Source organism: Kitasatospora sp. NPDC058184 (assembly GCF_042883725.1).
Classification (GTDB): Bacteria; Actinomycetota; Actinomycetes; order Streptomycetales; family Streptomycetaceae; genus Kitasatospora.
On the sequence record NZ_JBHVVE010000001.1, the window covers coordinates 639,074 to 693,547 of the forward strand.

Sequence of the window (54,474 nt, forward strand, 5' to 3'; positions counted from 1 at the left end):
TGACCGCCGCAGAAGGGGTCCCCTCGGTACGACAGCAGGGCAATCCGCAGCGGCTGCGCGGTCATCCTGGGCCCTCTTCTCTAGCTGCTTACGGTGCTGCCGGTCGTGCTTCCGGTCGCTAAAGTAGATCAGGTTTCAGTGGCTGGGGAACTCGTCGTCGACCACGTGAACAATGAGAGACCTCGAAGATACCGGCCCGTAGCTTTCCCTCAGGAGCCAGGGCTGGTGATTCCCGCCACGCCGGATCCTGCCGACCATGTGGAGCACGCCGCCACTCTCGCCCGCCCGGGAGCACCCTTGCCGCCACCCCCTCCTTCCACCTCTCCGCAGCTCTCGCCCCCGGGCGAGCCGCCGCTGACCGCGCGCCAGGCCGAACGGCGCCGGCGCATCCTGCGGGCCGCCACCGCGCTGGCGGTGCGGGGCGGGTACGAGGCGGTGCAGATGCGGGAGGTCGCGGAGGGCGCCCAGGTCGCCCTCGGCACGCTCTACCGGTACTTCCCGTCCAAGGTCCACCTGCTGGTGGCGGTGATGCTGGAGCAGCTCCAGGGCCTCCAGGAGCACATCCGGCGGCACCCGCCGACCGACCGCGAACCGGCGCCGCGGGTCGCCGACGCCCTCACCCGGGCCTTCCACGCGCTGCAGCGCGAGCCGCTGCTGGCCGAGGCCATGGTCCGGGCGCTGTCCTTCGCGGACCGCTCGGTGGGGGCCGAGGTGGACCAGGTCAGCACGGCCACCGGGCAGCTCATCCTGGACGCGATCGGCCAGTCCGGACCGCCCACCGAGAGCCAGCGCGCGGCGGTGCGGGTGATCGAGCACACCTGGCACTCGGCGCTGGTCGCCTGGCTCTCCGGGCGCGCCTCGATCGCCGAGGTCCGGGCCGACCTGCACACCGCGGCCCGGCTGCTCGCCCTGCCGTGAGCCGCCCTCCCTCCTGCTCCGACTGGAACCTGTTCCTGCCTGCTGCGGGGCGCCCGTGGCGCTCCGGCGGCTAGAGTCGACAGTCGGCACAACTCCATCCCGCTCCTCCCCCGGGGAAAGCCGGTGCGAATCCGGCGCTGACCCCGCAGCCGTGAGACCGGCGCCGCCATCGGCCGCCCGGACGAGTCGGAGCACCCGGGGAGGGGCGAGCGGCCAGTCCGGACGCACGCGCCCGGCACCGTCGAGGACTACGGAACGGCCCCGCCCGGGCCACCACCGCTCACCGAAAGGCACACCCGCACCATGCTGACCGCCGCCCGCCTGGGCGCCGCCGCCCTGTCCGCCGCGCTGCTCACCGGCCTCGCCGCAGGACCGGCCCTCGCCGACAGCCCCGCGCCGACCCCCGCCGCCGTTCCCGACGGGCTGTACGGCAAGAGCGACCCGACGTACGACGGCGTCTGGCGGCAGTCGCTGGCGCTCACCGCGCTGACGGCGGCCAAGGTCACCCCGGCCGACTCGGCCGTCGGCTGGCTCACCGGGCAGCAGTGCGAGGACGGCGGCTGGCCCTCGTACCGGGCCGCCGGCGCGGCCTGCGACCCCAAGACCGAGGACAGCAACGCCACCGCCGTCGCCGTCCAGGCCCTGGTCGCCCTCGGCGGGCACCAGGAGGCCGTCGACAAGGGCGTCGGCTGGCTCAAGGCCAACCAGAACGCCGACGGCAGCTGGGCGTACAACCCGGGCAGCCCCGGCGACGCCGACTCCACCGGCCTCGCCGTCAACGCGCTGTTCGCCGCCAAGACCGACCCGGCGGGCGTCGCCAAGGCCGGCAGGTCCGCCTTCGACGGGCTCGCCCTCTTCCAGCTCGGCTGCACCGCCCCCGCCGACCAGCGCGGCGCCTTCGCCTACCAGACCGACCCGGCCGGCGGCGCCCTCACCCCGAACGCCCTGGCCAGCGCCCAGGCCGCGCTCGCCGCGAGCGGCGGCCACCTGCCGGTCGCCGGCACGGTGCACGCCGACGCCGCGCCCAAGGCCCTGGCCTGCGCCGACGCCCCGGCCGCCCAGGGCTCCTCGGCCTCCTCGGCCCCGGTTTCGCACGCGGAGTCCGGCGAGGCCGTCGGCGCCTACCTCACCGCCCAGCTCGCGGCCGGCGGCGACCACCTCACCCTCACCACCCCGGGCGCCGCCCCCACCCCCGACTACACCGCCACCGCCTGGGCCGCCCTCGCCCTCAGCCAGAGCGGCCACCCTCAGCAGGCCGCCGGCGCCGTCGACTGGCTCGGCAAGGAGGGCGCCACCTGGAGCAAGGGCGGCACCGACGCCGGCGCCACCGCCACCCTCCTGCTGGTCGCCCAGGCCGCCCACCGCGACACCGCCGCCCTGACCGGCCAGCTCACCGCCCTCGGCCCGGCACCCAAGGCCACCGACGCCTCCGCCACGGCGACGGCGACCGCCCCGGCGAAGAAGAAGGACGGCGGCATCGGCCAGTACTGGCTGATCGGCGTCGGCCTGCTCATCGGCGTCGGCGGCGGCCTCCTCCTCAGCCTCCAGCGCAAGCGCAACACCCACCTCTGATGCGTCCCGCCTCCCACGCCGCTCCCGGCGGGCCGGGCCCCGGCCTGCCGGGCGGGGGTGCCCGCGCCCGCCGCCGCACCGCCCTCGCCGCGCTGCTCCTCCCCCTCCTCGGGGCGGTGCTGCTGCTCGCCTCCGCCGCTCCGGCGCAGGCCGCCGGGTACCGGTACTGGTCGTTCTGGCGCGGCGCCGAGGGCGGCAGCTGGACGTACCAGCAGCAGGGGCCCTCCGTCGCGGTGCCGCCGGACGGGGCCGTGGACGGGTGGCGGTTCGCGCTGAGCCCGGACGGCGGGCAGGACGCCGCGAAGCCCCGGACGGCCGGGAGCTTCGCCGACATCTGCGCGGACACGCCCGCGCAGGAGGGCCGCAAGCGGGTGGCCGTCGTGCTGGACTTCGGCACCGCCGAGGACGCCGGCTCCGCCGCCGGTTCGTCCGCCTCCGGCTCGTCCGCTTCCGGTTCGTCCGTCTCCGGCTCGTCCACCTCCGGTTCGTCCGCCGCCTCGGTGCCCGAGCAGCGCACGGCCTGCGCCACCGTCGCGCCCCGCGCCACCTCGGCCGAGGTGCTGGCCACCGTCGCCCCGCCGCTGCGCTACGACACCAACGGGCTGCTGTGCGCCATCGCCGGGTACCCGAAGGCGGGCTGCGGCGACCAGGTCGGCGCGGCCGGTGCCGCCCAGCCGGCCGCCGGATCCGCCGACCAGAGCACCGGCAGCGGCCCGGACGTCGGCCTGATCGCCGGTGGCGCGCTGGTGGCCGTCCTCGCCGGTGGCGCCGTCTGGCAGGCGCGCCGCCGCCGTCACCCCTAACGTCCCCCACCCAGGAATCACCGTGAGCAGCACCGCCGTCCGTACCACCCGGCCGCCCACCGGCCCCCGTCAACTGCACCCCGGGGCCTGGTGGTTGTGGGCGCTGGGGCTGGGCGCGGCGGCCACCCGCACCACCAACCCGGCGATCCTGCTGCTGCTCGTCGCCGTCGCCGGGTACGTGGTCGCGGCCCGGCGCGGCGATGCGCCGTGGTCGCGCTCGTACGGGGCGTTCCTGCGGCTGGGCCTGCTGGTGCTGGGCATCCGGCTGGTGTTCGCGGTGTTCCTCGGTTCGCCGGTCCCGGGCACCCATGTGCTGTTCACGCTGCCCGAACTGCCGCTGCCCGTCTGGGCGCAGGGCGTGCGGATCGGCGGCCGGGTCACCGTCGAGGGGCTGCTCGCGGCGCTGTACGACGGGCTGCGGCTGGCCACCCTGCTGGTCTGCGTCGGCGCCGCCAACTCGCTGGCCAGCCCGGCCCGGCTGCTGCGCGCCCTGCCCGGCGCGCTCTACGAGGCGGGCGTCGCCGTCGTGGTGGCGATGACCTTCGCGCCGAACCTGATCGCGGACGTCCGCCGGCTGCGTGCCGCGCGGCGCCTGCGGGGCCGTTCCGACAAGGGCGTCGCGGCCGTGCTGAGCGTCGGACTCCCGGTGCTGGAGGGCGCGTTGGAGCGGTCCATCGCACTGGCCGCCGCCATGGACACCCGGGGGTTCGGCCGCACCGCCGACGTCCCGCGCCGGCTCGCCCGGGCGACGGCCGCGCTCACCCTGGCCGGACTGCTCGGGGTCTGCCTGGCCGCGTACGGGCTGCTGACGGCCGGTGGCGCGGGCTGGGCGCTGCCCGTCCTGCTGCTCGGCCTGGCCGCCGCCTTCGCCGGCCTGCTGCTGGGTGGCCGACGGTCCGTCAGAAGCCGCTACCGGCCCGACCCTTGGGCCGTCCCCGAGTGGCTGACGGCCGGTTCCGGGGCGGCCGTGGCGGCCCTCACCACATACCTGGCCGCGCGGGACCCGGCCGCCTTCGCCCCCACCGTCGTCCCGCCGACCGTCCCCGCGCTGCCACTGGCCGCCGTGCTGACCGTCCTGCTCGGCCTGGTACCGGCGTTCGCCGCCCCGACCCCGCCCCGGAGGGCATCGTGATCACCTTCGAGCAGGTCTCCGTCCGGTACGCGGACTCGGCCGCACCCGCCCTCGACGGCGTCGACCTGACCGTCCCCGAGGGCGAACTCTGCCTGCTGGTGGGCCCGTCCGGCTCCGGCAAGTCCACCCTGCTGGGAACGGTCAGCGGCCTGGTGCCGCACTTCACCGGCGGGGTGCTGCACGGCCGGGTCACCGTCGGCGGCCGGGACACCCGCGAGCACCGTCCGCGCGAACTCGCCGACCTCGTCGGCACGGTGGGGCAGGACCCGCTGGCGCACTTCGTCACCGACACCGTGGAGGACGAACTCGCCTACGGCATGGAGTCCCTGGGCCTGCCGGGCGACGTGATGCGCCGCCGGGTCGAGGAGACCCTCGACCTGCTCGGCCTCGCCGACCTGCGCGACCGCGCGCTGAACTCCCTCTCCGGCGGCCAGCAGCAGCGCGTCGCGATCGGCTCGGTGCTCACCGTGCACCCGCGCGTGCTGGTCCTGGACGAGCCCACCTCGGCGCTCGACCCGGGCGCGGCCGAGGAGGTGCTGTCCGTCCTCCAGCGGCTGGTGCACGACCTCGGCACCACCGTGCTGATGGCCGAGCACCGGCTGGAGCGGGTCGTCCAGTACGCCGACCAGGTGCTGCTGCTCACCCCCGACGCCCCGCCCGTCCTCGGCGAGCCCGCCGAGGTGATGGCGCACTCCCCGGTGCACCCGCCGGTGGTCGGCCTCGGCCGGCTCGCGGGCTGGCGGCCGCTGCCGCTCTCGGTCCGCGACGCGCGCCGCAAGGCCGCGCCGCTGCGCGCCCGACTGGACGGCCGGACGCCCGCTCCCGCCGACCGCCGTGCCGGCGCCGCCCCCCTCGCCGTCACCGACCGCCTCGCCGTCCGGCGCGGCCCCGTCCCGGCCCTGCGCGGCGTGGACCTCGCCCTCCACCCCGGCGAGATCACCGCCCTGATGGGCCGCAACGGCGCCGGCAAGTCCACCCTGCTGGGCAGCCTGGTCGGCCTGCACGCCCCCTCCTCCGGCAGCGTCAGGGTCGGCGGCCGCACCCCGCACCGCACCCGCCCCGCCGAACTGATCCGCGAGGTCGGCCTCGTCCCGCAGGACCCGCGCGACCTGCTGTACGGCGAATCGGTCGCCGCCGAGTGCGCCGCGGCCGACACTGACGCCGGCGCCGCCGCCGGCACCTGCCGCGCCCTGGTCGAACGCCTGCTGCCCGGCATCGACGACGACACCCACCCGCGCGACCTCTCCGAGGGCCAGCGGCTCACCCTCGCCCTCGCCGTCGTACTCACCGCCCGGCCCCCGCTGCTGCTCCTCGACGAGCCGACCCGCGGCCTCGACTACGCCGCCAAGGCCCGGCTGGTGGAGATCCTGCGCGGCCTGGCGGCCGAGGGCCACGCCGTGCTCCTCGCCACCCACGACGTCGAACTGGCCGCCGAACTCGCCCACCGCACGGTGATCCTCGCCGAGGGCGAGATCGTCGCGGACGGCCCGACGGCGGAGGTCGTGGTCTCCTCCCCCGCCTTCGCCCCGCAGGTCGCCAAGGTGCTGGCACCCGGGCCGTGGCTCACCGTCCGGCAGGTCGCGGAGGCGCTGGACGCATGAGCACTCGTCCCGTCCCGCTGGGACGCCGGTCCGTCGCGGCGCTGCTGTCCGTCTCCTTCGTCGGCGTCGCCGCCTTCGGCTGGCCGCTGCTCGCCTCCACCAAGTCGGCGCTGGTCGGCCACTCCACCGACGCACCGTGGCTGTTCGCCCTGCTGCTCCCCCTCCTCCTCGCCGTCGTCATCGCCCAGATCTCCGAGGGCCGCTCGGCGGGCGGCGGCGCCCCCGGCCTGGACGCCAAGTCCGTGGCCCTGCTGGGCGTCCTGGCCGCCGCCGGCGCCGCCCTCCGCCCCCTGGGCGCGGGCACGGCGGGGCTGGAGCCGATGTTCTTCCTGATGGTGCTGTCCGGGCGGGTGCTCGGCCCGGGCTTCGGCTTCGTCCTCGGCTCGCTGTCGATGTTCGCCTCCGCGCTGCTCACCGGCGGGGTCGGGCCGTGGCTGCCGTTCCAGATGCTGGCGATGGGCTGGGTCTGCCTGGGTGCGGGCCTGCTCCCGGGGGCCTCCTCGCTGCGCGGCCGCCGCGAACTCGTGGTGCTGGCGTCCTATGGCGCCATCGCGTCCCTGCTGTACGGCACGATCATGAACCTCCAGGGCTGGCCGTACATCGGCGGCCTGGCCGGCTCCATCTCCTTCGTCCCCGGCGACCCGCTGCCCGCCAACCTGGTCCGCTTCGCCGCCTACTGCCTGACCACGTCGCTGGGCTGGGACCTGCCGCGTGCCGCACTCACCGTGGTGCTCTGCCTCACCCTCGGCACCCCCGTCCTGCGCGCCCTGCGCCGCACCACCCGCCGCGCCGCCTTCGACGCCCCGGTCACCTTCCGCCCGCCGGAGCGCTAAGCGCCGCCCGCCCGGCACGCCCCGCACACCTGCCCGGCTCCCGCCACGGGCCGCCCGCACATCCCGCCCCGGCCGGGGCACTCGTGCCTGCGGGGCCCATCGCTTGCCTTCCTGGACGCCGGAACGGTCGGCACCTTGGCGATCCGCGCCGCCAGGATCGCCCCGACGCTGTGCGTGACCTTGTCCGGCAGCGGAGCCGCGATGATCCCCGCCAGCGCGTCCCGCGTCCACCCACTCGCGAGCAACCCCTCCACCCGCGCGGCTTGATCACTCAAGGGCTTCCCCGCCAGGGCCATCTTCGGCTCCCGGCACCCGAGTTCGAGCAGCAGCGCCATGCCCGCCGTCAACTTCTCCGGGGGACGGACGGAAGGTTCTTCCACGTCCTTGGTTTCCCGTTCCTTGGAAGGGCTTCCCGCCTTCCCGACGCCTGGCCCACCTGGAGCTGGACCACCGGCGGCCGGGGGCACGGGAAGCGGCGGCACCGTGTGCACCGCCTTGCCCGTCGTCACCGGCACCTCGTGCACCGAGACGACCGTCCGCACCTGCCCGGTCAGCGGGTCCCGCTGGGTGCGCCGGACGTAGTGCCCGGCCGCCTCCAACTCCCTGAGCGCCCGCGCGACGGTCGTCCGACCCTCCACGCTCTTGGCGGCCAGCGTGCGGACGTCTTCGCGCGCCCCGTCCGGCAGGCTGAGCAGGTAGCTCAACAGCCCCCGCGCGGCCCACGACAGCGAGTGCTTGCGGACGACATGCCCGTTGTCCAGGATCGTGTACCCGGGAGCATGCTGAGGGATACGATGAATCTGCATCGTGGAGGTCTTCTCTCCTGGTGCCAAACCCCGGGGTGTTGGAGCACCGCCGGGGTTACTTGTGCCCGTGCACCGGGCGCTTCTCCAAGCACCCGACACCACAATCTTCACCGCAACGCAGTAACACCTCGTCAAACCCCCACCCACATCACCCTTTCGTGCGGCGCGAGCGCACGCCCCCCAGCGCGCCCCGGAACCTCCGCTCCCTGGACGCTCCAGCCTCGTCCGCGAGTTGATACCGTCGGTGGACATGACTGACTACGAGACCGCATTTCGGTCGCTGGACGGCACCGCACTGTCCGGCACGGTCACTCCCTCGCCAACTCCCCCAACTGCTCTGGCCGTTCTCGCACACGGCGCCGGCGTCACCCGTGAAGAAGGCGGATTCTTCGGCCGCCTGGCGGCCGGTCTCGCCGCCACCGGCATCACCTGCCTCCGCTTCGACCTGCGGGCCCACGGCAGGAGCGCCGGGCGCTTCTCCGACATCACGATCGCCTCCATCGCCAACGACATCCGGGCCGCGTCCGGACACCTGGCAGAGATCGCCGATCGCCCCGGCCGGGTCCACGTCGTTGCCGCCTCGTTCTCCGGCGGTGCGGCAGCCCTACATGCCGGAAGCCGACCCGATGAGGTCGACAAGCTGGTCCTGCTGAACCCACGTATGGACTACCGGAACCGCTTCATCACCGAAGCAGCCGGATGGGTCGAGGACCGCCTCTCCACAGAGCACGCCGTGAAGCTGGACGAGCGTGGCTTCTCCGTCCGTCAACCGTTCGAGACGGGCCGCGGTCTCCTGAACGAGGTCTTCCACCTCGACCCCGTGCAGCTCTGCACCGGCGTGCGGTCACCCGTGCTCATCATCCACGGTACGAAGGACACCTTCGTCGACATCGAACTGTCCCGTCGATTCGCGCCGCTCTTCGGCGCCGGGGCCGAACTGTACGAACTCGACGGCGCGCAACACGGGTTCGCCGTCCACGACGACCCGTCCTACGCCCACCCGCAGTCCAAGGCCTGGCAGAGCGAGGTGATCGCCAAGGTGGCGGAATTCGTCTCGTCCTAACATGACACGGTCACCATCAGACGTTCGTGGAACTCCCGCACCGCCGGACGGTCGCGGTGCGGGAACAGGATCTCTGCCGTGCGGTGGAGTTCGGTGATCACCTGCCCATAACGCGGAGGCGCGGCCACGGCCAGGGCACGGAGAGCCGCGTCAGCCGCCTCGTCAGGCTCACCTGCCTCGGCGAGAGCCCCCGCCAGGAACGCGCTGTAGTGGGCATGGTCGCGAGGTCCGAGGACGCTCCCCGAGAGATGCGCCCGAAACACCGCAACTGCTTTGTCCGGCCGCTTGGCCTCACGCCAGCAGATCCCGGACTGCACCATCAGCCGATCGCGGGTGTAGCCGTCCCCGAGAGGCCCGGTGCAGGTCGCCGCCCCGCACGGCTCGGCCGCCTGGTCCAACGAACCATGCGCCTCGTCCAGGACTCGCTCGATCTGCTTCTCGGCGGCCCCGGTCATCGCAAGTCCGCGCGCCTTCTGCTGAAGTGCCTCAGCACGTGGACGTGGCGGAAGGACCCACGGCCCACTGGTGGCCGCATCTGCCAAGGCGAGTATCCGAGCCGGATCGTGGCGTCCCATGGCCTGCGCCTGACGCAGAAGAACGTAGGCGTGCATGGCACCGTCGCTGGTGAAGGTGGCCCATTCTTTCGACTGGTTGTGCCAGTAGGTGATCGTCCGGTGAGGCGATCCGGCATCCCGGTGAAGCCACGCTGCCAGTTCGGCCGCACGCGCCCCCAGGCCGAGTAGCTGTTGACGAATGCCGGGCTTGGCATCTCGTGCAGCACCGTTGATCGCGGAGAGGATTCCAAGCGCGGCGGGCATTGCCCGATGCGGCCCGTCGAGAAGATCAATCCGAGCCGTCTCGTCCAGCGCGTTGCGCAGATGATCGACAAGATCCTGGTCGGCGTATCGGTAGGCGTCCCGGGCTGCGGCTGCGAGATGGTCCAGTGCCGCAAGATCGAGCAAGGGTGCGACAAGAGCACCGCCTACGAATGTTCGGCGAAGCACATGATCCTCCATGCCGGGTTCGTCATCGGCCGCAGTGTCCCGCGCCATCGCCTTGCTGGCGGGCGGAACGAAGCCCAGGTGCCCCAAGGGCATACCGAACATCCGGATCAAGACCTGACGCGCGTCCCGGTTCGGCCACAGGGTCTGTCCCGATTCCCACCGTCTGACCTGACGCACCGAGATCCTGGCCTTCGAGCCCGAGGTGCCAGCCGTGGCGTTGTACGCCTCAGCGAAGTCCTCCTGAGTGCGCCACCCACGCTTGATCCGCGCAGTGACGAACGTTCCATTCGGTGTGTGTCCGGGCATCTCTGCACCCCCGCAGATCCAGGCTAAGCCGCCGACATCGGCCAGCGACAGGAGATACGGCGTACCGATCGAAGTGTCCGGTGATGTGTCCTCCAGTCTGACCTCGTCTCATCCGCAGAAGCACTGTTGACTGATGATCAGCCGCTCTGGAACTGGAAATCGCCATCGGGTTCGGGAGTTCCTGGGCGGCCGAACGATCCGGCATCCCAGCGGGAGGCCTGCGTGACCTCCCGATCGCCACGGAGCTGGTCAGCAAATCCTGCAAGACCGTGCACGCAGACCTCCGCTTCCAGTGATCGTCCCTACGCTTGAGAGGACCACCGTGGCCCGCACACCTCCACTCACCTCCCGCGAGCGCTACCGCCGGCGGATCTCCCCCCGACCGCGGTCGGTCGTCGTGCAACCGGACGGCTTCTGCAATGTGGCGTGCAGCTACTGCTACCTCCCCGGAAAGGACCGTCGGACGCCGATGACGTCCGATGTCGCCGAGGCCATTGCCCGGTCGATCCGCGAGATCGCAACCGTCGATGCCCCGATGGACCTTGTGTGGCACGCGGGTGAACCGCTGGCGCTCGGGACGTCGCGTCTCTCCGAGTTGACCGATCCGTTCGAGAGCCTTCGGCATGAAGGCCTGCTGCACCACTATGTCCAGACCAACGGCACCTTGGTCAGTGACCGCTGGTGCGAGTTCTTCGCGGAGCGCGAGGTACGTGTGGGGGTGAGCATCGACGGTCCCGCCGAGTTCAACACGGAGCGCGTCGACCGCCGAGGAAAGCCTGTCTTCGATCGCACCCTCCGAGGCATTGCGCATCTTCGCCGACACGGAATCGGCTTCTCCACGATCGCCGTGGTCACAGTGGACAGCATCGGCCGGCCGGAGGACCTGCTGGACTTCTTCGCCGAACTGGGCTGCCACACCGTAGGAATCAACATCGAAGAGCGCGAGGGAGCCAATGCCCACCGCCCCGTCCCCATGTTCGAAGCCGCAGCCGAGTTCTGGAACCGCGCGATCGCCTGGACTCGTTCGAACCCCGGCCTGACCGTCCGCGAAATCGATCGCCTTGGCGCCTACCTGCGCTCCCTGCGAGGCGGAGACGGCTGGCAAAGCGTTCGGATCGACCCCATCCCGACCGTCTCTTCAATCGGGGACGTCGTTCTTCTCTCCCCTGAGCTGGCGGGCGTCCAATCCCCCGAGTACCACGACTTCCAGGCCGGGAACGTCCTGCAGCTCACCATCCGCGACATGCTGGCCAACGCCCATCGGCTCCGCTACGTGGACGAGTTCCTGACCGGCCTGGACGCCTGCGAGGCCACCTGCGAGTACTTCGGCTTCTGTCGGGGTGCTCAGGCCGGAAACAGGTTCTTCGAGAACGGCCGCTTCGACTCCACCGAGACGAACCACTGCCGCGTGTCGCGGCAGGCCCTTCTCACCGCCCTGTCCGATACCGTCCGAGCGGAGACCGCGTCATGACCTTGCTCGAACTGCTGAAGACCATCGAAACCGACGTGATCAGCGACCTGGTGGATGCCGGCACGACCGGCCCCGCGGTGGCGAAGTTCGACAACCGCCCCACCTGGGACAACGCCGGCCCCAAGTTCGACAACCGTCCGACCTGGGACAACTGGAACAAGAAGTGAGCGTCGCCGGGCCAGTGCCGACCGGCGCTGGCCCGGCGCAACGGAAAGCGAGCATTCACCATGCCCAGCCGTTCCTTCGGCCGTATCAGCATCACCTTGCCCGATCTCACCGGTGGCTACCTCTCCAGCACCTCGACCTTGGAGAGCGGCCGGGGCATCGTCCAGGAGTTCGCCTATGCCGACGCCGATCTACGCGACCTCGACCTGGCCAACACCCGTCTCCTCACCGGCCGCGTCACCAACCTTCGTGCTTCCCGTGTTCGCATGGACGAGGTACGCGTGGACTCGGTCGAATTCACCGACTGCGACCTGGGAAATCTCCAGTGGGTCGACAGCAGGCTGTCGCGCGTCGTCTTCAGGAACTGCAAGATCATGGGCGGGAACTACAACGGCCTCACCCTCGACAACGTGCTGTTCGACCACTGCAAGCTGAACTACTCCACCTTCGAGAAGCTCCGCACCACCGGCCCGCTCGCTTTCACCGACTGCGTGCTCACCGAGTCGGCCTTCAACGGGTGCGACCTCACTGCTGCGGTCTTCGACGGCTGCTCGCTACGAGACACCGAGTTCGGCCGCGGCACCTATCGAGCGACCGACCTGCGCGGCAACGACCTGTCCATGCTTCGGGGTATCGGCAACCTCACGAAGGTCATCATCGACCGCCCCCAGCAGATCGAGCTCGCCCAAGCGCTCATGGCCGAGCTGGAGGTCACTTTCGGGGATGACCTCGACGGGCCCGGGTCCAGGAGGACTCCATGAGTCTCAAGGTCGCCCACGCCTCACCTGCCGCCCTCGCAGCCCGCACCCAGGTCGCCAGTGTCGGCACGACCCGCGGCGACGCCCGGTTCGAAGAGGGTGCTGTCATTCCCATCGGCCCTTGGCGTTCCCTCGATCACGACGTGATCGACCGGCTCCGACCCGGTCGGTCCACGGCCGACGACATCGTCGTTGAGGTGGTCGGGGCCGAGAGCATCGGCCCCGACCACCTCAACAGTCCTGGAACCCACATGCTTGGCAAGGCTCTCAGCGTCGCCAAGTCACCGACCACGACACCCAACTACCAAGATGGTCGGCTGATCGGCCTGCACGTCGACAACTGGGACAAGCTGAGCCACGCACGCAAGCACACCGGTCGGCGACGACTGTGCATCAACCTCGGGCCTGGCACCCGCTACATCCTGCTCGGTGACGTCGACATCCAGAACGTCTGCCGGACGGTCCGCGAGGATCACGCCGCCTGTTACCCGCACACCGATGACCTCCGGTCCTACGTCGCACGCGGATTCCCCCTCCACTGCTTGCGCATTCGGCTCGATCCCGGCGAGGGCTACATCGCACCCACCGAGTTCCTGCCTCATGACGGCTCCACGGAAGACCAACAGGAATCCACTGCCGCCTTCTGGCTCGGCCGCTGGGCATGCGGCGCCATGGGATCGCTGGTCTGACGCTGTCCGGCAACGTCCCCGAAGGCATCCGAGAGTGTGTCGAGCACCTTCGGGTGCTCCTTGATCACCCGTTCAGGCGGCGCACGCGCGCACAGTCCGGCGCGCCCCGGGCCCGCGAGCCCGGGGCGCGCTTCATGCCACCCCTCACCCGACCACGCGATCCGGCTCGTTCAGCCACACCCGGTGCTCGCCCGCGACGGTGACCGTCAGGCCGAACCGGTCGAGGCCGGGCTCGCCCTGGCGCTGCCACCAGGCATGGGCGGCGGTCACCTCGTCCCACAGGTTCCGGGGGCCGGACTGCGAGACGGCGTGCTTCCCGTCCCGGTCGGCGAGGCGGCAGTGGGCGTACGAGACGCCGTCCCACACCTCGAACCGCCCCGTACCGAAGCGGTCGTAGCCCGCCCACACCTCCCGCCGGAACAGGCCCGGCAGTCGCAGTCCGATCGCGAAGGCAGCGTCGGTGCGCTCGGCCACGGCGGCGGGGTCGAGGGCGGACGGGCCGTGCCGGACGTCCTCGATCTCGAACTCGCCGCTCCCGGGGCGCTGGTCCCGCACCCACATGAACGCCACATCCTCGACGAACGGCCCGCTCGCGGACCGGCCGTCGTCGGCGACGGTGAGCCTCAGCAACCCCCCGTTGCAGAACGCCGTGCCGTACGGGACGACGATCACGCCGCCGGGCACCGTCTGCTCGATCAGCGCCCCGGGGACGCGTTGCACGGCCGCGGTGACATGGGTCCGGTCGTACGGCGCGCCCGCCGGATGGCCGAGCATGCCGTCGCCGACAACGGCCGTGACCGGCAGGCCGTTCGCCGCCAGGCGCCGCCGCGCGGCACCGGACAGTTCGGGATCCAGCTCCACGGTGGTCACGTTCTCCGCCCCGAGCCGGCGCGCCAGCAACGCGGCCGTCCACCCCGCACCGGTGCCGATGTCCAGCACCCGCATGCCGTCGGCGACCCGGAGGTGCCAGAGCATCCGGGCCACGACGGTGGGCATCGAACTGGACGAGGCCGGCGTGCGGCCGTCCTCGTCCAGCCGGGTCACGAGCGGGACGTCCGAGGCGACCAACTCCCCCCACTCGCCCGGCCGTTCCGCCCGGTCGAGCCACTCACCCCCGTGGTGGACCCGGTCCGGGACGAACAGACGTCGGGGCACCGCCCGGAACACCGGCTCCCAGTCGACCGACAGCGCCCCGGACTCCCGGAGCGCGTCGGTGAGCGCGTTCCACTTCACGCGGTCATCCCCTTCATGGAGGAACTCGGTCGATGGTGCGAGTCGAGTACAGCCCAACTCGCCCTCACCGGAAAGCCATTGCCCGTGGTCCCGGGGTTGTCCCGCCCGCACCGGCGGTAGGCTCGCGGTCACTGTCGATGATGGGATTGACCCCGTGGACGACCCGATCCGGCATCCCCTCGCCTACGCGCGCGAACTGCGTCACTGGTCGCAGGGCGACCTCGTCGCGGAGCTGAACAAGGCCGCCCGGCGTCACGGGCTCCGGTCCGGGGCCGACAAGGCGGCCGTCAGCCGGTGGGAGCACTGGCGCAAGACGCCGAACACCGACTCCCAGCTCCTCATCGCCGAGGCCTTCGACGTCCCGCTGTCGGAGTTGGAGGCGTACGGCTGGCCGTACTGGCTGCCTGGGCGGGACGAGCCGCTGCCCCTGGGCGCCGCCCACACCGTCCGAGCACTCCACGACGCCCAGAGAGCCGCCATGGACCGCCGCAGCTTCATGACCTTCAGCGCGATCTCGCTGGGCGGCCTGGCCGCCCAGTGGGCCACGACCGAGCCCGGGCGCCTCGCCTCGGCCCTGGACGGCAAGCATGTGGACGGCGAACTCGTGGACTGGCTGGAGGAGACCAGCAGGAAGCTGACGGCGCTGCCCACCGAGCAGCGCCAGCACACCGTCCGTCTGATGGACGCCCACCTGGCCACCGTCACGGAGCTGATCGAGGAGGGCCGCTACGGCGAGGCGACCGGTCGACGCCTCCACCGGCTGGCCGCCTCGCTCGCCACCACCTGCGGCTGGTACCGCTTCGACCAGGGCCGGCACTGGGCGGCCGGAAAGCTGTGGGAGGCCGCGCTGCAGTCCGCGAACGCCGCGGGCGACCGCGACCACGGCGCCGGGGTGCTGTCCGACTTCGCCTACCAGGCCACCTGGCTCGGCGAGGCGGGGGTCTCCGTCGGCCAGCTCGGACACGCCCTGTCCGGCGTCTCGCACCCGACCGCCCGCTCGCTGCTCCTCCTCCGCCGCGCCAGGGCCCACGCGGCGCTCGGCGACCGCGCCGCCTGCTACCGGGACCTGTCCGACGCCGAGTCCGCCCTCGCCGTCGACGCCGCCGACCCCGCACCCGGGTGGTGCGCGTGGATGAGCCCCGCCGACCTGGCCGTGGACTCCGGCCAGTGCCTCCTGGACCTCGGCCGGCCGGACGAGGCCCGGGCCCGGATCGCGGAGGGGATGGCGCTGCTGCCCCGCGCCAGGGACAAGACGCGCGGCGTCTTCCTGACGTACCAGGCCCGGGGCTACCTGGAGGCCAAGGAGGTCGAGCAGGCCGTGTCCGTCACCGGTGAGTCGCTCGACCTGGCCACCCGCATCGGCGCGCCCCGCTGCGTCGCCCTGGTCCGCGAGCTCGCACCGGCCTTCGAGCCGTACCGCCGGGTCGACGGCGTCCCGGAGTTCCTGGAGCGCCTGCGGGCCTGCTGACCACTGGCCCGTTCCTTCGTCCCCGCACGCCCTGGCGCCGATCCGTCCGATCAAGCGATCATGGTCTTGACGTTCTGTCATATCCCCATGCCGAAAGGTGTCCACGATGCTGGTCGACTGGCCCACCGAGACGTTCGTCCTACGCCTCCACCGCATTCCCGGCCTGGTGGCCGGAGCCGCGCCGGGAAGCCCCGAGGGCACCCCGGTGGTGCTCGCGCCCGAGACCGGTGGCGACGGCGAGCAGTGGGTGGCCGAGCGGTTCCGGGTGCTCAACCACCGGATCCGGCATGTGGCCACCGGCCTCTACCTGACCGCCGAGGAATCGAGCCGGGGCGCCAGGGTCACCCTGCGGCCCAAGTTCTCCGACACCGGCAGCGACTCCTCGTACTGGCGGCAGGCCTGGCGGGCCTTCGTCCAGCGCGACACCGGCCGGCTGATGGCCCTCCACGACTCCTCCAACTGCCTCCTCGGCCTGGCCGAACCGGCGGCCGAACGGCCGGGCGGGCCCCTGATCCTGGAGAAGGGCGCCGGCGCCCAGGACCTGAACTGCACCGCCTGGGCGCCCGCGCCCCTCCCCGCGCCGGAGCCCGCCCCCGCCCCGGCGCCGAAGGCCACCGACCTGCCGGTGGGGACGGGACGGGTCCGGGTGCCGGCCCGCCGCTTCGAGAAGCGCGTGCGGACCATCGAGCAGATCTACGACGAGACCAGCTTCCGGGAGGTCCCCGGCGAGCTCCTCACTCCGGGCACCCGCATCGGGGCCTTCGACTTCGACCAGTACTCCCAGGGCGACTGGTACCAGGAGGGCCGGGAGGGCAGTCTCGTGACCTTCACCGACAGCTACGACACGGCGGGCGCCGTGCGCAGGGCCTTCCACCGGCTGCCGGGGGAACCCGCCCGCTACGTGGACTCCGGCGAGGTCGACGTCCACTACGTCCCGCCGAAGCTCGTCGCCCGCACCAACTTCCCCGCCGCGCTGTTCGACCGCATCGGCGGCCACGACGCCATCTTCCGGACGCCGTACCGGCTGCCCAACGGGCACGGCTTCTACAACCAGCCCGAACGCCGCGAGGGCCTCTACTTCCCCAAGCGCGACGGCGCCGGCACCGTCATCCAGTGGAACAAGACCTGGATCGCGGACAACGACACCACGTCCAAGGTCTTCCTCTGCTTCGACGGCCGCTACTTCATCGACGAGATGGACATCACCTGGGCCGACGACGAGAAGAGCTGACCCCGGACCCGAGACCCAGGAGGCGTGTTGAGCGAGATCATCCTCATGTCCGACCCGAAGGTCGCCGCGGTCCCCGTCCAGGACTGCGGCGAGCGGCTGTCGGACGTACGGCTGTCGGACGTACGGCTGTCGGACGTACGGAGCGGCGGCGGGCTGCCCGTCGACGGGCGCAAGCAGGACGGCACCGGGGCCTTCGCGCAGCTGCGGGCCGGCGTGCTCGACCGGCTGCTCGACGCGCAGGCCGCCCTGCCGGACGGCCTGCGGCTGCTGTTCGTCGAGGGCTATCGGCCGCCGGCCCTCCAGAGCCGCTACTTCGACGAGTACGCCGCCGAGTTGCGGGCCGCGAACCCCGACTGGCCGGACGACCGGATCAGGTCGTCGGCCAGCCGCTACGTCTCCCCGCCGGAGATCGCACCGCACAGTGCCGGGGCCGCCGTCGACCTCACCCTCGTCGACGCCGACGGCCGTGAGCTCGACCTCGGCACCCGGGTCAACGCCAACCCGGAGGAGAGTGCCGGGGCCTGCTACACCCACGCCGACAACATCGGTGCTCAGGCCCGCGCCAACCGGCGACTGCTCGGCAGCGTCCTGACCGGCGCCGGGCTCGTCAACTACCCCACCGAGTGGTGGCACTGGTCGTACGGGGACCGCTACTGGGCACTGGCCACCGGCGCGCCGTCGGCGCTCTACGGGCCGGCGCACCGGTAGCCGACACTGCGCACAGCCGACACGACACGCGGCCCGCTGCCTGCTGTCGGCCGCGCCCGCGGCCCCGGGTCAGGATGGCGTCGACACCGACGCCGTCCTGACCCGAGGAGCAGAGCGATGACCGAGCAGAACCCCGAGCACGCACCCCCCGCCGTCGCCGTCGCGATCGTCGTCGAGGACGGCCGGGTGCTGATGGTGCGGCGGCGGGTCGCCGAGGGCGAACTGTCCTGGCAGTTCCCGGCCGGGGAGGTCGAGCCGGGCGAGTCCGCCGGGGCGGCGGCCGTGCGCGAGACCGCCGAGGAGACCGGCCTGCGCGTCACCGCCGCCCGGCTGCTCGGCGAGCGGGAGCATCCGCAGAACGGGCGGCGGATGGCGTACACGGCCTGCGAGGTGGTCGGCGGCACCGCCACCGTGGTGGACTCCGACGAGCTGGACCGGGTGGTGTGGGCGACCCGCGCCGAGCTGGCCGAGTACGTGCCGTTCCCGCTGTTCCCGCCGGTACGGGAGTACCTCGACGGCGCGCTCGCCGAGTAGGGGCACGCGGTCTCCGGAACTCCTCCCCGCCGGAAGGACGTTCGGACGGGAGACCCCCCTCCCCCGCCCCGGAAGGAAACGCGTGACACCCGCGCACGGAGCCCCGTCCGACCACCCCGCACCGCGAGCCCGCCGGTCGGGGCGGGAACCCGTCACCGACGAGACGGTCGCCCGGCTCCGGGTCCAGGCCCGCACCGACCCCGCCTCGGGCCTGCCCGCGCTGGCCGAGGCACTGCGGGGCCGGGCCTACGGCCGGCCCGAGCCCCGGCCCGAGGACGCCGTCCCGCTCCTGGAGGAGTCCGCCCGCATCTACCGCGCCCTGGTCGCCGACGGCTGCACCGAACACCTGGCCGACGCCGCCCGCGCGCTGTCCTCCCTCGCCCTGCAACTCTCCCTGGCGCACGCCGACGGCCCCGCCCTCGCCGCCCGGCGGGAGGCGGCCGACCTGGCCCGGCGCGCCGAAGCGGACCAGCCGGTGGAAGGCCTCGGCCAGGCCGCCGTCCTGCACGCCGACCTCGCCCACGGCCTCGCCGAGGCAGGACGGTTCGACGAGGCCGTGGACGCCGCCCGCACGGTGGCCGACCGCTCCCGGGCGGTGACCGAGCCCGGCGGGAGCGACCTGGCGTGGCGGCTGCTCGACCTCACCGTGCTGCTCCGCCTCGCGGACCGCACCGAGGAGGCCGTGGCCGTCGAACACGAGGCCCTCGCCCGGCTGCGCGAGGGCCGCACGGATCCGGCCCGCAGCCCCGTCCCGGCCCTGCGGACGGCCGGCGCCGCCCTGTGGTTCGCCGATCTGGGCCGCGCCGAACAGTCCCACCGGCTGCTCGCGGACGCCGCCCGCTCCTGCGAACTCCTGCCCGCCCGCGGCGACGCCGGCAACTTCGGCTTCCACGAGGGCCTGCGGAGCGCCCTGTTCGCCCGCTCCGGCGTACGGGACGAACAGGCCGCGGCCGACACCCCGGACCCGCTCGCACTCGGCGTCGACCCGGGCCGACCCCTCCAACCGGTGCTGGGCCTGAGCCTCCACCACTGGTCCTTCAGCCTGCGCGAGTCCTTCGAGGACGGACTGGCCACCCTCGCGCGGGCCGTCGAAGCCGTCACCGGCAGGCCCGAGCCCACCGACCACCTGCCCGACGAGGACGACCCGTCCGAGCACCCCGACAGCCCCCTCCCCCTGCCGGAGGACCGCACCCTGCTCGCCACCCTCGGCACCCTCACCCGGCGGCTCGACCTCCGCCGGGCGGTCCGCGGAGACCACCCCACCTACTACGCCCACCTCACGCTCCCCCGGCTACGGCGGAGCGTCCGGATCGAACGCCACCTCCACGCGACCGGCCCCACCGACGACACCCACCGCCTCGTCCGGGCACTCACCGACCTCGCCATGGCCCAACTCGTCCACGGCGCCCACGCCGAAGCGACCGCCACCCTCCACGAGGCCCACACCCTCGCCGGACGGCCGGAGGACCCGGGCCGGCGCTGACCTCGGGCACCCCATCCACCCCGTCCACCCCCGTACCCTGTCCCGCAGCACTCGCACAGGCACCGTACGGACCTTCGGGGGAACCGGGGAAACCAGTGGAACTACGTCAGTTGCGCGTCTTCGAGGCCCTCGTCGCCCACCGCACCGTCACCGGCGCGGCCATGGCCCTCGGACTCGCCCCGGCCTCCGTCTCCGAACAGGTCCGCACCCTCGAACACAGCCTCGGCACCGACCTGTTCGACCAGGCCGGGCACGACCTGACCCTCACCCCGGCCGGGGAACGCCTCCTGCCCTGGTCCCGCCGACTCCTCGACCAGGCCGACCAGGCCCGCCGCGAAGTCGCCGTCACCCGGACCCGCCTGCGCCTCGGCGTGCTGGCCGCCGTCGCCGCCACCCACCTCCCGGCCGTCCTGGCCCGCCTCACCGACCACCGCCCCGACCTGGACATCTCCCTCCACACCGACGCCACCCGGGACGTCCTGCTCGACGGCGTCGCCGCCGGAGCCCTGGAAGCGGCCCTCGTCCTCGACGCCCCCGGCCCGCTCGGCGCCCTCGGCTTCCCCCTGCCGCCCGCCCCGCTCGACCACCTCGACCTCCAGACCGTCCCCCTCACCCTGGTCGCCGCCCCCACCCACCCGCTCGCCCGCGCCACCGCCCTCACCCCCGAGCTCCTCCGCGGCCACCGCCTCCTCGTCGACACCCCCGCCTGCTCCTACCACCTCGCCGGCGAACGCCTCCTCGGCCACCACGTCCGACGCCTCCACACCGGCACCGTCCCCACCACCCGCGCCTGCGCCGAACAGGGCCTCGGCATCGCCCTCCTCCCCACCCACGCCGTCCACACCCACCTCACCGCCGGCACCCTCACCCGCCTCCCCCTCAACCCCCCGCCCCTCCACCTCCGCCTCCTCTGGCCCACCCACCACACCCCCTTCCCCACCTGACCCCCGCCCCCGCTCACAGCAGCGCGCCCCGGGGTTCCTTGAACCCCGGGGCGCGCAACTGCCGTACGGACGTCAGGCCTTGGGGCCCGCCGACTGGACGACCTCATCGAAGCCAGTAGGCCGAGAGACATCAGCCGTGCGTGGTTCAAGCCCTCCGAAGCAGCTTCGAGCTACCTTTCTACCCACCTCATAGACTCGGGACCCAAGTCGAGCAAGAACGAGAAGTCACTCGGCCAAATTGCGGTGAGACCCAGAAGCCCTGACCGAGTCGCAACAGCTTGCAACCCCCAATAATGCTCGACCCCAAACCAGCCAGGACGCCAACCAAACCGCTCCACCGAACTTTGTCAAGTCGCAGTGCAGGGATGGGTTCAGCTGCCCTACCATGACCCGCATGAACGGCAACGGCCCTGCTGGATTTTGGTCATACGCTCACCGGGACAACGAGCTGGATGGCGGCCGGATTGTCCGACTTGCCAAGTCGATCGGAAATGCATTCGAACTTATCACGGGCGAGGAACTTGCCGTATTCGTAGACAAGGATGACATTGCATGGGGGGATTCATGGCGGGCCCGAATTGACCTGGCTCTTTCTGGCGTCACATTCTTGATCCCTGTCATCACCCCTAAATTCTTCATGAGCCAGGAGTGCCGACGAGAGGTTCTGGCATTTTCCGGCCAAGCTGCAAGCCTTGGCTTGGATGACCTCTTGCTGCCGATTCACTACGTTGATGTGCCGCCATTGACCGACGGCCCATCGAGCGACGAGGTAATGTCACTCATTGCACGGCGCCAGTGGGTCGACTGGCGTGACCTACGCCTAGAAGACGAGGGCTCGCAGCGTTATCGCCGGGCAATCAACGACCTGGCATCGCGCATTAAGCAGATCATCGATACTGCTCAAGTTGCCCCGATCCTGTCGCTGCCAGCCTTCCTGCGCAACCCAGGGTCAGAGGCAGAGAATCAGGACGAGCCTGGCTTCCTTGACGTTATGGCTGAGGCCGAGATTGCGATGCCCAAATGGGCAGAAACGCTTCTTGCAATCTCGGAGGTAACGAGGGAAATTGGCGAAAAGGCCCAGCAGGCTACTGTAGAGATGGGCGACTCCGATGCGCACGGAGGGGGATTTGCTGGGCGATTGGCGGCCGCACACCACCTAAAGGATTCTCTTGAAGATCCAATCTCTCGATATGTGGAGCTGAGCTCCAAGTATTCGACCGAGCTAGTCGCCATCGATCCGGGGATTCTTGCTATTATTAGACTAGCCTCCGAAGGGGGACTAGCTGGAGACGACGCTCAGACTGTCAGGGATTTCTTTGCGGTTATTTTGGGCCTTGTTGAGGCATCCCGTGAAACGTTTCCAAAGCTTGAGCAGTTGCTGGAAAGCGTGAAGATTCCCGCACAGCAGAGCAGTGTCCTTAGGTCTTCATTGAATAAGCTCCAGTCGGCCATTCGGCAGGTGATTGACGGCAGGGAAATCATTGACGAGTGGGGGAGGCTGATTGGTGAGATCGAGGCTGCGTAGTCGCAGCGAGCAGCCATAGGTATTGGAAAGTTCCAACGTCAATCGAGGCTCGCCGCCAACTCTGCACCGAAGGCGTCGTTCCCGTCCAACTGTTCTTCAGCTGCTTGGGTCAAGAACCGAACCGGCCATCCGTGCACAGGCATGCCGAGGAGCCCGATGCCATCGGCATCGGGCTCCGAATCACCGGACCACCCCTCTCCCGGTAGGGTTCCGGGGTGGTCCGGCACGTCTTCAGTTGTCCCTGATCAGGTCAGGTGCGGTCCCGGGTCGGCTGCTCGCAGTCGAAGATCCGCCGGAACAGCTCTGCCTCGGTCAGGTCGAGCAGCGGATCGTCAACGCCGGTCTTCTCCCACCAGATCTGCCGCATGAGCAGCATTCGCTCTTCTTGAGCGAAGTCAGGCTCCGCGTACCACGCCAACGCGTCGCGGTGCGCGGCCCGCCGGCTCGGCGAGACGGCCCGCACCGGCCAGGTGAACTGGCCGTCCAGCAGCCACCAGGTCGAGAGCCGGTCCCATCGGGCCCGCAGGTGCCGGATCACTGGGCTGTCCCGGGGCCGGCGGGGTACAGGCGGACCACGGTCGGGGTCAGGCCGACGAATGCCAGGGCCCGCACCTCTCCGTGCATCGCGAGCCGGCGCCCGATCGCCTGCTCCTCCGACGGCCCGAACAGCTCGACGAAGTAGTCCTGCTGGTCCGGGCCGAGCGGAAGCGTGCCGACCACCGCCAGGAGCGCCGCCATCGCCTCCGGCGGCTTGCCGAAGTGCTCGGGCTCCACGAGGCCTTGGACTTCCAGGACCACCGGGAAGGGGTACGGGGAGGCCGCCTCCGTCACGTCGGGGACTCCGATCGGCGTCACTTCCCCGACACCTCCCCCGCCCGACGCGGGTGCCACCTGTGGACACCGACCGTCTGCCCGTTCACCACGATGCTTCGGGTCAGCGCCTTCCTCAGCCCCGCGCCGCAGTAGAAGCACCGCGTCGCCGTCCCGGAGGACCGCCTGCTCATTCCACACCGCCTTCCGGGCCCACCAGGGCCCAAACGATCTTTCCGACACCTTCAGGGCGGGGCTCGAAGCCCCACTCCAGGGACAGGGCTTCCACCAGGTGCAACCCACGCCCCGAAACGTCGCCCAGGTCGGCGGCACACCGGATCGCGGGCTTCTCGCTGCTCACGTCGTGCACCTCGATCCGCAGCTGGTCGCACGCCATCTCGAACCGGACAGCGATCTCGCGCCCGGGCGAAACCCGCGCGTGCACCACCGCGTTGGCCACCAGTTCACCGAGCACCAGCTGGCCGTCGTCCATGAGGGCCGTACCGCCCGGGATGCTCTGGAGGAAGTCACGCAGGTGGCTCCTGGCCACTGTCGCGGACCGCCTGTGCCGCGCGAGTCGCGCCTCGAACGCTGGTATCCCGTTGCCCGGCTTGTAGGGTTCGGAGCCGTCGCGGGGTTCTCCCGAGCTGGTCACGTGCACCGCCTCCCGATGCCCAATGGGCGGCCCGAACCCGAACGTTCCGGCCCTTGGTGCCAGGTTGCCGAGAGCGAGTGCGGACTTCGTACCCAAGCTGGTTGCCCACTGTGGGTAAACTCACAGGTAATCAACTTGCTTGCAGCGGCTGCTGATCGACAGCGGGGGCAATGGTGACCGAGGCTCGCGTACCGGACCGGCTCCCCGCAGGCCTGCTGTCCAACCCGGAGATGATCACTGCGTGTCGAAGACGAGACTTCGCCGCCGTCTTCCGATTGCTCAAACTGGCGGGGATCTACCCGTCGCTCATCGCTCGCGCCTGTGACATGACCCCGAGCCGGGTCGGCGAGGTCCTGTCCGGCAAGCGCAGGATCGAGAAGATCGATCTGATCGAGCGGATCGCCGACGGCCTGCACATCCCGGGCCGCCTGCTCGGCCTGGCTCCTCGGGCCTGGGAGCAGGAGGAACCGGTCGCACAACCCCGTCCCCGCCCACCGGAGCCGTCCGCCGACGGGCGGAGACCCACCGCTCCGATAGACCCCGAGCTTCTCGTCAGTCACCTACGCGCTGCGATGCCCAGTCACTACAGGGCCGCGAACCTGCTCGGCTCCCGCCACGCACTCGACGCCGTGACACAGCACGTCCACCTGCTCGACCGGCTCCAGCAGGCTACTGGGGGCCGCGCCCGCGACGACCTCCTCACCATCGGCACCCGTACTGCGGAGTTCCTGGGCTGGTTGAACCAGGACCTTGGGGACTTCGACCAAGCCCTGTTCTGGTCAGACCGCGCGATGGAGTGGGCGCAGGAGGCCGGCGACGACGTGATGGCCGCCTACGTACTCTTCCGGAAGAGCAACCAGGCCACTGCCCAGCGGAACGCCCAGAAAGCTGTCAGCCTTGCCCGCGCGGCCCAACGGTCCGTCGGGGCCACCCACCGAATCCGGGCACTGGCGGCACAGCAGGAGGCGCAGGGCCACGCGATGATGGGCAATCCGCGTTTCGCACAGGCGAAGTTCGACGAGGCTCACGACATTGCCGCCACGCCGGACGTCTCACACACCGACGACGCTCTTGATCTCGCGTACTGCACGCCGACGTACATCGAGATGCAGCGGGCGAACTGCCTGATCGAACTCGGCGACCCGCACACAGCCGTGGGCATGTTCGAGGCTGAGCTCCGAGCCCTGCCGCCGATCTACCGCAATGACCAGGGCGTCTATCTCTCCCGTCTGGCGCGGGCCTACGCGGTGTCCGGCGAGCCGGAGCAGGCTGCCGCAGCGGCGGACCGCGCGCTGTCGATCGCCATCGACACCGAGTCCGCGCGGGCGATGGCGGAGCTGTCCGCTGCTGACAAGGCCCTCCAGCGGTGGAGCACCGTGGCCGAAGTCGCCACCTTTACCGGCCGCTTGAAGCTCATGTATGGAACGGCTCCCTCTCGACCGCTGACGGCCCGATGGGAGAGGCTGGGCTCATGGACGCACTGATCACGGCCGCCACGTCCGCAGACGAACGCCGGCGCGGCGCCAAGATCGCCGTGCTGCCGGTCGGCAGCTTCGAGCAGCACGGCGATCACCTGCCCCTGACCACCGACACCGTCGTCGCCAGCCTGATCGCCCACCGGATCGCCACCGACTACGACCTCTTCCTCCTGCCGCCCATCACGGTGTCCTGCTCTCACGAGCACGCCCACATGCCGGGCACCGTCAGCATCAGCGCGGCTACCCTCTACGCCGTCATCAACGACATCTGGAAGTCCCTCCAGGCCTCCGGCGTTCCCGGCCTGCTCATCGTGAACGGGCACGGCGGGAACTACGTCCTCTCGAACATCGTCCAGGAGGCCAACACCGAGGGCCCGCGCGTCGCCCTCTTCCCTGTCCGCGAGGACTGGCACCAAGCCCGCGAAGCCGCCGGGCTGGAGAGCAGCAACGCCGACGACATGCACGGCGGCGAGTTGGAAGTGTCGCTACTCCTCCACGGCGCCCCGCACCTCATCCGGGACGGCGTCGAGCAGGACGACCACTCCGCTCCCGAACGCCCGCACCTGCTCACGCTCGGCATGGCCGGCTACACGAAGACCGGCATCATCGGACGGCCATCTCTCGGAACGACGGCGAAGGGCAAGTCCCTCCTCGACAGCCTGTCCCGGTCAGCTGCCGCCCATCTCTCCCTCATCGCGGGCGAATGAGCAAGCACTTCGGGCCCCACCCCGGCAGGGGGAGGGCCCGAAGGTCAAGAGGGAGTAGCTACCAAGCAGGCTCAGGCCTTGGGGCCGGCCGACTGGACGACCTCGAAGGACCAGAGGGTGGAGCCGGAGGCGGCGGGGCGCTTGGGGGCCTCGCCGGCGGGGCCGTTCTGGTGGGCGGCCTTCATGGGGCCCTCCATCCAGGCCTTGAAGTCCTCCTCGCTGCGCCAGCGGGTGTAGACGAGGTACTGGTCGGTGCCCTCGACGGGGCGGAGGAGCTCGAACCACTCGAAGCCGTCCGAGTTCTCCACCGCGCCGGCCCGGGAGGCGAAGCGCTGCTCCAGCACCTCGCGCTGCTCGGCCGGCACCGTCAGGACGTTGATCTTGACGACGGACATGGCGCACTCCTTCTGCTCCGGTGACTGCTTACGGGGAGCAGTCTGCTACACCTCACGGCCGGACCGTTCGGAGGCACCGGCGGTCACGGCGGGTAGTGGGGCGTCGACATGCAGGGACCGGGCCCGGGTGGAAGCCTGGAGGTAGAGCCCAGAACCCGAGGGACAGGGGAACGGTCATGGGTATCGGCGACAAGTTCCGGGACAAGGCCCAGCAGGCCGAGGAAGAGGCCAAGCAGCGCATCGGAAGCGGGCAACCGCAACAGGACGAGGCCCAGCAGAAGGCCTCGCAGGCCCAGCAGCAGGGTCAGCAGAACCTGGACGACGTGCAGGACGACATCGAGGGCCAGCGGTAGCGGCGGCCGTCGAGCGGGGACGGCCGGGGCGAGTCCTCGGCCGCCCCCGTCCCCGTCGGCATCGGGCTCAGGCGATCCACGGCGGGAGGACGCGCTGGTCGTCGCGCGGGGCGAGGGCGCAGGCGTCGGGCGGGGTGACGGCGTCGGGGTTGTAGGCGTGGGCGGGGGACGGGGAGGCGACGACGGCGGTGAAGCCGGTGTCGGTGGCGATCTGCCGGACGGTGTCGGCGGGGAGGGCGGCGGTGTCTCCGGCGGCGAGGGTGAAGGTCTCCCCCGCCAGGTCGACCCGGGCGGTGCCGGTGAGGAGTGTCCAGACCTGCTCGGTGTCCATGGCGTGCAGCGGGCCCCGGGCGCCGGCGGTCATGTCGACGTGCCAGACGGCGAGGGAGGTGGCGCCCTGGGTGGGCGAGGCGTAGGTGGTCATGACGGCGTTCGGGGTCTCGGTGCGGCGGGCGTCGGTCCGGCGGATGACGGGCATGGCGAGGGAACCCCCTAAGATGGACAATGAAGTTGTCTATATGGTCAATGAGGTTGTCTATCGTGTCAAGTGAACCGTCCCCGCCCGGCTTTGAGCTGCCGCTGCGCCTGCTGCTCGCCTTCCGGACGATCATCGACGAGCTGCACGAGCGCATCGCCCGCGAAGGCCACCCCGACCTGCGCCCGATGCACGGCTTCGTCTTCCAGGCGATCGGCCCGCACGGCACCACCGCCACCGAGCTCGGCCGCCGCCTCGGCGTCACCAAGCAGGCCGCGGGCAAGACCATCGACGGCCTGGAGCAGCTCGGCTACGTCGAGCGGGCCGCCGACCCGGCCGACACCCGGCGCAAGCTGGTCCGGCTCACCGCACGCGGGGTGGACTGCCTGCTCCGCTCGGCCCGGATCTTCGACGAGCTGCGCGAGGAGTGGGCGGCGACCCTGGGCGAGGAGCAGCTGCGCCAACTGGAGGACGGCCTGCGCCGGCTCGCCCCCGGCGACCCGTTCCGCCTCGACACCCCGCGCTGGTTCGGGGCACCGTAACCCCGTTACCGGTCTCAGGAGTTGGGCAGACCGCCGGTCGCCAGGGTCTGGTTCTTGTACGCCTTCACGCCGGTGATCTCGACGCCGAACCACTCCGGCGCCGAGAACGCCGCCGCCTCGGCCTCCGAGCCGAACTCGACCTCGACGGTGCGCAGCCCGGCCAACTCCCCCTGGTAGACGTCCGCGTAGACCGTGACGCCGGACGCGTCGAAGGTGTAGCGCTCCTTGACCAGCCGCGCGCCCTCGGTGGCCGGCCAGAGTTCGGTGAACTCCTGTTCCCCCAGCTCGCGTTCCACCTCGATCCGCACCGGGGAACCGGCACCGGACGCCTTGCGCTTGACGCCGAGGACGCAGCTGCCGCCGATCCGCCGCAGCCGCACCTCCGTCCCGTCGTCCTTGATCGCGATGTACCCCTGCTCGATGTGCTGCCGCACCGCCGTCTCCGGCGGCTCGAAGGCCTCCAGCAGGAACTTGCGCTCGATCTCGAGCGGCACGCCGCACCACCCTTCCCGGTCACGCCCCACGGGCCGACGGACGAACGGACGGTCAGAACGACCGCCCCTCCCCACGGTACGGCCCCTGCGGCCCCGACGGGTCCGGACGGTCGCGCCGGTCCGCGCAGAGCGAGGAGCTGAGCCGGTTCAGGACCCCGGCGAGCTCGGCGTACCGCTGTTCGTCCCAGTCCCCCAGCAGTTCGGCGAGCTGGGTGCGCCGGGCGGCGACCAGCCGCAGCGCCGCCTCCTCCCCCGGTTCGGTGAGCCGCAGCGGCAGCCCGCCGGCCCTCGCCGCCAGCCCCCGGCCCTCCACCTCCCGGACGGCCTCCTCGATCACCGAGACCGGGACGATCCGCCGCTCGGCCAGTTCGGCCGGCTCGACCGAGCCGTGCTGGTGCATCTGGAGGAGCAGCCAGCTGGAGGCGGGCCGCAGGTCCAGCCCGGCGGTCTCGGTGATCCGCCGGAAGAGGTCGCGCCGGGCCTCGCGGCTGTTCAGCACCGAGAGGGCGCGGGCGATCTCGTCCAGCGAGGTGCGGTCGACCGGGTTGAACCCGATGGACTCGCTGAGGTCCGGAGCGGTGACGGTGGAGCGCAGCTTCTGTTCGCGCAGGAACAGCGACAGCACGAAGGCGACCACCGCGACCGGCACCGCGTACAGGAACACCCGGGTGATCGACTCGGCGTACGCGTGGTAGACGCCCGGCTGGACGGCGGCCGGCAGCCGGGGGATGACCCGCGGGTCGGAGGTGATGACCTCCGGCCGGAAGCCGGGCGGCAGCGGCACCCCCGCCAGGGCGTCGGCGAGCCGGCTGCGCAGTCCGCTCGCGAAGACCGTCCCGAAGATGGAGACGCCGAAGGAGGCACCGATGGAGCGGAAGAAGGTGGCGCCCGCGGTGGCCACGCCGAGGTCCTCGTAGCCGACCGAGTTCTGCACGATCAGCACCAGCACCTGCATGACCAGTCCCAGCCCGAGGCCGAAGACCAGGAAGTAGAAGCTCATCTCGGCGGTGCTGCTGTGCTCGTCCAGCCGGGAGAGCAGTAGCAGCCCGACCGTCGTCACGGCCGTCCCGGCGATCGGGAAGATCCGGTAGTGGCCGGTACGGGCGACGATCTGGCCGGAGCCGATCGAGGTGAGCAGCATGCCGAGCACCATCGGCAGCATGTGGATGCCGGACATGGTGGGCGAGACCTGCTGGACCACCTGGAGGAAGGTCGGCAGGTAGGTCAGCGCGCCGAACATCGCGAAGCCGACCACGAAGGAGATCACCGCGACCAGGCTGAACGTCCGCGAGCGGAACAGCCGCAGCGGCAGCACCGGCTCCGCGGCCGTCCGCTCGACCTGGACGAAGGCGAGCAGCAGCACCAGCCCGAGCACGCCGAGGCCGACGACCTGCCAGGATGTCCAGGCCCAGGTGGTCCCGCCGAGCGAGGTCATCAGCACCAGGCAGGTCGCGACGGCGGCGATCAGGACGGTGCCCAGGTAGTCGATCCGGTGCTCGCGCCGGACCTCCATCCCGTGCAGCACCGCCGCGATCACCACCAGGGCGACGATGCCGATCGGCAGGTTGATGTAGAACACCCAGCGCCAGCTGAGGTGGTCGACGAACACCCCGCCGAGCAGCGGGCCGAGCACGCTGGTGACGCCGAACACGGCGCCGAAGAGGCCCTGGTAGCGGCCGCGGTCCCGGGGCGCGACGAGGTCGCCGACGATCGCCTGGGAGAGCACCATCAGCCCGCCGCCGCCCAGGCCCTGGAGGGCGCGGAAGGCGATCAGCTCGCCCATGTTCTGGGCGATCCCGCACAGCACCGAGCCGAGCAGGAAGATCACGATGGAGGCCTGGAAGAAGCGCTTCCGGCCGTACATGTCGCCGAGCTTGCCCCACAGCGGGGTCGCGGCGGTGGAGGCCAGCAGGTAGGCGGTGACCACCCAGGAGAGGTGGTCGAGGCCGCCGAGGTCGCTGACGATGGTCGGCAGCGCGGTGGAGACGATGGTCTGGTCGAGGGCCGCGAGCAGCATCGCCAGCAGCAGGGCGCCGATCGGCACCCAGAGGTTGGGGACGGTGACCGCCGGCGGGCCGGGCTCGCCCGCCGGGCTCCGGCCGGACGCGGTGCGCGGCTCCGTCATCGGGTCCCCGCGGGCGTCACGGCGTCCGCGCGGGGCGTCACGGCGTCTCCCCGGGCATCACGGCGTCTCCGTGGGCATGGCGTCTCCATGGGGTCCCGGGCCCGTCGGCCGGGCCGTGCGGATGATCACTCCCAGCTCACCGCGCTGGTCGGTTTCGTCCCGGTATGTTCCACCGGGTTGAGCCGAGCGTAAGCGCCGGGGACAACCGCCGCGCTCCGGGCGTTCTCGGAGGAGCCAACCCGCACCAACCGGCACAACACCCCCGCCGGGGGACGGACGCCCCTGTCCCCCCTTCGGACGGTCCTGCATAATCAGGCCCGATCGTGCGCCCGGATCCGCCGGGAACACGCGCCGAACGCGCGCCGGACGATCGACCGACTGAACGAACGAACGACGACTGACCGACGACCGACCGACGACCGACGACCGACCGACCGACCGACCGACCGCGAAGTCGACGCGAACCCGAGGAGGACCGGCCGATGCCGGACCAGCACTGCCCGACGTGCGGCACCGCACGCTCCACCGGGTGCGGCTGCGTCCCGGACCCGAGCCTCACCGAGACCGCCATCCTGCCGCACGTCGAGGGCCCGCCGCTGGTCCGCCCGTACGTTCCGCAGACCGCCGACCAGGTGGCCGACGAGAGCCACCCGAACGCGCCGGTGGTGGACCCGTTCGCGACCACGGTGCTGCCGCCGGTCCCCCCGGGACAGCCCGCCCCCGGGCAGCCGGCCGCTCCCCCGCTCGGACCGGACGCGGACGCGTACGCCACCACGGTGCTGCCGCCCGTCGCCCCGGGACAGGACCCCTTCGGGTCGGCGCAGGCCCCCTTCGGGTCGGGACAGGCCCCGGCCGGCCCCGGGCAGGACCCGTTCGGCCCCGCCGCCGACGGCTACCCCGGCGCCCACCCCGGCGGCCACGGGGACGCGTACGCCACCACCGTGCTGCCGCCGGTCCCGCCCGCCGGGCCGGGCGGGAACGAGATCGGCCTCTTCGCCTTCGGGCAGGCACCCGCCGCCGGGCAGGGCCCGGACGTCGCGCGGGCCCCGGACACGCCCGGGCCCGAGGGCGGCGGCCGGGCCGCCAGACGGGCGGCCGAGCAGGCCGAGCGGCGCCCGCTCGCCCAGCGCAAGGGGCTGCTCGCCGGGATCGGCGCCGCCCTGGTCGCGCTCACCATCGGCGTCGCGTACGCGGTGACGCCCTCCGCCGAACCGCCGGCCAAGCAGGCGCAGCCGCTGCCGACGAGCACCCTGGCGCCCGCCCCGGTGGACCCGCCGACCCTGGCGACACCCGTTCCGACCACGGCGGCGCCGACCAGCGAGGCGCCCAGCCCGACGCCCACCGCCACCCGCAAGCCGAGCCCGACGAAGACGGTCACCCCGCCGCCGACGGCCGCACCGACCACCGAGGCCCCGGCCGCTCCCCCCGCCCCGGCCCCCACGCCGACCGTTCCGCCGGCCCCCTCCCCGACCCCGACGCCCACCACCGCCCCGACCCCGCGCGTGCTGCAGTCCGGGATGAGCGGGCCCGACGTGACCGCCCTCCAGCAGAAGCTCGCCGTCGTCGTCTGCTGGGCGAGCGTGCCGGTGACCGGGGTGTACGACGACACCACTGTGAACACCGTCGGCTACGTCCAGTGGATGTGGGCCGTCAAGGGGGACAAGCGGGGCGTCTTCGGCCCCAACACCCGTGCCGCCCTGGACGCCCACAACAGCTGCTGAGGCCGACAGGCGACAGGCGGCGGACGGCGGACGGCGGACGGCGGACGGCGGACGGATCAGCCGGTGATCGCCCCGAAGATGCTGATGCCCGCCAGCACCACCATGATCGCCGCCGCCACCCGGATGATCAGCTTCATCGGCACGTACTTGAGCAGCTTCTGGCCGCCCACGATGGCGATCCCGCCGACCGCGCACAGCGCCAGCCAGGAGCCGAGGCCGACGGCCAGCGGGTCGGCGTACTTGGCGGCCAGGTTGGCGGTCATGATCTGGGTCAGGTCGCCGAACTCGGCGATCGCGACCACCACGAAGCTGGCCCCGGCCACCTTCCAGAAGCTGTTCGAGGACGGCTCCTTGGCCGCGTGCTCGTCCTCGTCCTCGCCGCCGTGGAACAGCAGCATCGCCGCGCCGACCAGGAACAGCAGGCCGGTGACGCCCTCCACCCAGCGGTGCGGCAGCAGCGAGAGCAGGTGCCCGGCGGCGAGCGCGAGGCCCACCTGGAGGGCGAAGGCGGCGGCGATGCCCGCGAAGACGTAGCTCGCGCGGTACTTGGTGCCGAGCACCAGGCTGGCCAGCGCGGTCTTGTCCGGCAGTTCGGCCAGGAAGATGATGCCGAAGGTCAACGCGGCAACGGTGAGACTCATCAGGGGTTTTCCTCGGTCGGAGGCTGCCCGGCCGCCGCGGCTCCGTCAGGGGACGCTTCGGCCCGACAGCACTGGTCATGGTCACAGCACTGCGGCCGAAGGTCTCGCCGGCACCGTTCATCGAGCGGTGCCCCGGGCGCCGGGCCCCTGGGGGCCAGTATGTCGACGGTCCGGTGGAGGGCTACTCCCCTTCAACGGCCCCAAGCGTACCCGACGGCGTCAACCGACCCCTCTCGGAAGACCGACGAGGGCCGACGGGCACCGCCCCGCCTACCGGCCGCCCCCGTCCGGCTCGACCGCGACCAGCCCGCGCCCGACCAGTTCCAGCACCACCACGATCGCCACCGATTCCACCGCCAGCAACCCGATCAGCACGAACAGCTGCACCGCCCCCGCCTGGACCGGCGAGGACCCGCCCAGCAGCATCCCGACGAACGCCCCGGGCAGGGTGACCAGGCCGACCGTCCGGGTCTGGTCCAGCGCCGGGACGAGCGAGGTCGCCGCCGCCGTCCGGCAGATCTCCAGCCGGGCGTCGCGCTCCTCGAAGCCGAGCGCCAGCGCGGCCTCCACCTCGCCGCGGCGCAGCCGCAGCTCGTCCAGGGCCCGCCGCCCGGCCAGCGAGGTCGCGCTGAGCGCGCCGCCGATCAGGATGCCCGCGACCGGGATGACGGACAGGCCCTCGGCCGGCAGCAGTCCGACGCCCAGCAGCAGGGCGAGCACCGGCAGCACCCCGGCACCGATCGGGGCTGCCGCCCAGACCCAGCCCGGGCCCGGGGTCATCCGCCGACCGGCGGTGCGCACCGCGACCGAGAACATCACCAGCACGAACAGCGCCGACCACCAGAGCGAACCGACCACCCAGCTGATCACCGCGGCGACGGCCGCCAGCTGCACCACCGCGCGCAGCCCGGCCCGCAGGACGGCGTGCCCGTGGCCGAGCAGGCCCCGCCCGGCCACCGCGACGGCGGCCAGCAGCAGCACGGCGGTGACCACCCCGAGCACCGGGGTGACCGGCAGCAGCTGGCCGCCCGACGCCGCCAGCGGCACCGGCACCGGCATCAGATCCAGCTGGTGAACCACATCCGGTCCTGCCAGGACGACATCGGGATCACCTCCGCCGTGTACAGCGGGTAGAAGAAGGCGAAGCAGCCGACGATCGCGAGCACGACCGCCCCGGCCCCGATCGCCCCGATCCGGCGGCGCTCGGGGCTGCACCCGGCCGGGCCGAGGATCGCCCCGAGCATCTGGGCGACGGCCAGGCAGAGGAACGGCACCAGCACGACCATGTAGAAGGAGAAGATCGTCCGCTCCTGGTAGCGGAACCAGGGCAGGTAGACGGCGGCGACCGCGCACAGCACCGCGCCCGAGCGCCAGTCCCGCCGGAAGAACCAGCGCCACAGCAGGTAGACCAGCGCGAAGCAGGCCGCCCACCACAGGAACGGCGTGCCGAGGCCGAGGATCTGCGCCGCGCAGCCGCCCGAGGCGGTGCAGCCGTGCTGCCCGTACGGGATCTGCTCCCAGTACATCGAGACCGGGCGGCCGTCGACCAGCCAGGCGAAGGGGTTGGACTGGTAGGTGTGCGGGGTGCTCAGGCCGGTGTTGAAGTCGTACATCTGCGCGTGGTAGTGCCACAGGCTGCGCAGCGGCGCGGGCACCCAGCCCATCGGGACCTGCGGCAGCGGGATGCCGAGGACGCTGTCCGGGGAGAGCCCGGCGCGCCCGTCGGCCCAGTGCCGGTCGTAGCCGCCCCCGCCGTTGGCGCCGCTGCCTCCGGTGGCCAGCCAGCCGCTCCAGGCGCCGACGTACACCACCACGGCGGAGCCGACCATGGCGAGGAAGACGGGGACGGCGTCCAGGCGCAGCATGGAGCGCCAGGGGCGGCGGGCGCCGGCCCCGCGGCGGCCGGACTGGTCCCACAGGACGGTCAGGATGCCGAAGGCGGCGAGGATCGGGGCGCCGTTCCACTTGACCGCGCAGGCGGCGCCGACGAACACCCCGGCGGCGATCCGCCAGGGGCGCCAGCCGAGCCGGACGGCGTCGGCGTCGGCCACCCCGGCGAGCCTGGCGCGGACGTGGTCGCGGTCGACCAGCAGGCTGCCGAAGGAGGCGAGCACGAAGAACATCTGGATGCCGTCGAGCAGGCCGACCCGGCTCATCACCAGTTGGAGGCCGTCCACGGCCATCAGCAGCGCGGCGGTGCAGCCGACCAGGGTGGAGCCGAAGAGGCGGCGGCCGATCCGGGCGAGCATCAGCACGGCGACGGTGCCGAGCAGGGCGGTCATGAACCGCCAGCCGAAGGGGTTGAGCCCGAACAGCTGCTCGCCGGTCGCCATCACCCACTTGCCGAGCGGCGGGTGCGCGACGAACTCGGGCGCGGAGCCCAGCGGGATCGACTGCGGGACGGAGAGGATGTCGGCGTTGGCGTGGTCCGGCCAGGTGCCCTCGTAGCCCTGCTGGAGCAGCGACCAGGCGTCCTTGGGGTAGTACGTCTCGTCGAAGACGAAGGCGTTGGGGTGGCCGAGGTTCCAGAACCGCAGCAGGCCGGCGAAGAGCGCGACGGCGATCGGTCCGAGCCAGCCGGAGCGGTCGGCCGCCCAGCGGACCAGGCCCCCGCGCGGGGCCGGGGCCGGGGCGGCGGAGGTCGGGGCCGCCGGTGGGTGCGTGAGCGCCGCTTGCGTCATAGCCTCGCCGATTTCGCCTGTCTGCTCTGCCCGGGGCCTGGCTCCGCCCGGGTCGCGCCGCGCCCGCCGGGGCCGGGCGGTCAACAGCCACTGACACTATGTGGCGGTGCCCGCGAAGCCAAGCGCGACGGGCGCCGACCAGGTGACCTGGTCGGCGCCCGTGACGAACACCCTTGCGGGCCGTTCCGCTACGCGGCGGTCTGCAGTTCCCGGACCGGGACGGCGTGGACCACGGCCGGGGCCGCGTTGTCCTGCTCCGGCGTGAGGTACGGGCGCAGCCGCAGCGCCAGGACGACGATCAGCACCGTGGAGCCCGCCATGGCCGCCAGGTAGAGCGGCCAGGCGCCGGAGCCGACCAGCAGCACGCCGACGGCGGGGCCGACCGCGATCGCGATCTGCTTCACCAGGGAGTACCCGGCGTTGTAGGTGCCGAGCAGCCGGGCCGGGGCGAGGTCCGCGACGATCGGGCCCATGGTGGGCGCGAGCAGCGACTCGCCGACGCCGAAGAGGGCGTAGATCGAGACGATGGCGACCGTGGCGGCCATGGTCTCCGTCCGGATCAGGCCGGCCACCAGGGCCATCGCCCAGGCACCGAGCCAGACCACGCCGGCCGCGGCCATCGCGGTGGTGCGGCGGCGGCGCGCGGTGATCCGCACCATGAACATCTGCAGCACCACGATGGTCAGCGCGTTGGCGCCGATCGCGAAGCCCAGGGTGGAGGGCGCGGTGCCGACGGTGGAGGTCGCGAAGGCCGCGACACCGGACTCGAACTGGCCGTAGCAGGTGAAGAAGATCAGCCCGGCGAGCAGGCAGAGCCGCAGCATCGCCTTGTCGGCGACCAGCGCGCGCAGGCCGGTCGGGCCGTCGGCCTTCTCGTGGACGGCGGTCAGCTGGACCTTGGATATCCGGGCGGTGCCGGTGACCAGGGCGAGGCCGAGGAACGTCGCCGCCTCGATGGTGAACAGCCGGGTGAGGCTGGCCGGGTCGGACACGTTCACGATCTGCCCGCCGACCAGCGCACCGATGCCCATGCCCAGGTTGACCAGGGTGAACTGGAGCGCGAAGGCACGCGAGCGGGTGGCGGCCGTGGAGCAGCGGACGATCATCGTGGCGAGCGCCGGCTGGCAGGTGGTGACACCCGCGCCGAACAGGAAGGCGGAGACCAGCAGGGCCGGGGTGCCGGTGGCGTGGCCGAAGGCGAACGCGCCGGTGGCGGCGAGCGCCGTACCGGCCAGCAGCACCGGGCGGGGGCCGTACTTGTCGATGCCGCGGCCGATGAACGGGAGGACGGCGAGGGCCGCCAGCGCGAAGAGGGTGAACACCATCCAGGCGACCATCGATCCCAGCCCGCGCACCTGGTCCACGTACACGAACATGTACGGCATCGTGAACCCGCTGCCGAACGCACTGAGTGCGTTGCCGATCTGGACGCGGCGCAGCGGGCCGCCCGCTCCACGCCGCTGCCTCTGCTGCTTCACCGTGCCGGTCACCGTGCACATCCCTTCCTGGTTTCAACTGGATACTCTTAAGTCCAGAAGATTTCAGAGCTAAAGTTTGACGAGATAAAGTCTTAGCACCAGAAGAGTGCGGAGTCAAAGGCTTAAGGGGTGCACGCTCGTGCGACACTGGTCCGCATGACTACGGACAAGCCGCGGCCGGCCGCTGACAAGCCCGCCCCGGCCACCCCCCTGGAGTTCGGCATCGCCGAGCAAGTGGCCCTCTACCAGCGGGAGTTCCCCACGGTCGACCCCCAGGTGGAGACCATCGTGCAGACCCTCAACCGGGTCTCCCGGCGGATGGGCGTGGCGTACGACCGCCAGCTGACTGTGCTCGGAATCACCTCCGCCGAGTGGGAGGTGCTCAAGGCCCTGGTGGTCGCCGGCAGCCCGTACCAGCTGGGGCCGGGCGAGCTGGCCAAGCGGCTCGGGCTCACCCCGGCGGCGATGACGCACCGGATCGACCGGATGGTGGCCGACGGCCTGGTCACCCGGGAGCGGGACGAGAACAACCGGGTGCGGGTGATCATCGAGCTGACCGAGACCGGTCGGGACAAGTGGCTGGAGTCGATGCGGATGGCGGCGGTGTTCGAGGAGGAGCTGCTCCAGGACGTCGCGGGCGAGGACCGCGCCGCGCTCTCCGCAATGCTGGGCCGGATGCTGCGGCGGATCGAGGAGAGCCGGCCGGACACCCCCGGCCGCACCGCCGGCCAGGCGTAGCCCGGCACTGGGAACACAAAGGAGCCCGGGGCCGGGAACGCGGACGAGTCCGGCCCGCCGGGAGGATGATCCTCCCGGCGGGCCGGACTCGTCACTTCAGGTGCCGCGAGGGTCCGTCAGGCCCCTCGGTCAATCGGTGGTGCGGGTCTCAGCAGGGGCCGTTGTCGGTCCAGACGCCCCACTGGCCGCTCTGGCTCGGGTCGTCGCCCTTGGTCCACCACTTGTTGGTGTAGTAGTGGCCCTTCCACGAGACCTTGGTGCCGCCGGCCGCGTAGGTGGTGTTGGCGTCCCAGCTCGGGGCGGCCGGGCAGGAGGCCGGCGTGGTCGGGGTGCCGGTCGGGGTCCCGGTCGGCGTGCCCGTGGGGGTCCCGGTCGGGGTGCCGGTCGGCGTGCCGGTGGAGGTCGGGGTCGGCGTGCCGGTCGGCGGGGCCGGGCAGGCGGACGCGGAGCCGTTGGTGGCGCTCACCATCTTGTCGAACAGGGCGGTCTTGGTGCCCAGGTCGTACAGCGAGAAGGCGAAGGCGCCGCCGAGGCCGTTGCAGTGCGCGTAGTCGAGCTTGGCCTGGATCGACTTGGCGTCCTCACCGCTCCAGAAGGTGTTGCCGTCGTAGAAGTACGTGGCCTGGGCTGCGTCGTCCCAGAAGGTCTTGGACGGGTTGTCGACGAAGCCCGCGAGCTCCTTGAACATCTGGATGCCGGGGACGTTGCCGGACATCGCCGCGCCGGCCGCCGGCTGGGTGGCGGGCTGGTACAGGCCGTGCTTGCCGTTGTCCTTCACGCCGGTCCAGCCGCGGTAGTAGAACGGCACACCCATGTTGATCTTGTTGGCGGGGAAGCCGCCGGGGATGCCGTACTCCTTGTCGCCGACCGTCCACGCCTTGATGGCGTTGTCGATGGAGTACTTGCCGTTGCCCGGCTTGGCCGGGGTCGACGGGTCGTCCGGGGTCGAGTAGAGCGCGGCCTGGTGGTTGGTCGGCCCCTGGGCGTCCCAGCCGCCGTGCATGTCGTAGGTCATGACGTCGAGGAAGGTCAGGTACTGAGCGATCTTGTCGGTCTCGACGTTCATGATCTTGTCCTGGCCGGCGCCGACCGCCGCCGCCAGGGCGTAGGTCTTCTTGTCGGCCGCGCCCTGCGCGTCCAGCTGGGTGCGGAACTCCTTCAGCAGCGCGGTGAAGTTCTGCTTGTCCGCCGGGCTGGAGATGTTGCCGGTGTGGCCGCCGCCACCCGGGTACTCCCAGTCGATGTCGATGCCGTCGAAGACGCCGGCCGCCGAGCCCGGGCCGCCGAAGCCGGCGTCGGCGGGCAGGTTGCCCTTGATGAACATGTCGATGCAGGACGACACCAGGTGCTTGCGCGAGGCGTCCGTGGCGGAGGCCGGCGAGAAGTACTTGGAGTAGGTCCAACCGCCCAGCGAGAGCAGGACCTTGAGGTTCGGGTTCTTCGCCTTCAGCTTCTTCAGCTGGTTGAAGTTGCCCGCGATCGGCTGGTTCCAGACGTCGCCGACGCCGTCGACCGAGATGTCCGCGCCGAAGCTCTTCTGGTAGTCGGCGAACGCGTCGGCGGCGCCGTCACCCGCGTTGGGGTTGTTGTCGTTCGTGTCCGCGGCCTTGGTGGCCTCGAAACACCCCAGGTCGGTCGGGTGGATGTTGGCGAAGTCGTAGATCAGGTAGTCCAGCTTCCCGGCGACGCCGGTGTCCTGGATCGTCTTGGGGTAGTACGCGTTCGCGTAGACCGACCACTGGTCGTAGTAGGCGACCTTGATGCCGCCGCTGGTGGCGGGCGCGCCGGTGGAGTTGGTGGTGGCGGCGTTGGCCGCGGCACCGCCGGTCAGCGCGAGACCGGCGCCGAGCAGCAGGGAGGCGGTGGTGCCGGCCGCGATGGCGGCCAGGCTCTTGGGACGGCGTCGGCGGCCGCCCTGCGGAGCCGGGGTCCCGGCCCTTTCAATGCGTGAGCGCAGCATGGGTGCGTGACTCCTGGTTGTGGGGGTACCCGCCGTCCCGGGGGCGCGCGTCCGGGGTGGGGCCGGACGACCGGGACATGACAGGCATGGGTGGGGAATCGAGCGGATCAGACCATGACGGACTACCGGGATGTGCCGAACCGGCGCCGGCAGCACGAGGCCGCCGACGCCGGTTCAGGGGCTCCCTGCACCTGGGCAATAAAAATGGACTAGACCAACTCGCCCGTCAAGGGGTGCTGTTGGGCCTTGAGCCCCGCTTAAGGTTCCGCACCCGCGCTGAGCTGGGCGGCCGGGTCCAGACTCAATAGCGGACGGCGTTGGCCACCTCGGCCTTGACCGTGCCGGACAGGTCCCGGTTGGCGTGCCCGGTGGCCTGGGCGCTCTGCCCGGCGGCCACGTCCTGGACGGTCACCGCGGTCGCGTCCAGCACCTTGCCGGACTCGTCGGTGAAGTCCAGCTGGATCACGTACCGGTACGACTGCTGCCCGTGGTTGGTGACGGTCAGCGACACCTGCGGCTTGCCGTCCGAACCGGTGCTCACCGCCCCGACCGCGACGTCCCCCTTGGCGTCCAGCCCGCCCTTGATCCCGGCGACGGCCGAGGAGGCCGCCGACACCGCCGCCGAGGCCTGCGCCTCCGCCGAGGCGATCGCCGCACCCGCCCCGCCGGCCACCGAGGCCAGCGCCGAGGCGGCGGAGGCGGCGGCGCTCGCACCCCGCTCCACCGCGGCCGCCGCCCCGGAGGCCACACTGCTCGCACTCTGGCCGGAGGAGCAGCCCGCGAGCACCGCCGCTCCGACCACCGCGGCGACCAACACCCCTGCCACCACCCGCCGTTGGCGGCGCAGCGGCGGTGCGTCCAGGTCCTGGGCGGTGGCCCTCGGCGGGGTACAGGCCCTCGCGCGGGTGAGCGGCTGGCGGTCCATGCGGTCCCTCGTTTCCGGTCGGCGCCGGGCTGCCCGGCACACCTCCCGGCCCACCCTCCGAGGGCGGGCGGGCCTCCGCCAGCAGGGCTGCTGCCTCCGGGTGAACCGGCCTGCGGGACCCGCCTCCGCGAGGGGCCCTACGAGAGCCCCGAGCCCTCCTGCTCGTCCGCCTCCACCGCGGCCCGCTCCTCGCGCAGCCGCACCTGGTGCCGGCGCCGGGCGACCGCGCCGTACGCCCCGGCGGCACTCGCCACGAAGGCCACCAGCCCGACCCACGGCCGGTCGAAGACGTGGCCGGTCAGGTGGTCCAGCGAGTACCGGCCGGCACCGGCCAGGCCGATCGCCAGCCCGGTCGCGCCGAGGAAGGCCGGGTACTCGTAGCCGCCGGACATCGCGAAGAAGCCGGCCGGGGCGTGCACCGACACCGCGCCCGCCATCGTCCCGGCCACCACCGCGCCGGCCGCCGGGGTGGCCAGCCCGGCCACCAGCAGCGCCCCGCCGCCCGCCTCGCCGAGGCCGGCCGCGAGCGCGCTCTCCCGGGCCGGGTGGAAGCCCATGTGCTCCATGGCCTGGGTGGTGCCCTCCAGGCCGCCGCCCCCGAACCAGCCGAACAGCTTCTGGGTGCCGTGCGCGATCAGCACCCCGCCGACCGCGCCGCGCAGGGCCAGCAGGCCCAGGTCCTTACGGTTCAGGCACATGTCGCATCCTCGCTTCCGCGGCGGGCTGGTCCCGCTCGCTGGCAGTCCTGCCTCCATAGCAACCGAGAGCGCCCGTCCCTTCGAGCCAGGACCGCCATCCGGGCGAATTCGCCCCTGACCAGGAATGGAACGGCCGCCGGGGAGATTCACGCCACGCCCGGCCGCGGGGCGTGGCGCCCTGACCGCCCGGGGCCGCGCGGTCATGCTGGGCCCATGTTCGTCTTCAACCTGGGCAGCGCCTTCATCACCTTCTTCGCCGTGGTCGGTCCGCCGAAGACCCTGCTGGCCTTCACCCGGCTGGCCGGGACCAGGAGCAACCTGGAGCTGCGGCGGCTGGCGGCGCTGAGCACGGCCATCTCGGCGGTGATCGGCCTGGTGCTCGGCTTCGGGGCCGACGAGCTGACCACCCTGTTCCACATCAGCGACCAGTCGCTGCAGCTCGCGGGCGGGGCGATCTTCTTCGTCTACGCCGTCGCGCTGGTCTTCGGCGTCCACCTCGGCTCGGACGGCGAGGAGGACGAGCACCTCGCGAACCCGCTGGTGGACGGCATCCGCGAACTGCTGCTGCCGTACATCGCCAGCCCGCTCGCCATCACGGCCGTCCTGGTCGCCTCGCTCAACCAGGACAACTGGGGCTGGAAGGCCGCCGTCTCCGGGGCGTACGTGGCCGTCGCGGTGATCAACTACCTCTGCGTGGCGGTGCTCGCCCCGCTGATGCGGCGCACCCACCGCACCTCGCTGGAGGTGCTGTCCCGGCTGCTCGGGCTGCTGCTGGCGGCGGTCGGCGTCGAGCTGTTCCTGGAGGGCCTGGCCGGGCTCGGGGTGCACCTGCCGACGGGGCACTGACCCCGGCCCGCCCCCAGCCCCCCGCTCAGCCCCGGCTCAGCCCGCCGCGAGCCGGGCCAGCACCCCGCCGATCCGCTCGCGCACCAGCGGGTCGGCGACCAGCCCGTCCGGGCCCACCGCGCCGCGCTCCAGCGGCAGCCGGACGCAGGCCTCGTCCAGCACCGCCGCACCGGTGTAGCCGAGGACGGTGCGCAGGGTGGCCTCGGCCCCCAGGCCGCGGCCCGGGCCGGCGGCGTTGATCCAGCCGGTGGGCTTGTCCGAGATCTCGACCCCGCCGACCGTCCAGTCCAGCAGGTTCTTGAACGCGCCCGGCAGCGTCCCGGCGTACTCGGGGGTGCAGACCAGCAGCGCGTCGGCCGCCCCGATCGCGGCCCGCAGCCCGGCCACCGGCTCCGGCAGCGGGTCGGTGTCGTGGTCCGGGTTGAAGTGCGGCAGCCCGGCCAGGCCCTCGTAGTAGGCGGCCCGCAGGCCCGGGGTGGCGGCCGCCACCGCGGCCGCGGTGCGCAGCACCGTCTCGTTGGTGGAACCGGCCCGCAGGCTCCCGGGCAGCAGCAGGATGTGGCGCTCGTTCGGCATGCCGGGCAACCTACCCCTTGACGTCCGCGTCAGGGCCGGCCGGCCTCGGTGCCGCGACCCGACCGCGGCCCGACCGCGACCCGGCGGCGCTCAGTGCGGCACCACCGGCCGCCAGGGCACCGGGCTGGAGAGGATCATCGAGCTGGACGGCTGGCCGTAGCCGCCGAGCCGGTCGCACACCGCCTCGAACTCGGCCATCGTCGACACCGCGACCAGCAGCACGCAGCACGCCCCGCCGGTGACCCGGTGCAGCTGGACCACCTCCGGCCAGGTCGGCACCTCCGGGTCGCGCAGCACGCAGCGCGGGCCGTAGCACTGGATCTGGACCAGCGCGGTGATCGGCAGCCCGGCCCGGGTGAGGTCCACGTGGGCGTGGTAGCCGCTGATCACACCCTCGGACTCCAGCCGGCGGACCCGTTCGGCCACCGCGGGTGCGGACAGGCTCACCCGGCGGGAGAGTTCGTTGTACGAGAGCCGGGCGTCGGCCTGGAGCTCGGCGAGCAGACGGCGGTCGACGGCGTCCAAGGCGGCCTCCCGGGTGGTCGGGATCAAGGGATTTCCATTCGTAAAGCGAATCGGCGGAACGCCTCGCGAACGACAGCTCCGAAGGCGGTTGTGATGCCCGTCGACCATTCAAGCGGGGGGCACCGCCGCCGCACAATGGGCACCCGGTGGAACCCGGCAGTCCGGCCGGTCCACCGGACCGGGTGACGCGGCCCGGAGGATCTGGAGGGATCGGGATGGGGCACGACACGGTGGAGACGCCCAACCTGTCGTTCGGCCGGGGCGGAGCGCCCGGCCGGGGCACCCCGTACGCCGAGTACGTACGCCTGGAGGAGCTGCACGGCCTGCAGCACCCGCGCAGCAAGGAGCCGGCCGAGCTGTCGTTCATCGTCACCACCCAGGTGATGGAGCTGCTGTTCGACCTGCTGCGGCACGAGTGGACGCTCGCCCGGCAGGCGCTGCGCGAGGACGACCTGGCCGCCGCCCTGGCCGCGCTGCGCCGGGGCACCCACGTCCAGGACGTGCTGGTGGAGTCCTGGGACCTGCTGGCCACCATGACCCCGCACGAGTTCAACTCCTTCCGCTCGCTGTTCGGCGAGGCCTCCGGCTTCCAGTCCGCCGCCTTCCTGCGGCTGGAGTTCCTGCTCGGCAACAAGAACGCCGCGCTGCTGGCGATGTACGACGGGATGCCCGACACCCGGGCCGAGCTGACCGAGGCACTGCGCTCCCCCGGCCTGTACGACGAGGCGCTGGCGCTGCTGGCGCGCCGCGGCCTGGCCCCGCACCCGGCCCCCTCCGAGCAGCGCTACCAGCCGTCCGCGGAGGTCGAGGCGGCCTGGCGGCGGGTGTACACGGAGCCGGAGCTCGCCGCGCTCCGGCCGCTCGGCGAGGCCCTGCTGGACGTGGCCGAGCGGGTCACCCGGTGGCGCCAGCGCCACCTCTCGGCGGTCAAGCGGACCATGGGCGGCAAGCCCGGCTCGGGCGGCTCCAGCGGGCTGACCTGGCTGCGCAAGTCGGCCGAGCAGGACGTCTTCCCGGAGCTGTGGACGATCCGGGACGGGCTGTGACGGGCACAACGGGTACGGAACGGGACGGGCAGAGGATGACGAGGGAGGGACGGGCAATGACCACGCGCGAGGACTGCGCGGCGCTGGACGCCGCCGACCCGCTGGCGGCGTTCCGCAAGGAGTTCGCCCTGCCGGACGGGGTGGTCTACCTGGACGGCAACTCGTTGGGCGCGCTGCCGGTGCGCACGCCCGAGCGGGTGCGCCGGGTGGTCGAGGAGGAGTGGGGCCGGGAGCTGATCCGCAGCTGGAACGACGCCGGCTGGTTCGAGCAGCCGTACCGGCTGGGGCGGCGGATCGCGCCGCTGGTCGGCGCCGCTCCGGCGGAGGTGGTCGTCTGCGACACCACCTCGGTCAACCTGTTCAAGGTGCTGTCGGCCGCGCTGCGGCTGCGCCCGGGCCGGCGCACGGTGCTCGGCGACGCCGAGGCCTTCCCGACCGACCTGTACATCGCCGAGGGCGTGACCGGCCTGGTCGAGGGCGCGCGCAGCGCGCTGATCCGCCCCGAGGAGCTGGACCGGCACCTGGACGGGGACGTCGCCGCGGTCGTCCTCTCGCACGTGGACTACCGCACCGGCGAGCTGCTGGACATGCCCGGGATCACCGCCCGGGTGCACGCCGCGGGCGCCCTGATGATCTGGGACGTGTGCCACTCCGTGGGCGCGCTGCCGGTCGGACTCGACGCCGCCGGCGCGGACTTCGCGATCGGCTGCACCTACAAGTACCTGAACGGCGGCCCCGGCTCGCCGGCCTTCCTGTACGTCGCCGAACGGCACCTGGCGGCCGGCCCGCTCCAGCCGCTCAGCGGCTGGTTCGGCCACGCCCGGCCGTTCGCCTTCGAGCCCGGGTACGAGCCGAAGCCGGGCATCGGCCGGTTCCTGACCAGCTCGCCCTCACTGCTCGGCCAGGCCGCCCTCGGCGCCTCGCTGGACATCTGGGAGCGGGTCGACCTGGCGGAGGTACGGGCGAAGAGCCTGGCACTGACCGACCTGTTCGTCTCGCTGACCGAGGGCCTGGACGGCGTCGAGGTGGCGACCCCGCGCGAGCATGCCCGGCGCGGCAGCCAGGTCGCGCTGCGGCACGCCGACGGCTACCCGGTGGTGCAGGCGCTGATCGAGCGCGGGGTGATCGGCGACTTCCGCGCGCCGGACCTGATGCGCTTCGGCTTCACGCCGCTCTACCTGTCGTACACCGAGGTCTGGGATGCGGCCCGGCAGTTGGCCGAGGTGCTGGAGAGCGGCGAGTGGCGGGCGGAGCGCTTCTCCCGCCGGGGCGAGGTGACGTAGCCGGCCGGGAGGACCGGCCCCCGGAGCGGCGGCACGGCCCGGGGGCCGCCGTGACGCAGCTCATGCCCGGGCCGAGTTCGACCTCCGTCGTCCTTGGGGATGCTCAAGACTGACGGAACGTCACACCCTGGGGAGGCGTGCGTGAACCTCGAACTCGGCCCGCTCAAGCCCGAACCGGCCCCGCTGCTGCTGGGCCTGGCACTGCTCTTCCTGCTGATGTGGGCGCTCGGCCGCCGTCTGCTCCCGCGGATCGAACGGGTGCAGTCCGAACGCTGGGAGGCCACCGAGGGCCGCGCCGAACGCGCCGAGGCCCTGCTCGCCGAGGCCGAGGCCACCCGGGAGGCCCGACTGCTGGAGCTGGCCGAGGCACGGCACGAGGCGGCCCGGATCCGGGAGGAGTACGCCGAGCGCGGCGCGGCGGCGATGGTCGCGGCCCGCGCGGAGGGCATCCGCGCCCGGGACGAACTGCTCACCACCGGCCGCGCCCGGATCGCCGCCGACCGGGCCGAGGCGGCCCGCGTGCTGCGGCAGGACGTCGGCGAGCTGGCCGTCGCCCTGGCCGGCCGGGTGATCGGCGAACCGGTGCACGCCGTCGCCGCGCGACGTCGGACGGTGGAGCGCTTCTTCGAGGCGAACTAGCCTTGCCGGAGCGTCAGTTCGTCAGCTCCTGGACCAGCCCGCGGTAGACCGCGAAGGCCGGCTTGGGCGTGTAGTCGTCGCGCAGCAGGCCGAAGCGCGGGAACAGCCCGGCACCCGCGCTGTCCGCGTCGCGCAGCGCGAAGAACGCGTAACCGGTGACGTGGAGTTCGGCGGCGAGCCCGGCGACCGTCCGGACCACCTCCGCCACCACCTCGGCCTGCCGCGCCTCGCTCCGCCCGGGGCCGGTGGGCCAGCCGTTCTCGCAGATCCGCAGCGGGACGTCCGGCCCGATCCCGGCCCGGGGCAGCGCGTCCCGGCGGAAGCCGGTGAGCACCGCCCGTACTGCGTCGGCGAGTTGGGACGGCGGGACGGGGCGAAAGACGTCCGGGAAGAAGTCCAGGCCGACGTAGTCCAGGGCGCGGTGGAAGCGCTCGTCGGCGAGCTCCCCGAGCTCGGTCCAGAAGGTGTCCGCGGGGTCGAAGGAGGGCACCGCGTTGAAGCCGACGGCCAGCCGGTCGAATCCGTGGGCCAGCGCCTCCTCCTTGGCCGCGACCACGCCCTCGACCAGCGCCCGGCGGACGTTCGGGATGCTGCCGTCCACGGGCGGGAGGTCCAGGTTGGGCTCCTCGCAGATCTGGAGCAGGGCGAGGCCGTGCCCCTCGGTCCGGACCGTCCGCCGGACGAAGTCCAGCCAGCCCGCCAACTCCCCGCTCCGCTCCCGGTACTGGACCACCAGGTCGAGCCGGCGGCCCTCGACGGCGTACCGTTCGGGCCGCTCGGGGGTGTGCTCGCCGCCCGGGTACGAGCGGTAGGCGCGGACCAGGAACTCCCCTGCACCGCCCTGGAGTTCACGCAGGGCGGCGGTGATCCGGGCCGGGTCGTCGGGGCGGGCGGGGGTGATCACGCCGGTGTCGTCGCCCGCCAGCCCGCCGGGATAGATGCCGAAGGTGAAGGTCATGCCGTCACCGTAGCGGATATTTTTGGTGTCACCACAAGTTTTCAGTGACACCATGATTGGCGGATAGGATCCGGCCATGGGACTTCGCGAACTCAAGAAGCAGCAGACCCGGGAGCTGCTCTCCGACACCGCCATGGGCCTGTTCGCCGAGCGCGGCTTCGACCGGGTCACGGTGGTCGAGGTGGCCCGGGCCGCCGGGGTCTCGCCGAACACGGTCTTCAACTACTTCCCGACCAAGGAGGACCTGTTCTTCGACCGCCAGGAGGAGGTGGTCGCCCACCTGGCCGAGGTGGTCCGGCACCGCCCCCCGGGCAGCTCGGCCGTGGACGCCGTCCGGGCCGACCTGCTGGCGGCCTTCGCGAGCGGCGAGCCGACGGTCGGACTGAACCCGGGGATCGCGGCGTTCTGGCGGATCGTCGAGGACAGCGCCGCCCTGCGGGCCCGACTGCTGGAGCTCGGCGAACGGGCCGAGGCGGCGCTGGCGGCCGCCCTGGCCGAGGAGTCGGGCGCCGCACCGGAGGACCCGCTCCCCCGGATCGTGGCCGGAGCCGTCGCGGGGGCCCACCGGGCGGTGCTCGGCGAGATCCGGCGGGCCATGGTGGCCGGGGAGCCGGCCGAGGCGGTACGGACCCGGGTCGAGGCGGCGGTGCGGCACGCCTTCGGCCTGCTCGCCTCGGGCCTCGCCCGCTACCCGGCCGAGCAGTAGGCGGGCGGACCGGGGGAACGCCCGCGGCGGCGGGGACGGGAACGGCGCAGGCCGCCCGGTCGGGGTCGACTCGGGCGGCCTGCGCCGCTGTCCGGCTGGTCAGTTCGTCAGTTCGTCAGCCGTACGGTCCGTCAGCTGTGGCGGCCGCGGCGGCGGGCGGCCAGTACGGCCAGACCGCCGAGGCCGAGCAGGCCGACGCCCGCCAGGCCGAAGACCACCGGGGCGTTGCCCGCACCGGTGGAGGGCAGCTCACCGCCACCGGGGTGCTGGCTGGTCGGCGCCTTGGTCGGGTGGTGGCTGGTCGGGCCCGGCCCGGCGCTCGACGTCGTCGCGCTGGCCGACGGCGAGGTCGGCGCCGGAGAGGTCGGCGCCGGAGAGGTCGGCGCGGGGGACGTCGGGGACGGCGAGGTCGGGGACGGGGAAGTCGGCGACGGCGACGTGGGAGACGGCGAGGTCGGCGACGGAGACGTCGGGCTCGGCGAGGTCGGTGAGGGGGACGTGGGCGAGGGGGACGGCGTCGGCGAGGTCGGCGACGGGCTGGGCGTCACGGCGCAGTCCGGCAGGTCGCCGTCGAACGGGTAGCTGTGGATCTCGTAGCCGCCGGTACCGGTGTGGACCAGGTTGCCCGCCAGGTACACCCGGCCGTTCATGCCCGGCTGGGCGATGGTCGTGGTGCCGCCCGGGTTGCCGGCCATGACCGAGCCCTGGAACTGGGCGCTGCCGAGGATCTGCGCCGAGGTCGCGGTCGGGAAGTTGTACATCAGCTTCGAGCGCATGTCGGTGGTCTGGTCCCCGGCCAGGCCGGTGCCGGTGTAGGTGTTGATGATCGGGCTGTCCCCGAGCATGTTCACCACGACGGTGGCGCCGGCCGGGATGTTGTTGAAGACCAGGCCGATCTGCCCGCCGGACGGCGAGGCGAGGTTCTGGGTGACGTTGAAGACCTGCTTCATGCTGGTCCCGTCGCCGGTGAAGGTCGCCTGGCTCGGGGAGATGTCGACGGTGCCGGTCGCGGTGGCCCGGCCGACGCAGTCGGAGACCTCCTCGATCTGGGTCAGCACCGACTGGTAGGGCGCGGCCGCGTTCGGGTCCTGGATCGACTCGCCAGTGGGGTCGATGTTCACGGTGCCGGTGACGGAGCCCGCGTGGCGCAGGTTGCCGAAGGCCGGGCCGTGCGAGTCGCTGCCGCCGATCAGGATCGCGTTGCCGGTCAGCACGTCGACGTTGCCGCCGGTGGTCACGAAGTCGCTGCCGTTCGGCGGCACCACGCGCGAGCCGACGCCGACGACGCCCATGTTGTAGATGCCGCCGCCGTTCTTGTCGACGGTCAGGTTCCCCAGCGTGACGATCTTGCCCTCGGCCTCCGCGGCGCGGCCGGTCACCGTGTAGTCGCCGCCGGTGAAGACGTTGATGGTGGCGTCGCGGCCGGGGAAGTCGCCGTTGTTGGGCGGCGGCCAGGTGGCGGGGCAGTCGGGCCCCGAGCAGGCGCCCAGCGGCGGGGCCAGCGGGGCGGCGGAACCGACCGTCAGCACCGCGGCCAGCGGCAGCGCGGTGAGGGCGGTCGCCACCGCCACCCGGACGGCCCGGCGCCGTCGTGTGGCCGGTGTTCTCACGGCGGTCGTTCTGTGATCCGGCGAACCGGTGGCCTGACCCATCGACAATTCCTCCGTGCATGAGAAAAGGACAGGCCGGGACGACCTGCCATGTTCCGTGCCATCTGCTGGCGATCTCACAGATCCGGGACATCCAACCCCAAAAAGGACCATCCGCACTTTACAGACCCTCAGATCGGATCCGAAATTCATCCGTACGGAGCAGCGCTTCCTCGGGCGGGCGCCGACGGACGGCAAGGCCGTAGGGCGTGTCTTCGAACTCGCGTCGTCCGCCCGGAGGGCGGGCGGGGCGGCGTTGGGGTGCGTGCATCGCAAGGCGGAGGAGGGAGCCACTGCGGTGGGGGCACCTCCCGGCCGAAGGCTGGGGGCCATCGGCGACCGACGACAACGCGGCGAGGTGCGTGCCCTGGCGTCGCCCCGCAGACGCGAGTTCGAAGACAGGCCCTAAGTTGGAGGCATGACCACCGAGGCCCAGGAACAGAGCGCGCCGCTCGTCGCCGTCGCGTCCGCCGACGCCGTACTGCGGCACCCCGAGGCGGGCGAGCACCTGCTGACCGCCATGGAGCGGGAGCGCGCCGCGCGCTTCCGGCACGAGTCCGGGCGGACCGACTTCACCGCCGGCCACGTCCTGGTCCGGCTCTGCGCCGCCCGGCTGCTCGACGTGCCGGCGGCCGGCCTCGTCCTCGCCCAGCAGTGCCCGGACTGCGGGCTCGCCGACCACGGCAAGCCCTACCTGCCGGACCACCCCGGGGTGCACGTGAGCCTGTCGCACACCCGGGGCGTGGTCGCGGCCGGCGCCGGGTTCCAGCCGGTCGGGGTCGACGTCGAGCTGTCCACCCGGGGCGGCTCGCTGCGCTCGGTCGCCCGCCGGGTGCTCGCCCCGGCCGAGCTTGCCCTGGTCGAGGCCGACCCGGAGCCGGAGCGGGCGTTCCTGCGGCTCTGGGTGCGCAAGGAGTCGCTGATCAAGATCGGGCGGGCCACCCTGGACACCCTCGGCCGGGTCGACCTCTCCGCCCTGCCGCTGGCCGTCCCGCCGGGCGCCCCGCTGCGCAGCCGGTACGAGGACCTGCACCTGCTCGACTGGACCGACCCGGAGCACGCCGCCGCCGTCGCGGCCGTCAGCACCGCCCCGCCCCGGATCGTGGAGCTCACGGCGGCCGACTGAGCGAAGGGGGCGGGGCGCCGGGCATCGGCGGGCCGGCGGCGGGCTCCGGCGCCCACCCGCACGGTGGGCCGGTGAATAAGCGGTGTTAGCGTGCCTGGTCGTGGGCCCGCCGATCGCGTGCGCCCCGCCCCCAGCCGACCAGCTGCCCACCGGAATTCAAGAGGGTGCCCCGCCATGGCCAAGTTCCTGCTGAGCCTGCACGTCCTCGTGTCGGTCCTGTTCATAGGCCCGGTCGCGGTGGCCGTCAGCATGTTCCCGCGCCGGGCGAAGGCCGCGCTGGCGGGCGGACCGGACCGGGCCTCCGACGCCGGCGTGCTGCGGGTGCTGCACCGGATCACCCAGGTCTACGCGCTGCTCGGGGTCGCGGTGCCGGTGCTGGGCATCGGCCTGGCCCAGGTGATGGACGTGCTCGGGCAGTCCTGGGTGATCGTCTCGATGGTGCTGACCGCGATCGCCGCGCTCTCCCTCCTGCTCTTCGTGCTGCCGGGCCAGCAGGCCGCCGTGGACGCGCTCGAACTCGACCCGTCGGACGAGCGGCACGCCAAGGCCGTCGGCGGCCTGAAGCTGCTGCCGATGACCGCCGGGGTGTTCAACCTGCTGTGGGCCGTGGTCGTGGTGCTCATGGTCATCCGCCCGGGGTCGAGCACCGGCGTCTGAGCCCCGGATCCCCCGGGCCCTGATCCCCCGGGCCCCGGGCGCCTTGTCGCCTGGTCCCCCGCGCCCCCTCCCGCCGACCGTGGTGGTTCGAGTACCGTCCTGGGCCATGACGATCATGGCGGGCATGGGCAGCCCGACGGGAACCGGCGTCGGTCCGCTGCTGCGCGGCTGGCGGGTACGACGGCAGCTCAGCCAGCTGCAACTGGCGCTGCGGGCGGACTCCTCGGCCCGCCACCTCAGCTTCGTCGAGAACGGCCGCTCCCGCCCCAGCCGGGAGCTGGTGCTGCGGCTGGCCGAGGAGCTGGACGTCCCGGTGCGCGAGCGCAACGCCCTGCTGCTGGCGGCCGGTTACGCCCCGCACTACCCCGAGACACCGCTGGACGACCCGTCGATGGCCGCGCTGCGCGGCGGGCTGGAGCGGCTGCTGGCCGCCCACGACCCGTACCCGGCGGTCGTGGTCGACGGGTCCTTCCGGGTGCTGGCGGCCAACCGCTCGCTCGGACTGCTCCTGGCCGGCGTCGCCCCGCACCTGCTGGAGCCGCCGTTCAACGCGATCCGGATCACCCTGCACCCGGACGGGCTCGCGCCGCGCATCGTCAACCTGCGGCAGTGGCGGCGGCACCTGCTGGAGCGGATGGAGCGGCAGCTGGAGCTGGTCCGCGCCGAGCCGCTGCGCCGGCTGTACGAGGAGGTCCGCGGCTACCCCGAACCCGCCGGCGACCCGGCGGACGAGCCGGCCGACGACCGGGTGGACGGGCCGGCCGCGTACGGGTCCCCGTTCGCGCTGCCGCTGCGGATCCGGTACGAGGAGCGGGTGCTCTCCTTCCTCTCCACCATCGCGACCTTCAACACGCCGCTGGACGTCACCGTCTCCGAGCTGGCCATGGAGACCTTCCTGCCGGCCGACGCGGAGACGGTGCGGTTCCTGCAGTCCGTGGTCGGCCCCGAGCGCTAACCCTGCTGCCGGGCCCGGCGCCGCAGGGCGGTGAACTGGAGGACGGCGAACAGGGCCACCGCCGCGGCCTGCACCGGGATCCAGACGAACCCGGCGGTGGTCGGCTCCAGCCACACCTCCATCGCGACCAGGCTGAGCACCACCCAGGCCAGGTTCACGCCGATCACCGCCCGCACCCCCGGCCCCGGCGGCTGCCGCCGGGCGGCCAGCGCGCCGACCGCGAGGGCATACCCGAGGAGGAGCAGCCCCACCTCGACCAGGGTGGTGCGGCCCGCGCCGAGCAGTTCGCCGAGCGGACCGGAGAAGGCCAGGTAGGCCAGGCCGTTGCCGCCGGTCACCAGGGCGTCCAGGGTCAGGGCGCCGCGCACCGTCCACGGGGAGAGAGCGGAACCTGGCCGGGCGGGGCTGAGGGTGTTCGCGTGGGCGGACATGGCGGATCGCCTCCTGTCGGGGGTGGGCCCCGGGACCGTGGCGGCCGCACCGGGTGCCCCCACCCTGCCCGGCCCGGCGGCGGGCGTCGATTACCCCGCAGGTAAGGGCGGGCGCCCGCACGGGCACGGGCACCCGGGCTACGGCCGCCGGGCCACGGGCAGCCGGGCTACGGCCGCCCGGGCGGCTGCCGGAGCAGGACGCCCGCCCGCTTCACCGCGCGGGCGGTGATGGTGGTCTCCGCCCGGGTGACGCCGAGCGGTCCGAGGGTGTCGGTGAGGAAGCGGTACAGCTCGCCGTGGTCCGGGCAGAACACCGTGGCCAGCAGGTTGGCCGGGCCGCTGGTGGCGAACACCCCGTGCACCCGCGGGTGGCGGGCCAGCACCGTGCCGACCTCGGCGATCCGGCCGGGCGGCACGTCCAGCCAGAGGTTGGCGTCCACGGCCAGGCCGAGCAGCCGCGGGTCCACGGTGGCATGGGTGCGCAGCAGCCCGGCCCCGTCCAGCCGGTGCAGCCGGCGGCGCACCGTGGACTCGGGCGCGCCCACCGCTGCGGCCAGTACGGCGTGGGACTGCCGGGCGTCCTCGCCGAGCCGCTCCAGCAGCGCGCGGTCGAGATCGTCCAGCGGCGGGGGCGCGGCGGGGCGCGGGACGGCGGGCCGGGCGAGCGCGGCGGCTTCCTCCCCGGTCAGGTACCCGGCCCGCCACTGCCCGGCGTCGGCGAAGGCGTGCAGCACCGCGTGGGTGGTGGTCTCGGTGACGGCGCCGGTCGCGGGCAGCTGCCCGTACAACAGCCTGTCGCGGGAGCCGGCGTCGGTGAGCACCACGGCCCCGACCTCGTGGCCGCCGAGCATCACGTCGACGAACGGCACGTCGGGGCGGTCGGCGAGGGCCCGCGCGATGGCGTCCACCCGGCCGCTCAGCACCCGGACCCGCAGCAGCAGCGCGCCCACGGCGGCGTCCTCGACGTCCGGCAGCCGGACCACCCGCAGCACCCCGGCCTGCCGCATCCGGCCCAGCCGGCGGGTGACCGTCCGGGCGGAGACGCCCAGCACCTCGGCGATCCGGCCGGGCTCGGCCCGTCCGTCCACCTGGAGGGCGCACACCAGGCGGCGGTCGAGGGCGTCCAGCACGCTGTCCGGATCGGCGGTGGAGAGGTCCATGATGTCCGATCCCCGCCACTTCCGGCGGCTTCTGCGTCCTGTTCGGCAGCCCTGACGGTACTCCTTGTCCCGGACGGCCGGAGCGGACACCGGCCCGGAGCGAGGAGGAGTCACCGTGACGGACGGGCTGTGGAGGCTGGCGGAGGACGTGGAGGCCGCGGTGCGCGAGGTCGGTGCGGGGCTGGCGGCACGCCGGTCCGCCGAGCCGGTCACGGCGCGGACCGTCGAGGAGGCGGCGGCCCGCTTCGCCGAGCTGGACGGCCCGGCGGCCGCCGCCCTGCGGGAGCGGCTGACGGCGCTGCGCCCCCGGGCCGGCTGGGTGTCCGAGGAACTGGACGGCCCGGTGCCCGCCGAAGGCGAGTGGTGGCTGTGCGACGCGACCGACGGCGCGGTGCAGTACCTGCTCGGGCAGCCGCACTGGGCGGTGACCGCCACGCTGGTGCGGGACGGCGCGGCGGTGCTGGCCGTGGTGCACGCCCCGGAGCAGGACGGCCGCACCTACCGGGCGGTGCTCGGCGGCGGGGCCGAGCTGGACGGGCGGCCGATCGCGCCCCTGGAACGGGAGTTGGCCGTCACCGTCGCCGCCACCAGCCAGCCGCCCCGGGTGGCCGCCGACCCGGTGGCGCTGCGCCGGGCCGGCGAGTCGCTGTCCGCGATGGCGGGCGCGGTCCTGGCAGTGCGCAACCTCGGCCCGACCGCGCTCCAGGTGGCCCAGGTCGGCTCCGGGCACCTGGCGCTGTTCTGGGAGTACGGCCTGGACGCGGGCAACCTGCTGCCCGGCGCCCTGATCGCGC

57 protein-coding genes and 1 riboswitch (2 of these 58 only partly in view) are annotated in these 54,474 nt (G+C 72.6%); of the genes, 33 read left to right on the forward strand and 24 right to left on the reverse strand.

Annotated features, from left to right (window positions below; translation table 11 throughout):
• Positions 1–65 carry the beginning of a glycosyltransferase family 4 protein gene (locus ACFVXH_RS02880; protein ID WP_074000830.1) on the reverse strand. The gene continues 1,246 nt to the left of window position 1, outside the view, so only the first 65 of its 1,311 coding nucleotides appear in the window; it begins with the start codon at positions 63–65; its stop codon lies off the left edge, out of view.
• Between the two features lie 232 nt (positions 66–297).
• Here ACFVXH_RS02880 and ACFVXH_RS02885 point away from each other — a divergent pair, with 232 nt between their 5' ends.
• From ACFVXH_RS02885 to ACFVXH_RS02910, 6 genes are all read left to right on the forward strand, one after another.
• Positions 298–918, forward strand: coding sequence for a TetR family transcriptional regulator (locus ACFVXH_RS02885; protein WP_049660100.1), 621 nt, complete (start codon positions 298–300; stop codon positions 916–918).
• Positions 919–1,031: 113 nt separating this feature from the next.
• Positions 1,032–1,115, forward strand: a riboswitch (cobalamin riboswitch).
• A gap of 106 nt (positions 1,116–1,221) precedes the next feature.
• On the forward strand, positions 1,222–2,490 hold the full coding sequence (locus ACFVXH_RS02890) for a prenyltransferase/squalene oxidase repeat-containing protein (RefSeq protein ID WP_387819764.1): 1,269 nt from the start codon (positions 1,222–1,224) through the stop codon (positions 2,488–2,490).
• The gene (locus ACFVXH_RS02895) at positions 2,490–3,293 is read left to right on the forward strand and encodes an SCO2322 family protein (protein ID WP_387819766.1); all 804 of its coding nucleotides are present in this window, start codon (positions 2,490–2,492) and stop codon (positions 3,291–3,293) included. The genes ACFVXH_RS02890 and ACFVXH_RS02895 overlap by 1 nt, the downstream gene beginning before the upstream one ends.
• A 16-nt stretch (positions 3,294–3,309) precedes the next feature.
• A complete protein-coding gene (locus tag ACFVXH_RS02900) occupies positions 3,310–4,425 on the forward strand; it encodes a CbiQ family ECF transporter T component (protein WP_375874112.1) in 1,116 nt (371 codons plus the stop codon).
• A complete protein-coding gene (locus tag ACFVXH_RS02905; RefSeq protein WP_387819768.1) occupies positions 4,422–6,026 on the forward strand; it encodes an ABC transporter ATP-binding protein in 1,605 nt (534 codons plus the stop codon). Before ACFVXH_RS02900 ends, ACFVXH_RS02905 begins: the two co-directional genes overlap by 4 nt.
• Complete coding sequence (locus ACFVXH_RS02910; protein ID WP_074000827.1) at positions 6,023–6,859, forward strand: ECF transporter S component; 837 nt, start codon at positions 6,023–6,025, stop codon at positions 6,857–6,859. Before ACFVXH_RS02905 ends, ACFVXH_RS02910 begins: the two co-directional genes overlap by 4 nt.
• Here ACFVXH_RS02910 and ACFVXH_RS02915 read toward each other — a convergent pair.
• On the reverse strand, positions 6,856–7,665 hold the full coding sequence (locus ACFVXH_RS02915; protein ID WP_387819770.1) for a helix-turn-helix domain-containing protein: 810 nt from the start codon (positions 7,663–7,665) through the stop codon (positions 6,856–6,858). The two genes, ACFVXH_RS02910 and ACFVXH_RS02915, sit on opposite strands and share 4 nt — an antisense overlap.
• Positions 7,666–7,915: 250 nt before the next feature.
• On the opposite strand from ACFVXH_RS02915, the gene ACFVXH_RS02920 reads away from it, so the two are divergent.
• Positions 7,916–8,728 carry an alpha/beta hydrolase gene (locus ACFVXH_RS02920; protein WP_053112003.1) on the forward strand — a complete coding sequence of 271 codons (813 nt, stop codon included), beginning with the start codon at positions 7,916–7,918 and terminating at the stop codon, positions 8,726–8,728.
• Here the strand turns inward: ACFVXH_RS02920 and ACFVXH_RS02925 are convergent.
• Entirely contained in the window at positions 8,725–10,038 is a 1,314-nt protein-coding gene (locus ACFVXH_RS02925; RefSeq protein WP_387819772.1) for a multiprotein-bridging factor 1 family protein, read from the reverse strand. The genes ACFVXH_RS02920 and ACFVXH_RS02925 overlap by 4 nt on opposite strands.
• A gap of 322 nt (positions 10,039–10,360) precedes the next feature.
• On the opposite strand from ACFVXH_RS02925, the gene amcB reads away from it, so the two are divergent.
• Genes amcB through ACFVXH_RS02945 form a run of 4 tightly spaced genes read left to right on the forward strand, consistent with a single transcriptional unit; the run spans position 10,361 to position 13,121 of the window.
• Positions 10,361–11,509, forward strand: coding sequence for a cyclophane-forming radical SAM peptide maturase AmcB (gene amcB, locus ACFVXH_RS02930; protein ID WP_074000824.1), 1,149 nt, complete (start codon positions 10,361–10,363; stop codon positions 11,507–11,509).
• Positions 11,506–11,676, forward strand: coding sequence for a multiple cyclophane-containing RiPP AmcA (gene amcA, locus ACFVXH_RS02935; RefSeq protein WP_198959297.1), 171 nt, complete (start codon positions 11,506–11,508; stop codon positions 11,674–11,676). The genes amcB and amcA overlap by 4 nt, the downstream gene beginning before the upstream one ends.
• Before the next feature lie 60 nt (positions 11,677–11,736).
• Positions 11,737–12,435: a pentapeptide repeat-containing protein gene (locus tag ACFVXH_RS02940; protein WP_049650506.1), complete on the forward strand. Its 699-nt coding sequence runs from the start codon at positions 11,737–11,739 to the stop codon at positions 12,433–12,435.
• A complete protein-coding gene (locus ACFVXH_RS02945) occupies positions 12,432–13,121 on the forward strand; it encodes a hypothetical protein (RefSeq protein ID WP_074000823.1) in 690 nt (229 codons plus the stop codon). The genes ACFVXH_RS02940 and ACFVXH_RS02945 overlap by 4 nt, the downstream gene beginning before the upstream one ends.
• A gap of 144 nt (positions 13,122–13,265) precedes the next feature.
• On the opposite strand, the gene ACFVXH_RS02950 is transcribed toward ACFVXH_RS02945, so the two are convergent.
• Entirely contained in the window at positions 13,266–14,354 is a 1,089-nt protein-coding gene (locus tag ACFVXH_RS02950) for a methyltransferase domain-containing protein (RefSeq protein ID WP_387819775.1), read from the reverse strand.
• Between the two features lie 154 nt (positions 14,355–14,508).
• Between ACFVXH_RS02950 and ACFVXH_RS02955 the strand changes: the two genes are divergently transcribed.
• The 7 genes from ACFVXH_RS02955 to ACFVXH_RS02985 all read left to right on the forward strand — a co-directional run bounded on the left by ACFVXH_RS02955 (position 14,509) and on the right by ACFVXH_RS02985 (position 22,247).
• Positions 14,509–15,822 (forward strand): XRE family transcriptional regulator, encoded by a 1,314-nt coding sequence (locus ACFVXH_RS02955; protein ID WP_387819776.1) that lies wholly within the window; start codon positions 14,509–14,511, stop codon positions 15,820–15,822.
• Positions 15,823–15,928: 106 nt separating this feature from the next.
• Positions 15,929–17,053, forward strand: coding sequence for an RICIN domain-containing protein (locus ACFVXH_RS02960; RefSeq protein ID WP_387819778.1), 1,125 nt, complete (start codon positions 15,929–15,931; stop codon positions 17,051–17,053).
• A gap of 27 nt (positions 17,054–17,080) precedes the next feature.
• Complete coding sequence (locus tag ACFVXH_RS02965; protein WP_387819780.1) at positions 17,081–17,761, forward strand: M15 family metallopeptidase; 681 nt, start codon at positions 17,081–17,083, stop codon at positions 17,759–17,761.
• A 117-nt stretch (positions 17,762–17,878) separates the two neighbouring features.
• Entirely contained in the window at positions 17,879–18,295 is a 417-nt protein-coding gene (locus ACFVXH_RS02970) for an NUDIX hydrolase (RefSeq protein WP_387819782.1), read from the forward strand.
• An 82-nt stretch (positions 18,296–18,377) separates the two neighbouring features.
• On the forward strand, positions 18,378–19,778 hold the full coding sequence (locus ACFVXH_RS02975) for a hypothetical protein (protein ID WP_387819784.1): 1,401 nt from the start codon (positions 18,378–18,380) through the stop codon (positions 19,776–19,778).
• Positions 19,779–19,888: 110 nt separating this feature from the next.
• Complete coding sequence (locus ACFVXH_RS02980; protein ID WP_387819786.1) at positions 19,889–20,722, forward strand: LysR family transcriptional regulator; 834 nt, start codon at positions 19,889–19,891, stop codon at positions 20,720–20,722.
• Positions 20,723–21,116: 394 nt separating this feature from the next.
• The gene (locus ACFVXH_RS02985; protein WP_387819788.1) at positions 21,117–22,247 is read left to right on the forward strand and encodes a toll/interleukin-1 receptor domain-containing protein; all 1,131 of its coding nucleotides are present in this window, start codon (positions 21,117–21,119) and stop codon (positions 22,245–22,247) included.
• 250 nt (positions 22,248–22,497) lie between these two features.
• Here ACFVXH_RS02985 and ACFVXH_RS02990 read toward each other — a convergent pair whose 3' ends face one another.
• From ACFVXH_RS02990 to ACFVXH_RS03000, 3 genes are all read right to left on the reverse strand, one after another.
• A complete protein-coding gene (locus tag ACFVXH_RS02990) occupies positions 22,498–22,785 on the reverse strand; it encodes a hypothetical protein (RefSeq protein ID WP_387819790.1) in 288 nt (95 codons plus the stop codon).
• Positions 22,782–23,102: a hypothetical protein gene (locus tag ACFVXH_RS02995; protein WP_387819792.1), complete on the reverse strand. Its 321-nt coding sequence runs from the start codon at positions 23,100–23,102 to the stop codon at positions 22,782–22,784. Before ACFVXH_RS02995 ends, ACFVXH_RS02990 begins: the two co-directional genes overlap by 4 nt.
• Positions 23,103–23,247: 145 nt before the next feature.
• Positions 23,248–23,712: an ATP-binding protein gene (locus ACFVXH_RS03000; protein WP_387819794.1), complete on the reverse strand. Its 465-nt coding sequence runs from the start codon at positions 23,710–23,712 to the stop codon at positions 23,248–23,250.
• A 170-nt stretch (positions 23,713–23,882) separates the two neighbouring features.
• Here ACFVXH_RS03000 and ACFVXH_RS03005 point away from each other — a divergent pair, with 170 nt between their 5' ends.
• Both ACFVXH_RS03005 and ACFVXH_RS03010 read left to right on the forward strand, forming a co-directional pair.
• Positions 23,883–25,196: a hypothetical protein gene (locus ACFVXH_RS03005; RefSeq protein WP_387819796.1), complete on the forward strand. Its 1,314-nt coding sequence runs from the start codon at positions 23,883–23,885 to the stop codon at positions 25,194–25,196.
• Entirely contained in the window at positions 25,184–25,897 is a 714-nt protein-coding gene (locus ACFVXH_RS03010; protein ID WP_387819798.1) for a creatininase family protein, read from the forward strand. Before ACFVXH_RS03005 ends, ACFVXH_RS03010 begins: the two co-directional genes overlap by 13 nt.
• A gap of 71 nt (positions 25,898–25,968) precedes the next feature.
• Here the strand turns inward: ACFVXH_RS03010 and ACFVXH_RS03015 are convergent, their stop codons facing one another.
• Positions 25,969–26,292 carry an antibiotic biosynthesis monooxygenase gene (locus ACFVXH_RS03015; protein ID WP_074000815.1) on the reverse strand — a complete coding sequence of 108 codons (324 nt, stop codon included), beginning with the start codon at positions 26,290–26,292 and terminating at the stop codon, positions 25,969–25,971.
• A gap of 176 nt (positions 26,293–26,468) precedes the next feature.
• Between ACFVXH_RS03015 and ACFVXH_RS03020 the strand changes: the two genes are divergently transcribed.
• Positions 26,469–26,645 carry a hypothetical protein gene (locus ACFVXH_RS03020; RefSeq protein ID WP_199823059.1) on the forward strand — a complete coding sequence of 59 codons (177 nt, stop codon included), beginning with the start codon at positions 26,469–26,471 and terminating at the stop codon, positions 26,643–26,645.
• Positions 26,646–26,712: 67 nt separating this feature from the next.
• Here ACFVXH_RS03020 and ACFVXH_RS03025 read toward each other — a convergent pair whose 3' ends face one another.
• Positions 26,713–27,123 (reverse strand): cupin domain-containing protein, encoded by a 411-nt coding sequence (locus ACFVXH_RS03025; RefSeq protein WP_387819801.1) that lies wholly within the window; start codon positions 27,121–27,123, stop codon positions 26,713–26,715.
• A 47-nt stretch (positions 27,124–27,170) separates the two neighbouring features.
• On the opposite strand from ACFVXH_RS03025, the gene ACFVXH_RS03030 reads away from it, so the two are divergent.
• Positions 27,171–27,662, forward strand: a complete 492-nt coding sequence (locus ACFVXH_RS03030; protein WP_387819895.1) for a MarR family winged helix-turn-helix transcriptional regulator — start codon at positions 27,171–27,173, stop codon at positions 27,660–27,662.
• 14 nt (positions 27,663–27,676) lie between these two features.
• On the opposite strand, the gene ACFVXH_RS03035 is transcribed toward ACFVXH_RS03030, so the two are convergent.
• Positions 27,677–28,156 carry a CYTH domain-containing protein gene (locus ACFVXH_RS03035; protein WP_387819803.1) on the reverse strand — a complete coding sequence of 160 codons (480 nt, stop codon included), beginning with the start codon at positions 28,154–28,156 and terminating at the stop codon, positions 27,677–27,679.
• Between the two features lie 52 nt (positions 28,157–28,208).
• Positions 28,209–30,281 (reverse strand): MFS transporter, encoded by a 2,073-nt coding sequence (locus tag ACFVXH_RS03040; RefSeq protein ID WP_387819805.1) that lies wholly within the window; start codon positions 30,279–30,281, stop codon positions 28,209–28,211.
• A 482-nt stretch (positions 30,282–30,763) separates the two neighbouring features.
• On the opposite strand from ACFVXH_RS03040, the gene ACFVXH_RS03045 reads away from it, so the two are divergent.
• Positions 30,764–32,002, forward strand: a complete 1,239-nt coding sequence (locus tag ACFVXH_RS03045) for a hypothetical protein (protein WP_387819807.1) — start codon at positions 30,764–30,766, stop codon at positions 32,000–32,002.
• Between the two features lie 56 nt (positions 32,003–32,058).
• On the opposite strand, the gene ACFVXH_RS03050 is transcribed toward ACFVXH_RS03045, so the two are convergent.
• The 4 genes from ACFVXH_RS03050 to ACFVXH_RS03065 form a co-directional block, all read right to left on the reverse strand.
• Positions 32,059–32,646, reverse strand: coding sequence for a TMEM165/GDT1 family protein (locus ACFVXH_RS03050; protein ID WP_049656026.1), 588 nt, complete (start codon positions 32,644–32,646; stop codon positions 32,059–32,061).
• Between the two features lie 267 nt (positions 32,647–32,913).
• Entirely contained in the window at positions 32,914–33,702 is a 789-nt protein-coding gene (locus ACFVXH_RS03055; protein ID WP_049656025.1) for an ABC transporter permease, read from the reverse strand.
• The gene (locus ACFVXH_RS03060; protein WP_387819809.1) at positions 33,702–35,324 is read right to left on the reverse strand and encodes a dolichyl-phosphate-mannose--protein mannosyltransferase; all 1,623 of its coding nucleotides are present in this window, start codon (positions 35,322–35,324) and stop codon (positions 33,702–33,704) included. The genes ACFVXH_RS03055 and ACFVXH_RS03060 overlap by 1 nt, the downstream gene beginning before the upstream one ends.
• Positions 35,325–35,512: 188 nt before the next feature.
• A complete protein-coding gene (locus tag ACFVXH_RS03065; protein ID WP_234348552.1) occupies positions 35,513–36,814 on the reverse strand; it encodes an MFS transporter in 1,302 nt (433 codons plus the stop codon).
• 144 nt (positions 36,815–36,958) lie between these two features.
• On the opposite strand from ACFVXH_RS03065, the gene ACFVXH_RS03070 reads away from it, so the two are divergent.
• Positions 36,959–37,540, forward strand: coding sequence for a MarR family winged helix-turn-helix transcriptional regulator (locus ACFVXH_RS03070; protein WP_387819811.1), 582 nt, complete (start codon positions 36,959–36,961; stop codon positions 37,538–37,540).
• Positions 37,541–37,688: 148 nt separating this feature from the next.
• Here the strand turns inward: ACFVXH_RS03070 and ACFVXH_RS03075 are convergent, their stop codons facing one another.
• From ACFVXH_RS03075 to ACFVXH_RS03085, 3 genes are all read right to left on the reverse strand, one after another.
• Positions 37,689–39,500 carry a glycosyl hydrolase family 18 protein gene (locus ACFVXH_RS03075; RefSeq protein ID WP_380743185.1) on the reverse strand — a complete coding sequence of 604 codons (1,812 nt, stop codon included), beginning with the start codon at positions 39,498–39,500 and terminating at the stop codon, positions 37,689–37,691.
• Positions 39,501–39,801: 301 nt separating this feature from the next.
• The gene (locus ACFVXH_RS03080; RefSeq protein WP_387819813.1) at positions 39,802–40,425 is read right to left on the reverse strand and encodes an FxLYD domain-containing protein; all 624 of its coding nucleotides are present in this window, start codon (positions 40,423–40,425) and stop codon (positions 39,802–39,804) included.
• A gap of 137 nt (positions 40,426–40,562) precedes the next feature.
• Positions 40,563–41,123, reverse strand: a complete 561-nt coding sequence (locus ACFVXH_RS03085; RefSeq protein ID WP_049660922.1) for a DoxX family protein — start codon at positions 41,121–41,123, stop codon at positions 40,563–40,565.
• A gap of 213 nt (positions 41,124–41,336) precedes the next feature.
• On the opposite strand from ACFVXH_RS03085, the gene ACFVXH_RS03090 reads away from it, so the two are divergent.
• Entirely contained in the window at positions 41,337–41,969 is a 633-nt protein-coding gene (locus tag ACFVXH_RS03090) for a MarC family protein (RefSeq protein WP_387819815.1), read from the forward strand.
• Between the two features lie 36 nt (positions 41,970–42,005).
• Here ACFVXH_RS03090 and ACFVXH_RS03095 read toward each other — a convergent pair whose 3' ends face one another.
• Both ACFVXH_RS03095 and ACFVXH_RS03100 read right to left on the reverse strand, forming a co-directional pair.
• Positions 42,006–42,545, reverse strand: a complete 540-nt coding sequence (locus ACFVXH_RS03095) for an NADPH-dependent FMN reductase (RefSeq protein ID WP_074000809.1) — start codon at positions 42,543–42,545, stop codon at positions 42,006–42,008.
• Between the two features lie 90 nt (positions 42,546–42,635).
• Positions 42,636–43,097, reverse strand: coding sequence for an Lrp/AsnC family transcriptional regulator (locus ACFVXH_RS03100; protein WP_234348510.1), 462 nt, complete (start codon positions 43,095–43,097; stop codon positions 42,636–42,638).
• Between the two features lie 188 nt (positions 43,098–43,285).
• Here ACFVXH_RS03100 and ACFVXH_RS03105 point away from each other — a divergent pair, with 188 nt between their 5' ends.
• From ACFVXH_RS03105 to ACFVXH_RS03115, 3 genes are all read left to right on the forward strand, one after another.
• The gene (locus ACFVXH_RS03105) at positions 43,286–44,116 is read left to right on the forward strand and encodes a tryptophan 2,3-dioxygenase (RefSeq protein WP_375874089.1); all 831 of its coding nucleotides are present in this window, start codon (positions 43,286–43,288) and stop codon (positions 44,114–44,116) included.
• Between the two features lie 56 nt (positions 44,117–44,172).
• Positions 44,173–45,399, forward strand: coding sequence for a kynureninase (gene kynU, locus ACFVXH_RS03110; protein ID WP_049654815.1), 1,227 nt, complete (start codon positions 44,173–44,175; stop codon positions 45,397–45,399).
• A gap of 141 nt (positions 45,400–45,540) precedes the next feature.
• The gene (locus tag ACFVXH_RS03115) at positions 45,541–46,038 is read left to right on the forward strand and encodes a F0F1 ATP synthase subunit B (protein WP_158077659.1); all 498 of its coding nucleotides are present in this window, start codon (positions 45,541–45,543) and stop codon (positions 46,036–46,038) included.
• Positions 46,039–46,051: 13 nt separating this feature from the next.
• Here ACFVXH_RS03115 and ACFVXH_RS03120 read toward each other — a convergent pair whose 3' ends face one another.
• Entirely contained in the window at positions 46,052–46,996 is a 945-nt protein-coding gene (locus ACFVXH_RS03120) for a hypothetical protein (RefSeq protein WP_387819818.1), read from the reverse strand.
• 76 nt (positions 46,997–47,072) lie between these two features.
• Between ACFVXH_RS03120 and ACFVXH_RS03125 the strand changes: the two genes are divergently transcribed.
• On the forward strand, positions 47,073–47,702 hold the full coding sequence (locus ACFVXH_RS03125; RefSeq protein ID WP_387819820.1) for a TetR/AcrR family transcriptional regulator: 630 nt from the start codon (positions 47,073–47,075) through the stop codon (positions 47,700–47,702).
• Positions 47,703–47,833: 131 nt separating this feature from the next.
• Here the strand turns inward: ACFVXH_RS03125 and ACFVXH_RS03130 are convergent, their stop codons facing one another.
• Positions 47,834–49,312: a choice-of-anchor A family protein gene (locus tag ACFVXH_RS03130; protein WP_387819822.1), complete on the reverse strand. Its 1,479-nt coding sequence runs from the start codon at positions 49,310–49,312 to the stop codon at positions 47,834–47,836.
• Between the two features lie 457 nt (positions 49,313–49,769).
• Between ACFVXH_RS03130 and ACFVXH_RS03135 the strand changes: the two genes are divergently transcribed.
• The 3 genes from ACFVXH_RS03135 (at position 49,770) to ACFVXH_RS03145 (ending at position 52,089) form a co-directional block, all read left to right on the forward strand.
• The gene (locus tag ACFVXH_RS03135; RefSeq protein ID WP_387819824.1) at positions 49,770–50,477 is read left to right on the forward strand and encodes a 4'-phosphopantetheinyl transferase family protein; all 708 of its coding nucleotides are present in this window, start codon (positions 49,770–49,772) and stop codon (positions 50,475–50,477) included.
• Positions 50,478–50,651: 174 nt separating this feature from the next.
• The gene (locus tag ACFVXH_RS03140) at positions 50,652–51,134 is read left to right on the forward strand and encodes a membrane protein (protein WP_049654835.1); all 483 of its coding nucleotides are present in this window, start codon (positions 50,652–50,654) and stop codon (positions 51,132–51,134) included.
• 106 nt (positions 51,135–51,240) lie between these two features.
• Entirely contained in the window at positions 51,241–52,089 is an 849-nt protein-coding gene (locus ACFVXH_RS03145) for a helix-turn-helix domain-containing protein (protein WP_387819826.1), read from the forward strand.
• On the opposite strand, the gene ACFVXH_RS03150 is transcribed toward ACFVXH_RS03145, so the two are convergent.
• Together ACFVXH_RS03150 and ACFVXH_RS03155 are read right to left on the reverse strand one after the other, a co-directional pair.
• Positions 52,086–52,520, reverse strand: coding sequence for a hypothetical protein (locus ACFVXH_RS03150; protein ID WP_387819828.1), 435 nt, complete (start codon positions 52,518–52,520; stop codon positions 52,086–52,088). The two genes, ACFVXH_RS03145 and ACFVXH_RS03150, sit on opposite strands and share 4 nt — an antisense overlap.
• 167 nt (positions 52,521–52,687) lie before the next feature.
• On the reverse strand, positions 52,688–53,680 hold the full coding sequence (locus tag ACFVXH_RS03155) for an Lrp/AsnC family transcriptional regulator (RefSeq protein ID WP_387819830.1): 993 nt from the start codon (positions 53,678–53,680) through the stop codon (positions 52,688–52,690).
• Positions 53,681–53,795: 115 nt separating this feature from the next.
• On the opposite strand from ACFVXH_RS03155, the gene ACFVXH_RS03160 reads away from it, so the two are divergent.
• Positions 53,796–54,474: the 5' portion of an inositol monophosphatase family protein gene (locus ACFVXH_RS03160; protein WP_387819832.1), read on the forward strand. 125 nt of this gene lie beyond the right edge of the window; only the first 679 of its 804 coding nucleotides appear in the window; its start codon is at positions 53,796–53,798; its stop codon lies beyond the right edge, outside the window.

Excerpts from the sequence above, each read along its gene's own strand:
- ACFVXH_RS02890 (WP_387819764.1), top strand. The coding sequence starts at position 1,222 with ATGCTGACCGCCGCCCGCCTGGGCGCCGCCGCCCTGTCCGCCGCGCTG.
- ACFVXH_RS02895 (WP_387819766.1), top strand. The coding sequence starts at position 2,490 with ATGCGTCCCGCCTCCCACGCCGCTCCCGGCGGGCCGGGCCCCGGCCTG.
- ACFVXH_RS02910 (WP_074000827.1), top strand. The coding sequence starts at position 6,023 with ATGAGCACTCGTCCCGTCCCGCTGGGACGCCGGTCCGTCGCGGCGCTG.
- ACFVXH_RS02915 (WP_387819770.1), bottom strand. The coding sequence starts at position 7,665 with ATGCAGATTCATCGTATCCCTCAGCATGCTCCCGGGTACACGATCCTG.
- ACFVXH_RS02920 (WP_053112003.1), top strand. The coding sequence starts at position 7,916 with ATGACTGACTACGAGACCGCATTTCGGTCGCTGGACGGCACCGCACTG.
- ACFVXH_RS02925 (WP_387819772.1), bottom strand. The coding sequence starts at position 10,038 with ATGCCCGGACACACACCGAATGGAACGTTCGTCACTGCGCGGATCAAG.
- amcA (WP_198959297.1), top strand. The coding sequence starts at position 11,506 with ATGACCTTGCTCGAACTGCTGAAGACCATCGAAACCGACGTGATCAGC.
- ACFVXH_RS02940 (WP_049650506.1), top strand. The coding sequence starts at position 11,737 with ATGCCCAGCCGTTCCTTCGGCCGTATCAGCATCACCTTGCCCGATCTC.
- ACFVXH_RS02945 (WP_074000823.1), top strand. The coding sequence starts at position 12,432 with ATGAGTCTCAAGGTCGCCCACGCCTCACCTGCCGCCCTCGCAGCCCGC.
- ACFVXH_RS02960 (WP_387819778.1), top strand. The coding sequence starts at position 15,929 with ATGCTGGTCGACTGGCCCACCGAGACGTTCGTCCTACGCCTCCACCGC.
- ACFVXH_RS02970 (WP_387819782.1), top strand. The coding sequence starts at position 17,879 with ATGACCGAGCAGAACCCCGAGCACGCACCCCCCGCCGTCGCCGTCGCG.
- ACFVXH_RS02985 (WP_387819788.1), top strand. The coding sequence starts at position 21,117 with ATGAACGGCAACGGCCCTGCTGGATTTTGGTCATACGCTCACCGGGAC.
- ACFVXH_RS03005 (WP_387819796.1), top strand. The coding sequence starts at position 23,883 with ATGGTGACCGAGGCTCGCGTACCGGACCGGCTCCCCGCAGGCCTGCTG.
- ACFVXH_RS03010 (WP_387819798.1), top strand. The coding sequence starts at position 25,184 with ATGGACGCACTGATCACGGCCGCCACGTCCGCAGACGAACGCCGGCGC.
- ACFVXH_RS03015 (WP_074000815.1), bottom strand. The coding sequence starts at position 26,292 with ATGTCCGTCGTCAAGATCAACGTCCTGACGGTGCCGGCCGAGCAGCGC.
- ACFVXH_RS03020 (WP_199823059.1), top strand. The coding sequence starts at position 26,469 with ATGGGTATCGGCGACAAGTTCCGGGACAAGGCCCAGCAGGCCGAGGAA.
- ACFVXH_RS03025 (WP_387819801.1), bottom strand. The coding sequence starts at position 27,123 with ATGCCCGTCATCCGCCGGACCGACGCCCGCCGCACCGAGACCCCGAAC.
- ACFVXH_RS03030 (WP_387819895.1), top strand. The coding sequence starts at position 27,171 with ATGAGGTTGTCTATCGTGTCAAGTGAACCGTCCCCGCCCGGCTTTGAG.
- ACFVXH_RS03040 (WP_387819805.1), bottom strand. The coding sequence starts at position 30,281 with ATGACGGAGCCGCGCACCGCGTCCGGCCGGAGCCCGGCGGGCGAGCCC.
- ACFVXH_RS03045 (WP_387819807.1), top strand. The coding sequence starts at position 30,764 with ATGCCGGACCAGCACTGCCCGACGTGCGGCACCGCACGCTCCACCGGG.
- ACFVXH_RS03055 (WP_049656025.1), bottom strand. The coding sequence starts at position 33,702 with ATGCCGGTGCCGGTGCCGCTGGCGGCGTCGGGCGGCCAGCTGCTGCCG.
- ACFVXH_RS03060 (WP_387819809.1), bottom strand. The coding sequence starts at position 35,324 with ATGACGCAAGCGGCGCTCACGCACCCACCGGCGGCCCCGACCTCCGCC.
- ACFVXH_RS03070 (WP_387819811.1), top strand. The coding sequence starts at position 36,959 with ATGACTACGGACAAGCCGCGGCCGGCCGCTGACAAGCCCGCCCCGGCC.
- ACFVXH_RS03075 (WP_380743185.1), bottom strand. The coding sequence starts at position 39,500 with ATGCTGCGCTCACGCATTGAAAGGGCCGGGACCCCGGCTCCGCAGGGC.
- ACFVXH_RS03080 (WP_387819813.1), bottom strand. The coding sequence starts at position 40,425 with ATGGACCGCCAGCCGCTCACCCGCGCGAGGGCCTGTACCCCGCCGAGG.
- ACFVXH_RS03085 (WP_049660922.1), bottom strand. The coding sequence starts at position 41,123 with ATGTGCCTGAACCGTAAGGACCTGGGCCTGCTGGCCCTGCGCGGCGCG.
- ACFVXH_RS03090 (WP_387819815.1), top strand. The coding sequence starts at position 41,337 with ATGTTCGTCTTCAACCTGGGCAGCGCCTTCATCACCTTCTTCGCCGTG.
- ACFVXH_RS03095 (WP_074000809.1), bottom strand. The coding sequence starts at position 42,545 with ATGCCGAACGAGCGCCACATCCTGCTGCTGCCCGGGAGCCTGCGGGCC.
- ACFVXH_RS03105 (WP_375874089.1), top strand. The coding sequence starts at position 43,286 with ATGGGGCACGACACGGTGGAGACGCCCAACCTGTCGTTCGGCCGGGGC.
- kynU (WP_049654815.1), top strand. The coding sequence starts at position 44,173 with ATGACCACGCGCGAGGACTGCGCGGCGCTGGACGCCGCCGACCCGCTG.
- ACFVXH_RS03120 (WP_387819818.1), bottom strand. The coding sequence starts at position 46,996 with ATGACCTTCACCTTCGGCATCTATCCCGGCGGGCTGGCGGGCGACGAC.
- ACFVXH_RS03125 (WP_387819820.1), top strand. The coding sequence starts at position 47,073 with ATGGGACTTCGCGAACTCAAGAAGCAGCAGACCCGGGAGCTGCTCTCC.
- ACFVXH_RS03135 (WP_387819824.1), top strand. The coding sequence starts at position 49,770 with ATGACCACCGAGGCCCAGGAACAGAGCGCGCCGCTCGTCGCCGTCGCG.
- ACFVXH_RS03140 (WP_049654835.1), top strand. The coding sequence starts at position 50,652 with ATGGCCAAGTTCCTGCTGAGCCTGCACGTCCTCGTGTCGGTCCTGTTC.
- ACFVXH_RS03145 (WP_387819826.1), top strand. The coding sequence starts at position 51,241 with ATGACGATCATGGCGGGCATGGGCAGCCCGACGGGAACCGGCGTCGGT.
- ACFVXH_RS03150 (WP_387819828.1), bottom strand. The coding sequence starts at position 52,520 with ATGTCCGCCCACGCGAACACCCTCAGCCCCGCCCGGCCAGGTTCCGCT.
- ACFVXH_RS03155 (WP_387819830.1), bottom strand. The coding sequence starts at position 53,680 with ATGGACCTCTCCACCGCCGATCCGGACAGCGTGCTGGACGCCCTCGAC.